We start from the raw sequence: 57,005 nt of genomic DNA on the forward strand, positions 1-57,005 counted from the left end.
TGGCGAATAATGCATCGGAGATTGCGGAGAAGGGCGGCGAGGTAGTGAGCCGTGTGGTGTCGACGATGAACGAGATCAACGAGAGCGCGAAGAGCATTGGCGACATCATTGGGGTGATTGAGGGCATCGCATTCCAGACGAACATTCTCGCTTTGAACGCGGCTGTCGAGGCCGCGCGCGCGGGGGAAGAGGGGCGCGGATTTTCGGTAGTGGCGGCTGAGGTGCGGAATCTGGCGCAGCGCAGTGCTGGCGCGGCCAAAGAGATCAAGGGGCTGATCAGCACGTCGGTGGAGCGGGTGGGGAATGGGTCGGCGCTCGCGCAGGATGCTGGGAATACGATGGATGAGGTGGTGAAGGCGGTCAAGCGGGTGACCGATATCATGGGGGAGATCTCGGCTGCTTCTGCCGAGCAGAGTTCTGGTATCGAGGAGATTAACCTCGCGGTTACGCAGATGGATGCCGGGACCCAGCAGAATGCGGCTCTGGTTGAGCAGGCTACTGCTGCTGCGCGGGCTCTGGATGATCAGGCTAAGGCTTTGAAGGGGATGGTGGGGAGGTTTAGGTTGAATGGGTGAGATTGGGGTGCCTGGGGCGCGTTGGGTTGGGTGTTTTTTTTGGTTGCGTTTGCCTTTCCTTGCCACCGCCGTAAAGGCAAACGTCGGCCTGAAAGACGGGGCAGGATAGACGAACGCCGACGTTATACACGAACGTTTACCAGGTTCGCTTTTTCAGCGTATAGCCATACAGGCCGTACTGTGTATTGGTGGCGGGGTCGAAATAAACACCCTGCGTGATACCGTCATCGGTCTCGGTCCAGGATTTGCCGTAGTCCTTGCTGGCAAACGTCATGTCGCGTGGCGCACCTTCTCCGGAGGCGTCCGTTGCATACACAAGCAGTACGCCACGCTTGCCCACGCTGAGTCCGTCCAGCATCAGACGTGCATCGAAGGTATGGGGTTGCTTGACCGTCTGATTGCCACGGTTTCCCCATGTCGATAGCGCACCGGTCCGGTGCCCGTTGTCACTCAAGTCCTTCCAGTCGCGCGGCGGGCCGAGCCGGGATAGCGCATAAACCGAATAGGCGTAATCGGGCGGTACCTGCTCGGACTGGAGCGAAACGACTACCTGATCAGGAAGCTTCACGTCAGGCTCGAACGCGTCGCTATCCCATTTCAGCCGCTCCACGATGCTTTCAGGTTGCATGTCCGCTATTTCCTCCGGCACGTAGTAGGCCACACGCAGCGTGCCGTCCGGACCAAGGTCTACGCCGTCGAAGGTCTTTCGCGGTTCGTCGTCCTCAGTTGCGTGGAGCGGAACCGTGATCTCTTTCCACGTGCGGCCGCCATCCGCTGTGCGCCAGACGTGCGGTCCCCAGCCAACCGCGTATCCCCGGTCAGGATCAAGGAAAAGCAGCTGGCCGATATTCCGGCTTTCCGGCCAGTCGAGTTGCGTCCAGTTCTTGCCGCCATCGCGCGAGCGCCAGAGCTTCGTGATATGCGGTGTCAAGCCATTCTTTGGCTCAGGAATCTTGTAGTCCATCCAGTCCGTGCTGACATACTGCGTGGTCCAGTCCTTCGAATACCACCAGGCCGCATCCTGTCCCGGCTGCTGGAAGTGGCGTGTCAACCCTCCGTCGATGGTGCCGCGAAAAAAGCTAACGGTGCGCCGATTCAGCCGCTCGCTGGAATTATTCATCCATGCTTCGCTAGGCTCCGCGTAGTCCGGGTCGTTCCGCTGACTAACGGGCTTGAACGTGATTACCGGGTCAGCAATCTTGAGACTGATAACCTCGTTCCCATTGATCCGGGAGTCGCCGCCCCCATACGGTTTGTCATTTTTCATGAATGTTGCTGAAATGGTCTGCCAGCCTGGGGTCGTCATGCTGTGATATCCGTAAATTGCGATGGCGGCCAGAAGGCTGCCTAAAATGAGTGTCCTGCGCCTAGGCATCCGCATGTCACTTCGCATCCATTAGCCGCCCGAGCACTTTGCTCACCGGGTCATCGATATCGGCTTTCGCTATGTTCCGTGCGTCCCCGATGGTGTCGCCTGCAACCACCTTGCCGCTGTCCCATACCTGCTCGCAGGTTCGCCAGTCGCCCCATTCTTCGAGCGCGGGGCCACCCATGATTTTCATCATGTCCGGAAGCTGCAAACGGGCCAGTCCGTCATCAAGATAGGCGAGCGGGGGTGTCTTGAATGCAAAGCTCTTGAAAGTATCGCTTTCTAGTTCCAGCTTGTATTGAGAAACCGTCATTTTGAAGCGGCCGTTTCCCGGCGTGGCGTTGCTCATCTGGATTATGTTTCCTTGCATATTTTGGTTGAGCCCATCTTTCATATCCAACTGAAGATATCGCCTCGCAAGAACAGGCTGAAAGCGGTATCTGGACCATTTCCGGTGAACGGATGAAAGCGAAGGAGCCGCACCGCGTGCCGCTATCGGCTCCGCGCTCGCACTCGTCAAGACGCTGAAAGAGTAGAAGCAGCATGAGACATTGGTATCACCGAATCGATCTGATGGAACAGCGCGATCCGACGATGGAGGTATGGACCGCGCATGTAAGGTCGCAATCGTCGCTCCTTCTGGGGGACTAGCGAGAGCCCCGTCGGCGCGGGGCAGCAATCACCAGCACGGGAGCCAGGCGAACGCCTACCAGAGTCGCTTTTTCAGCGTATAGCCGTACAGGCCGTACTGTGTATTGGTGGCGGGGTCGAAATAAACACCTTGCGTGATACCGTCATCGGTCTCGGTCCACGATTTGCCATAGTCCTTGCTGGCAAACGTCATGTCGCGTGGCGCACCTTCCCCGGAGGCATCCGTTGCATACACGAGTAGTACGCCACGCTTGCCCACGCTGAGTCCGTCCAGCATCAGACGTGCATCGAAGGTATGGGGTTGCTCGACCGTCTGATTGCCACGGTTTCCCCATGTCGATAGCGCACCGGTCCGGTGCCCGTTGTCACTCAAGTCCTTCCAGTTGCGCGGCGGGCCGAGCCGGGATAGCGCATAAACCGAATAGGCGTAATCGGGCGGTACCTGCTCGGACTGGAGCGAAACGACTACCTGATCAGGAAGCTTCACGTCAGGCTCGAACGCGTCGCTATCCCATTTCAGCCGCTCCACGATGCTTTCAGGTTGCATGTCCGCTATTTCTTCCGGCACGTAGTAGGCCACACGCAGCGTGCCGTCCGGACCAAGGTCTACGCCGTCGAAGGTCTTTCGCGGTTCGTCGTCCTCAGTTGCTTGGAGCGGAACCGTGATCTCTTTCCACGTGCGGCCGCCATCCGCCGTGCGCCAGACGCACGGTCCCCAGCCAACCGCGTATCCCCGGTCAGGATCAAGGAAAAGTAGCTGGCTGATATTCCGGTTTTCCAGCCAGTCGAGTTGCGTCCAGTTCTTGCCGCCATCGCGCGAGCGCCAGAGCTTCGTGATATGCGGTGTCAAGCCATTCTTTGGCTCAGGAATCTTGTAGTCCATCCAGTCCGTGCTGACATACTGCGTGGTCCAGTCCTTCGAATACCACCAGGCCGCATCCTGTCCCGGCTGCTGGAAGTAGCGTGTCAAGCCTCCGTCAATCGTTCCGCGTAGAAAGCTAACTGTTGAGCGATTGAGCCGTTCGTTGGAATTGTCCATCCATGACTCTTCGGGAACGGCTTGCGCCGCGTTGTATCCTTTGTCCAAATCTACAACGCGATATCGTAGTTCGGGGCTAGCGACCTTTAGTGATATGACGTCCTTGCCACTAAAATGGCTATTTCCGCCGCCATACGGCTTGTCGTTCTTCATGAACGCTCTTGAAATGGTCTGCCAGCTTGGAGTCGTCATGCTGTGATGTCCGTAAGTTGCGATAGCGGCGAGGAGGAGGCCGCCGAAAATGAATGTCCTGCGCTTGAGCGTCCGCATGTCACTTCGCGCCCATCAGCCGCCCTAGCGCCTTGCTTACCGGGTCGTCAATATCGGCCTTCGTGGCATCCCACGCATCGCCGACGGTGTCGCCTGCAACCACCTTGCCGCTGTCCCATACCTGCTGGTAGGTTCGCCAGTCGCCCCATTCCTCCATCGCCGGACCACCCATGATCTTCATCATGTCCGGAAGCTGCAAACCGGCCAGCCCGCCATCGAGGTAGGCGAGTGGGTGTGTCTTGAACGCAAAGCTCTTGAACGTGTCGCTGTCCAGTTCAAGCTTGTATTGAGGAACCACCATTTTGAAGCTGCCGTTTCCTGGCTTGGCGCTGCTCATCTGGATTCTGTTTCCCTGCATATTTTGGTTGAGCCCATCTTCCATATCCAACTGAAGATATCGCCTCGCAAGAACAAGCCATGCTTGCCCAGCAGGGCTAAGCGTCGGAAACAATTTCGCACCATAGTTCGAACAGTAGAAGTAACCGTAGCTGACGTAATAGCTGGGCGGCTTATGCCCGCAGCCGATGTGCCGCATCATGAAGTTGCTATGCCGGGACCAGTCGGAAGAGGTACATTCGGGCTGGATTAGCGTCTGCCGCTGGTGCAGCAGACGGGCAGAGACTTCCTTGTCGGTCCACGGGTCCCAGGACGTGGCGAAGGCTTTTACGCTGGCCCATGCGCTGCCCGCCGTGACCTTCTCGACTGTTTCCGTGTATTCGCACTGCAACGGCCTGTAGTAGTACTCGCAATGTCCGATTATCGAATCCGCAGCAGGTGGGACATGATCGTCACAGGCGGTACGCTCCACGCGGGCACGCTTCGTGTATGACTTCAGCGTCATGTACGATTCCGCGTAACCCACATCCTTGTCTTCATCTGCCATTTTTAATTGCCCTTCAAGCGAATCGAAACGCCTTGGGGGACATGGCTCTGCGCCAGCGACGTTTCGCCATGTTCATTGGTTGTACCTTCGGCAATCAGCTTGCCCTCAGAGAACATCTGATAACGCGTATTGGCGACAGGAACTTCGGACCCGGCCCAATGCGCGACGAAAGCCTCATCAAACGCCCCCGTCGATTCCGGCAATGGCGGAACCGCGGTTGACAGTCTCTGCGCGCCTTTCTTCTGAATCGTAATGACCTTCAGAAAGAGGTCGAACGGGCCGCCTAACGTAATGCTGCCGTCCTTCATGTGGATAAAGGCACCGCCTGATTCGAGGGTGAGTTCCTTCTTCGCGCTGATGCGTACCGTGCCGTTGACGCTCTCCATCGTCAGATCCTGGGAGGCCAGCAGCGACATGGCATCATTCTGTGCCTGCACTTCGACCGGACCCTTTGCCGCAAAAATCCTGGCACCGAACTTCTGCGCGAACAGCGAAATCTTTTCACCCGCTGCGACCGTGAAGCGTTTCAGCACGCTCCAGTCGGCGTTCTTCCCGGCTACAGCGTTGATGCTGTCCTGCGCCGCGAACTGCACGCCGCCGGCCGCGACAACAGCCGCCGATGCCGGGGTGCTCATCAGCAGACCCGGCTTCTTCAGCCCGTCGAGATATTCCTTCGTCTGCTGCTGCGCATCAGTGTCGGCAGGCTCTGCCTTGGCGCTTTGTGCCGATGCTGCCAGCGCCTTCGCAGTCGCCAGCGCGCTTTCCAGTTGTGCGATGGTTTCCTGCATGTCGAGCTGCTTCCCGCTCGCGCCTGGACGGTCATATGCCGTGACCATCATTCCCTTACCTGCACGGCTCACTCCGTAGCCGGATGTGCGAAGCTCATAGCCTTCGCCGCGCTTTTCCAGTTTGTTGTCAACCAGGTAGCCGAGATTCAGTTGCGATTTGCCCGAGTGCTCCGTGCTGAGCTTGACGCCTTCCTGGCCCGCCCAGTCCTCAAAGCGGATCTTGTTGTTCGCCTGGGTGCGGATCACATTCCGTGAGAGCCAGCGCCGGTCATTCGTCACCAGGTCGCGCGCCTGGCTGTGATGGTGGAACGCAACGATTTCGGGCTTGTCCGGGTCGCCGTCGCGGCAGGTAATCACGGCTTCGGCATCGTCCAGCGCCGGGAAGTGCATGCCGGTTTGCAGCTTGCCCGCGAACGGCTTCGCGAGGCGCAGCGGAACACTTTCTCCGCCGTTGGGCCACGTTTCGAAGTCCGCATCAAAACGCACCGTATAGTGGCCGTTTGCGGTTATGTATGCGTATTTGTAGGAGTCCGGGCTGGTGACGCGTGCGCTGAGCGTGCCGGTCACTCTGGCCCAGGTTTGCGTCTCGAGCCTGAGACGGAAGCGCCGGTCAGCGGGGATTGCCTTGTAGCTGTTCGAGTAGGGCGTATCGCGCGCGCCGCTGTGCGTGACCTCGACAATCAACTGGCCTTTGGGCGCATCGGGTAAAACAAGATCTGTTTCCAGTACGCGCCCCGGCTGCAGGTTCAGCACGTTGCTGTCGCCTTCAAAGACTACCTGCCAGGCGATGGCCGCTTCGTGGCGAAGCTGCGCTTCCCACTTCGCTCCCGCCTGGTCCAGGTGGTGAGTGCCATAAATATAGGACTGGCCGTAAGTGGTGGGATCGCTGGGCGCAACGTTGGACGTATCGCGCAAACGCTCCCAGGCTTGCTCCGGGTTGTAATCCGCGACCATGAACGACTGCGGCACCGTCACGGTGTGGGTCTTTATCGCCGTCACCGCCTCGACGCCACCCGCCTCAAGTCCCGCTGCTTCGCGGTACGGCACGACGCGTTGCGGTTCGTCGTAAATGTAATGATCTACGTCGTCCCCGAACACCACCTGGTCGCCGTATTCTGTCTCCTGGATATAGCTGTAGATGCCCGATTTCTCCTGCAGCATATGCGCATAATTCTGGTCGCTCATGCCGTGCTGCATGCGAAAAGCATGCTTCGGATACTGGCGGCGTAGCCGGAAACTGAACTGGTGCTCAAGCATTCCGTGACCGCGCAACATCTCCGCCAGAATGTCGGGCGTTGAACCATGCTGGAAGATCCTGTTTCGGGTCACTGCTGCCAGCCGCCCGAAATGCGACTTCAACACGACTTCGTACTTGACGTAATCATTCGTGTTCTGGATCGTTGAGAAGCGCGCGATAAAGCCGGAGAATTTCCGGGGTGGTCCATCGTCCGGCACGATGACAAACGACGCGTCACGGCTCAGGTATTCGGAGCGCGCAAGCGGTTGCGGATGGGTCAATACGATACGCACCTCAGTCGGTGCACCCATCTTCTCGGTGGCCTCGAACGACACCACAGAGAGCGCCGCCGCGCTGTCCGTGCCGGGTACGTCGAGGTGGTACGCCTGTCGCCCCGGTAGGACCTGAAGTGCGCCCAGCAGGTCTGTCATTGGCCTGGCCTCCTTGCGATTGTTTGAGAGGAGCGGCCTGATTCAGCAGGACTACAAAGATTGGGAGGCCGCGATGCGGAGCTTATTTGGCTCCTAAGGGTTTTTACCCTGCGTGCCATCCCAATTCGTGCGGAAAATTCTGCAAATTGATCGTTGAAAGTCGAGGCGCAATCCGGCGGGCGAGCAATCCTGGCCGCCCGTGCAGACGGTATCCGCAAAAATATCCGTAATGTCCGTATTTCTGTTCGGATGCCGCGACCCTGGAACCCATCTGACGGACTTCGCCGGTCCGAGGTGCGAATTGCGGACAACGTTGCGGCCCTGGCTACGGCCACTTCGCGCTTGTTCGCGTCCGCATGGGAAACGGTCACGGGAAGAGGCCCCGGACCACTTGCAAAGGAGGTAACCGGTTGATTGCAGCGCCCCGGGCAGCAGGACGGATAAAACGCCTCATCCTGATGAACGAAGACTCATCAATATCGCTAGCATACCTAAATAACCAGCAGGATGGGTTATGCCCGACGGCGGGGCGCGTAGCGCGACGCTGGAGCTGATGATTACCTTGTCACTAACGGGTGTGGTGCGAAGGCAGTTCTCGTGTGCGGACCACTCCGACTTCATGTCAGTGGTGGACATCTACAGGCTAGCGGTTGCAAGCCCGCTTTCTTTGCTTACTTTCTTTGCGGCGGCAAAGAAAGTAAGTGCCGCCCCGCACAGGGGCATCGCTAATAGACCACTAAGAATGCAAGGAAAGGCCAACACCGCAAGAACAACCACCAAACCAAGGCGCCGCAGGCAAAAACCTCACCCAGCCTTAACAACAACAGTACAAGTAGTCCCAGCCGACAAAACGACCCCATCGGGGACATGATCAATCTGAATCCGGACGGGCACCCGCTGCGCCAACCTCACCCAGTTAAAAGTCGGATTCACATCAGCCAGCAGCTCGCGGCTCTGCGGATTATCGCGGTCGTAAATCCCCCGCGAAATGCTCTCCACGTGCCCCTGCAACACACCACCACTCATCAACCGCATCTCAGCCTTATCGCCGACATTCACGTGCGGCAGTTTCGTTTCTTCAAAGTAGCCATACACCCAGAATGAATGACTATCCACAATAGCGAGCTTCGCCGCGCCCGCGATGGCATAGTCCCCCTGGAACACGCTCAGATTCGTCACATATCCATCCACCGGTGACACCACGCGCGTGCGCTCCAGATTCAACTTCGCGGCATCCAGCGCGGCCAGCGCCTGCTCATATGCCGCTTCCGCAGCAGACGCCGTATGCGTCGCGTTTTCCTGACTTTCCTTCGACACCACCTGGCTGTCCATGTCCGCGCGGCGTTGCGCGTCGTCGCGGCGCATCTGCAACTCGGCCTTGCGTGCCGCGACGGCAGCCTGTGCCTGCTCGACCGCGATCTGGTAATGCGAGGGGTCGATCTGCATCAGCAAATCGCCTTTCTTTACCAGCTCGTTGTCGTGTACCGGCAGCGCCACCACCGCGCCCGAGACGTCCGGCGCAATGTTCACGACGTCCGCGCGCACCCGTCCGTCGCGTGTCCACGGCTCGTCCATGTAGTGGACCCATAAGGCGCGGCCTATCAGCAGCGCAACAATGAATACGACGGCTGTTGCCACAAAACCCAGAATATTTCGGATGGTCATGATTCGACTCTGATCAACGATAAACGGCGAGACCCAGCACGCCGCACACACATACGAGCAAGCTGGCCCGGAACAGGTTCGGATGCCACACCACGCGATACAGTCCCGTATAGGCAATCGCGCGATCCAACACCCAGGTAAGCACAGCGCCGGCAATGAACATCAACACAATGGCCGGCACGTAAGCGTCAAGCACAGCAACTTCACGTGGCATGGCGAACTCCTTCTTGTTTCCCGGTCCGCGAGCCCACCAGCGTCTCTAGTGGCGATTGCGGATCGAGCAGCGCGGTACGAATGAAATGCAGATGACTCAGGATGCGTTGCAGTCGATGATGCTCCTCACGCGGTGGTGTGAACGTCGACAGCACTTGCTGGACGGCCGCAGTAGCGTCGATCGTCGCTGCGAGCGCGGTGTCCATCCGTTGTGCGCTTGGCCGGTCGAAGAGCGCTGCGATTGCGTCGCGCATCTTGCGTTCAGCAACGCGCCACGGCATCGTTTTCGCGTAGCGGGCGTCCGGCGGCAGCGCGCCGATCTCGCGCCGCATATCGATGATCGCGTTGCCCACTTCGAGCACGGCGAACAGCCAGCGCAGGCTGTCGCGCTTGACCTCGGGTTCTGTCTCGGCGAGCGCGTTGATCTGGAACATCAGGTCGCGTGCGCCGCTTTCGAAGCGGGAGCGCAGGCGTGTCAGACGTGAGTTGCAGGCCGTCACGACATGGCGGCGCAGGTCGATCAACAGACGGTTGCGCATCCACGGCAGCGACGGCGGCAGGAGCAGCGCGAATGCGATCGAACACACGAGCATCGACAGGAACAGCGCCAGCCCATCGTTGATCACGCCGGTCGGATCGTAGTGGATCACGTTGTCCGGACCCGCGAGGAAGCAAAAGAAAATGCAGTAACCCACGCCGTAGCCGGCCAGCTTTGGGCGCGTCGTCATGAATACGCCGAGCAGCAGGAACGGCGCGAGCGCAACGCAAAGCAGCGGAAAACCGTCGACGCGCGGATACAGCCCGAATACGACAATCATCCCCATCAGCGACGACAGGAGCGTGCCGCCCGCCATCTGAAATGCCATGCGGGTAGGGTTCGGCGATGTGGACGCCAGAGCACAGGTCGCCGCGCCGACCGGCAGCAGCGTGACGCCGCTCGGCCACGCGCTCGCGATCCAGAACACGCCCAGCAGCGCGATCACGATCGTCGCGCGCATGCCGGCGACCCCTGCAAACAATGCGTTGGTCCGCGGCTCATAGCGGTCGATCCAGCGCTCGCGCTCGTGCGTATCGCTCGCCAGCGAGGCATACGTGGCCGCATACGCGTGCAGATCGTCGATGAAGCGGTAGAGCAGTTCGGCGGCGGTGTCGAAATCGAGCAGCGGCACGTCGGGGCGGGCTTCCAGCGCTTCGCGCGTTGCCCGCAGCCGGTTGGGCAACTCGGTCTTGTAGGTTTCCAGTTGTTCGGTCACGCGCACGGCATCGGCGGCGGTCAGAACCGGTTCGCCGGATTTGTCGAGGAGTGGCGCGATCTCCTTGAAGTACGGTTCGATGGCTTCGATAGCGGCAGACGCGCCGGCCTCATGCAGCCGGTTCATCAACTGATGCAAGGCGTGAAAGCGCGTCGATGCAGTCATGAACTCGCTGTTCAGGCGCGACAGGCGGCCGCCTCTCATCCGCGAGGCCGGGGTTTCGAACACGGCGACGCTGCGGATCGCTTCGAAGCCCACGATGTCTGCGACAAAGCGTGCGTTGGTGGCCTCGATCTGCGCGCGATCGACCTGGCCCGACAGCGACGCCGAAACGTATTCGACGAACGCACTAAAACGGCCGCGTATGGTGGTGCGCATCTGTTCGCCGGTGAATTGCGGGAACACCAGACCGCTGACTGCGCCGGAACAGACAATGCCGACCACGATTTCCGCGACGCGCGTCGTTGCGGAAATGAACGCGCCGTCTGGATGTTGTGCCGCCGGAAAGCCGATCAACGCGGCGGTGTAGCCGGCCAGCACGAAGCCATACGTGCGGAAATTTCGGTTGCGCGCGGCACCCGCGGTACAGATGCCGACCCAGATCGCCGTCGACGCGATGAAGAGTTCCGGCTGCTGCGCAAACCGGCCGATCAGCGCCAGCATGACGACGAGCCCGACCACCGTGCCGCAGATCCGGTAGAAGCTCTTCGCGAACACCATGCCGCTTTGCGGTTGCATCACGATGAAGACGGTCGTCATCGCGGTACGCGGTTGCGGCAGGTCGAGTTTCATCGCTACGTATAGCGAAAGAAACGCGGCAGCCAGCGCCTTGAAGATATAGATCCAGGTCAGGCCGTCGGTGCGGGCCCAATCGGCGGCGGCCGCGTAGAAGGCCGTCAAAGTGAGTGGCTGGCGCGGGGCTGAGGAGGGGGAGGTGGACATGATTCGCGGCCCTTACTGCACAGTGGGCGCGTAGGCCGAGGCTTGACCGCCAGTCATTGCGTTGGCGGTCGGCGGCGCCGCCGTCGCCGTTTTGCCCTTCCCATGCGCCGGCAGCGTTTCATCCGTCTTCGGGCCGTCAGCCGGATCGGCGAGGCCGCCACCGAGCGCCGTCATCAGAGAAGCATGCGCACCCAGCCGCTCGGCCTGCACACGTGCGACGCCTTCCTGCGCACGCAGCAACTGGTTCTGCGCCACCAGCACATTCAGATAGTCCGTCAGACCACGCCGGTAGCCTTCCTTCGCGAGGTCATAGTTCTTGTGTGCGGCAGCGACCGAGCGATCGGCATCGTTGGCCTGCGTCTCGAGAGAACGGATCCGCACCACCTGGTCCGCCACGTCCTTCAGCGCGCTGACGATGGTCTGGTTGTACTGCTCGACTGCCGTGTCATAACCGGCATCCGCGGCGCCCAGTTGCGAGCGCAGCCGGCCGCCGTCGAAGATCGGCAGCGACATCGCCGGTCCCGCGGTCCAGCCGCCGTTGGTCGCCTTCAGGAACTGGAACAGCGGACCGGCCGCAGCATAGCCGCCCATCGATGCCAGCAGATTGATGTCCGGATAGAAGTTGGCCTTGGCGACGTCGATACCGCGCGCCTGTGCCGCCACCGTCCAACGCGCCGCGACGATATCGGGACGATGGCCGAGCAGCTCGGCAGGCAGCGTCGAAGGCAAGCCTGCGGGCGCGTCGAGAGAAAGCGTTGGACGGGTGATCGAATCGCCCGCGCCGGGACCTTTGCCTGCCAGCGCCGCAAGCTGATTGCGGCCCAGCGCGATCTGCTCTTCGAGTGCGTCGATCTGGCGTTCGTATTCGGGCACAGGCGTTTCGGCCTGGCTCACTTCGAGCTGCGTGCCGAGACCACCTTTGAGACGGCGCGTGGCGAGATCGACGATCTGCTGTTGCTGTTGCAGCGTCGCCTGGGCGATGTCGAGCAGCGCGTAATTCATCGACATACCGATATACGCACGCACCACGTTCGCTTCGAGTTCGAGTTGCGCGGCGCGTTCGTCGGCTGCGCTGGCGTGAGCGGCGTCGAGCGCCTGCTCGGCGGCGTTCTTGTCCTTGCCCCACAGGTCAAGGTGATAGGACAGGCCGAGCGTGCCGGTGTTGTCGTAGGAGTTGGTGTTCGAGAGCGAACCCGGACCGTAATAGATATTGTCTGGCCAGTGCTGACGCTCGAGCGACAGATTGCCGTTGACCTGCGGCGAGAGCGCCGCGTGCGCCACGCCAGCCAGCGATTGCGCTTCGCGCACCCGTGCCTGCGCAACGGCGAGCATCGGATTGCCGGCCTGAGCCGCGTCGATCCACGCATTGAGCTGCGGATCGTTATAGACGCGCCACCAGTCCGCAGCGGGCCACTGCGCCTCGGCATCGGCGGCACGAATCGCCGCGCCGGCATCGAGCGAGGACGGATTCATTCCGCGTGCCTGAGGCGCGATGCCTCCGGTACTGGCGCAGCCGGCGATTATCATGGAGATCGTAAGAACCGCGATCGCGGTGATCCCTTTTTGTACCGGAGGCTGCACGATTTACTCCTTTATTGACTAAAGTACCTTGTGCGCCATTATATTTTTCGCTGTATTTACGAATAACCCGCAAAGATGTAAGGCATTTTTACGGAAATTGAGATAATCGCTCTTGCGAAGCGTGTAACAATCGCTTCGTCTCAGTGAGGATAGGTATGGATACGCTTCAAAACATGCGTGTTTTCACCCGCGTCGTCGAGGCGGGCAGCTTCACCGGTGCCGCGCAGCACCTCAATACGACCACGGCGTATGCGTCGCGCGCGGTCTCCGATCTCGAGGCGCATCTGCGCACCCGGTTGCTCAATCGCACCACGCGCCGCATTGCGCTGACCGAAGCCGGCGAGCGTTATCTGCAGCGCTGCGAACAGATTCTGGCCTACGTCGATCAGGCCGAAGCCGAAGCGGGCGATGCTCACGCAAAGCCGTCCGGCAAGCTGAAAGTCCACGCCATGACGAGTTTCGGCCAGCACTATGTGGTGCCGGCCGTCGGGCGTTATCAGCAGCGCTATCCGGAAGTACAGGTTGAATTGACGCTGGCGCAACGCATGCCCGACCTGCTCGACGAGGGCTATGACGTTGCGCTCGTGCTGGCGCACGATCTGCCGGACTCGGGGCTCGTTTCGCAGCGCCTGGGCAGCGCATTTAGCGTTGCCTGTGCGTCGCCTGCTTACCTTGAACGTAATGGCGTACCGCAGACGCCTTCGGATCTCAGCCGCCACACCTGTCTGCAGATGGTCACGCCGGTATTTCCGACAAACGAATGGACCTTCGACGGCCCGAATGGTCAGGAGACCCTGGCGCTGGGCGCGGCGACGTTTCAGGTGAATGTCGCCGAGGCGCTGGCGGTGGCGGTGCGCGAGGGCATGGGCATTGGCCTCATCCCGATCTATTCGGCGATCAGTGGCCTGCGTAGCGGCCAGTTGATGTGGGTGTTGCCGGAGTACACGTCCCAGGAGATGAACGTGTATGCGCTGTACCCGTCGCGCCAGTATCTCGACGCGAAGATCCGCACCTGGGTCGAATTTCTGCGTGACGAACTACCCTCGACGCTCGCCACCGATCAGGCCGAACTGCGTAAATTCATCCGCACGTGACGGCGGGTCCTGGCGCACGCCGTCCGCCGGTTCGCGTTGACTGACCGTTCTCGCCGTGCATCACAGGCTGTTACAGATCTTCGGCATCGCAACATTTCCTTACTTCTCCCGCCGATTTGATTTGATAACGTTGGGTCAACGCGCTGGCCGGACCGAGTGGGTTGCAGTCAGGAATCTGAATTTACTGGAACGAAGAGGGACTCATGGATACGCATCTGCTGATCGGCGTGGCCGTCATGCTGGGACTGATTGGAATTGCCGCCTCGCGCGATCTGTTGCGCAACCTGCGTGCGCAGCCGCAACTGGTGCCGATCCGCGCCGAACGTCGCGACGCAGCGGGATATCAGCGCCGCCGCTGAGCGTGTGCGGGTAGCGTCGATGACGCTGCCCGTGTCGGCTCAAGCATCTTATATTTCGACCACCCTGTCCCACGCAAACTGCGGATTTTCCGGCTGTCCAGTGCGGCGGTCGAGGTAGCCACGCGGATTGCACATGACCCGCGTGCCCTCAACGGTGTAGTCGAACGCCGTGTGAGTGTGACCGTGAATCCACAGCACAACCGGTGAGCGCACCAGCGTCGGCAGATGGCTGACGAAGCCGGCCGACACGCGGTCATCCGCGTAACGCTCGGCGAGACTCAACCGGTGCGGCGCGTGATGCGTGACCACGATGGTTTTCCCCGCGAATGGCTTGCTCAATTCCCGCTCTAGCCACGCGCGCGCCTGTGCATGTAGCGCGAGGGAGTCGGCAGGGGTGAAATCGCGTGTGGCAGTGGTGTTCGCCGCGGCCGAGACGTCGTGCGGCCACGTGAGCTGGATCAAACCTTTGAAGTCGAGCATGACGCGCTGGGCTGCTGCCGTCGAAATCGCCAGCGCCTCCTCGTCAGCGCCATAGAGCGTGAAGTCGGTCCACAAGGTGGTCCCAAGCACGCGCCATTCGCCAGCGGGATCCACCAGCGCAGCGTTATTCAGAAAGTGCACGTTCTCGACCGATGCTGCCGCATCGCGCATGGCCGCTTCCAGCGCGCCGAATTCTCCGTCGTAGTACTCGTGATTGCCTGGCACATAGACGACGGGCGCAGCCCCGTCGAACGTCTCGGCGGCCCAGCGCGCACCCGCTGCGTGATTGTGAATATCGCCGGCAAGCACAATCAGATCCGCCTGCGCATGCGGGATCACTTCCGGCTCGTCGCACTCCAGATGCAGGTCGGACAGCACACGGATCTTCACGAACGGCACTCCTTTGTGGATGGAAAGCCTGTACTCCTAGCGTAGCACCTTGCCGGGATTCATCAGGTTGAGTGGATCGAGCGCGCGTTTGACGGCTCGCATCAACTGCACTTCCACGTCCTGCTTGTAGTGCATCGCCTCGTCGATCTTCAACTGGCCGAGCCCGTGTTCCGCGCTGATGCTGCCGCGATGGCGATGCACGCTGTCGTAGACGATCTGGTTGATCGGGCTCTGGTACTCCGCGAGAAACGCTTTCGCATCGACGCCTTCGGGGGCTTGCACGTTGTAGTGCAGATTGCCGTCGCCAAGGTGACCGAACGTGACCATGCGTACGCCCGGCACGGCTTGCGCAATCGCGGCGTCCGTTTCTGTGATGAAGTGCCCGATGCGTGAGATTGGCACGGCGATATCGTGCTTGATGTTGAGACCTTCTTCGGCCTGCGCGAGCGGAATGTGTTCGCGCAGATTCCAGAAAGCCCGCGATTGCGCGAGGTTTTCCGCTACCACTGCGTCCTGCACCAGTCCTTCCTCGAGCGCCGTTTCCATCAGCCGTTCGAAGAGGGCGCGTGCGTGTTCTTCGCTTTCGCTGTCCGATAGTTCGAGCAGCACGACTTGCGCGTGCGGCTCGGCGAACGGATAGCGCATCTGAGCGAAATGCCGGTTAACGAGTCGCAGGCAGAAATCGGACATCAACTCGAAGCCGGTCAGAAGCGGACCGGCAAAGCGCTGCGTGAGTGCGAGAAAATCGAGCGCAGCGTGCGGCGAGGCGAGCGCGGCAAGCGCCGTGACGCGCGCCGCCGGCTGCGGATGCAGCTTCAGCACGGCCGCGGTGATGATGCCGAGCGTGCCTTCCGCGCCGATGAACAGGTCGCGCAGATCGTAGCCGGTGTTGTCCTTGCGCAGGCCACGCAGGCCGTCCCACAACTCGCCTTGCGGGGTCACCACTTCGAGACCGAGACAGAGTTCGCGCGTGTTGCCATAGCGCAGCACGCCGGTGCCGCCCGCGTTGGTGGCGAGATTGCCGCCGATCGTGCAACTGCCTTCGGCCGCCAGACTCAGCGGGAACAGACGGCCGGCTTCTTCCGCGCGGGCCTGCACGTCGGCGAGGATCACGCCCGCTTCGACGGTGATCGTGTTGTTGTGCGGGTCGATATCGCGGACGCGGTTTAGACGGCGCAGACTGAGCACCGCTTGTGCGCCGCCGGCATCCGGCGTGGCTCCGCCGACCAGGCCCGTGTTGCCGCCTTGCGGCACCAGTGCGACGCCATATTCCACTGCCAGCTTCACCAGAGCGGCAACCTCGGCGGGTGTCGCCGGACACAGTACCGCGCAGGCCGCGCCGGTGTAGCGGCGACGCCAGTCGGTGAGGTAGGAGGCGGTGTCGTGGGATTCGGTCAGAACGTGTGCTACACCGATAGCGTCGCGGCAGGCCGCGATGAAGGCATCGCCTGAGGCCAGGTTAGGTGCCGTTTGAGAAGCGGAATGGGTCATGATGGTCGGTCAGAAGAGAGAGGCGAACACGCGACGTCGCCTCGTCTACGGTTGATCTTTGGGAGCTGCGCGTTGCGGGCCGCAATCGGACAGGCGGCATAGGTGCATGGCTTTATGCGGCCCGTTTCGCACGCTTTGCCGCCCGTTTGAACGGGCCGACATACGCCAGCGCGCAAACGAAGAAAACGACAGCAAGCAACGTTTCGAGCCAGCCGAGCTGAGCGGAGAGGCCGCGCTCGCTCCAGCCGCGCACAATCCCTTCGGCGAAATACAGCAGGATCAGCATCGACGCCCATTGCAGCGTGTAAAGCCGTTGGCGCAGCACGCCGGGCAGGGCGAGCAGCAGCGGTATGGCTTTGAGAACGAGCGCGGTGCCGCCCGGACGCAGCGGCGCAAGCCACCATTCCCATGCGACCGAAAGCACGATCAGCGCGATCAGGGCCGCTGCTGAGCCGAGCGCCGCACCGCGCCGCCGCGCGGGCGTCGAAACTGAATCGGGCGTGCTCACGGACGTTCGCTCATGGCGGCGGCCGTGCGTGCGACGCGTGCCCCGAGCGCGACGGCAAGCGTTTTCTCATCTGCGGAAATACCGTGTTCCGCAGAATCGGCCCGCGCGAAATGCGATGCGCCGTAGGGCGTGCCGCCCGTCAGCGTGGTGGTCAGCGTGGTCTCGGTATACGGGATGCCGACGATCAGCATGCCGTGATGCAGAAGCGGCAACATCATCGATAACAGCGTGGATTCCTGGCCGCCGTGCAAACTGCCCGTGGACGTGAACACGCAGGCCGGCTTGCCGGCCAAGGCGCCGGATAGCCACTGCGGTGTGGTGCCGTCGAGAAAGTATTTGAGTGCAGCGGCCATATTGCCGAAGCGGGTCGGCGATCCGAGCGCGAGGCCCGCGCATTCTTCCAGATCGCGCAGCTCGACGTAGGGCGGGCCTTCCGCCGGAATATCGGGCTGGGTCGCCTCGCAGACGGTCGAGACGGGCGGCACGGTGCGCACGCGCGCCTGCATGCCGGGGACGCTGTCGACGCCGTGCGCGATCGCCAGCGCGAGCTCGCGCGTGGCGCCGTAACGGCTGTAATAGAGCACGAGAATGTCTTTCATAGGCCTGATCGAGTGAGCAGGTATTATAGGGGTTGGGTCCGCAGCACAGGCGGCTCGCGGGCAACCGGCGCGAGCCCTACACGGTTCATGAAGCAAGGAGGCAGGGTTTGTTGTCCAGGGTGCGTTTCGACCTCGATACGCTTAAACGTCTCGCGCAATTCGCCGCGAAGCGCAGCAGCGAAGATCGCATTCCCCAGGTGGCCGGCAGTCTGACGTTCACCACCATGCTCTCGCTCGTGCCGCTTGCGACGGTGGCGTTCGCCTTGTTCACCGCGTTCCCGATCTTCGGTTCGTTCCAGATGTCGCTGCAGGGTTTTCTGGCCGACCATCTGATGCCGTCGCAGATCAACGACCAGATTTTCAGGTACCTCAACGAATTCGCGGCCAAGGCCAAGGGCCTGACGACGATGGGCATGATCGTCCTGTTCGTCACTTCGGTGATGACGATGATGACCGTCGAATCCGCGTTCAATGTGATCTGGCGGGTGCGCAAGCCGCGGCCCTTTGCGCAGCGGGTACTGGTCTACTGGGCCGTCATCACGCTGGGGCCGATCCTGATTGGCGTGAGCCTGTCGATTTCTTCGTATCTGTTCACACGCTCGATGGCGTTCAGCGCCGCGCAGCACATCACGCCGCTGATCGATTGGGCGCTGACCGGAGCAGCGCTGCCGCTTACGGTGCTCGCTTTCACCATGCTCTACGTGTATCTGCCGAATTGCCGGGTGGAGTGGCGCGATGCAGTGGTTGGCGGCCTGGGCGCGGCCATCGCATTCGAACTGGCGAAACGTGGCTTCGGCTATTACATCCGGCGCATTCCGACCTATACGGCGGTGTATGGCGCGTTTGCGGCGGTGCCGATGTTCCTGCTGTGGATGTACCTGAGCTGGTTCATCACGCTGGCGGGGGCGATGGTGGCGTCGGCGCTACCGGCGATCCGCATAGGGCAGTTTCACCGGCCGCGCTTTGCGGGCAGCAATCTGTTCGATGCGCTCGAAATGCTCGCGCGGCTTTCCGAGGCGCGCGAAGCGGGCAAGCCTGGGTACACGTTGCAGGATCTCGCGCGCATGCTGCGCCGGGATATGGATACGACCACCCATTTGATTGATACGCTCGAGGAGATCGAGTGGATCGCGCGTCTGCAGGAAGACGGCTCGCGCCCGCGTTTCCTGCTGCTGGCCAATCCCGCCCAGGTGACAGTGGAACGGCTTTTCGACCTGTTCGTGATCGATCGCGCGGAGCTCGAATATCAGCTCAATCTGGAGTCCACGCGGGTGGACGGCGCGACGTTGCTCGCGGCGCTGGAGAACGACAAGCTGAGTGTGTCGCTCGCGTCACTGCTCGCCCTGCGGGCCTCAGCGCGTGCCGTGCGGGCAGCGGCCGAAGCCGAGGGACGGAATTCGTCAATGCCGCATCAGACGGCGTGAACGGCATGCCTTTGCGCTAAAGGGAAATCTTCCCGACGCAGATATCCTTGAACATCACCCAGTCGCCCATCAGGCTGTAGACGGGGTGCCGGAATGTGGCCGGGCGGTTCTTCTCGAAGAAGAAATGCCCGATCCATGCACACCCATAGCCACTGACGAGCGCAGCCGGCAACCACAGCCAATCGCCGGTGGCTAATGCCATGGCCAGACAGCCGATCACGCCCAGCGAGCCGACAAAGTGCAGGCGCCGCGAAACAACGTTGCGATGCTCCTCGAGGTAAAACGGATAAAACTCCGCGAAATTCGCGAAGCGTTCGGTATGAGCGGTTTGAGACATCTTGGCCTCCGTTTCGCTGCTCTCTTGTGGTCCATCCCCCGCCATGCCCGTTTATGCGGCATGGCGAACCCGGCCAGCGACAAGTGCATCGTTTGTGCGCCTGAAACCGGATGGGCCTGAATCATTGTGCGGCTATCGGCGGATGCGCGCAACCTGGCCATTCGGCCGATGGTGCGCGCCGCCGGGCGGCGCTATTGTCGAGCTTACAGAAGCGATTGAGCGGAACTGCATAGCTTTATGCGGATTGGCTGTCGAGGCCCGACGCAAAACTGAACAGCGCGTCCAGCGTTGCGTCCGGTTGCTCGGTCATCAGCGCGTGGCCGGCATCGAGCATTACCGTGGCGACCGTTGCACCGGCTTCTGCAAAAGCCTGAGCGAGCGCTTTCGTGGCGCGCGGCGGCGTCATGGCGTCGCGCCGTCCCACGATCAGCTGTACCGGGCAGCGCACCTGGGCTGCGCGTGCAAGGCCATCGGCGTAGGCATTGCAGGCCGTGAAGTCGGTGTGGAACAAACCGGGTTCGCCTTTGGCCGATAGCCGCTCCATCAGCCGCTGGTTCATGCCGTGCAGCCAGAAGCCCGGGCCGGGGCAGGATGGTTTCGCGGCCAGCGTCGAATGCGACCATTGATTGACCATGCCGATCGCCTCCGGCTCGCGGTTGAGCGCGGCGTCGAGCAGGGCGTCGGAGACGGCCATCGGCACGGCAGTGGCGACCAGCGCGAGACCGCTCGCACGTTCCGGATAGCGCGCGGCAAATTCGAGCGCGACGAGCGAGCCCATGCTGTGGCCAATCACGCAGGCGCGTGCCACGCCGGCTGCGTCCAGCAGCGCGGCGAGCCAGTCGGCCATGGAGGCGATATCGGTGAGCGCGGGGCCAGCGCTGCGATGATGGCCCGGCAGGTCGACGGCCAGCACACTGAAGCCGTGATGCGCGAAGTAACGGGTTTGCAGCGCCCACACGCTGTGGTCGTGCTCGGCGCCATGGATGAACACCGCGCAAGGCAGGCTGCAGTCGAACGGTTTGCCGCCGGTGTACGCGTAGGCCGCCTTGTTCTGGACCTCGAGGATCATGCGGACTCCCTGGGTGCGCCGCCGCTGGGGTTGCCGGAGCCTTGGGGACTGTTCTTTGGTTTGGCGGCGCTGCCGCTGGTGGGCTTCTGCGCGGCCTTGAGTGCGCGCTTGAGGTCGTCGATCAGATCGTCCGGATCCTCGAGGCCAATCGACAGGCGGATGGTGCCCTCGGCGATGCCCGCCGCGGCGAGTGCGGCGGCGTCCATGCGGAAATGGGTGGTAGAGGCGGGATGGATCACCAGCGAACGGGCGTCGCCGACGTTCGCCAGATGCGAGAACAGCGAGAGCGCTTCGATGAAGCGCCGTCCGGCGGCACGGTCGCCACGCAGGTTGAAGCTGAACACGGCGCCAGCGCCGCGTGGCAGCAGGCGCATGGCGAGCGCGTGATCCGGGTGCGAGTCCAGTTCGGGATACGCGACGGATTCGACCGCGGCGTGGGCAGCGAGAAATTCGACCACTTTGCGGGTGTTCGAAACGTGCCGGTCCATACGCAGCGGCAGCGTTTCGATCCCCTGCAGCAGTTGCCAGGCGGCTTGCGGATGCAGACACGCGCCGAAGTCACGTAGCCCTTCGCGGCGGGCGCGCAGCAGGAAGGGGGCAACGGTGCTTTCCTCGGCGAACACCATGCCGTGGAAACCCTCATACGGTTCGGTGAACTCGGGAAAGCGTCCGGACGCGTCGAAGTCGAAGGTCCCGCCGTCAACCAGCACACCGCCGATGGTAGTGCCGTGACCGCCGAGGAACTTGGTCGCCGAGTGGTAGACGAAATCCGCGCCATGCTCGAAGGGCTTGAGCAGGTACGGCGTCGTAAAGGTCGAATCGACCAGCAGCGGTACGCGGTGCTCATGCGCGATCCCGGCGACCGCGGCAATATCCAGCACGTCGAGCCCGGGATTGCCTAGGGTTTCGCCGAACAGCAGGCGGGTGTTCGGGCGCAGCGCGGCGCGCCAGCCGTCCAGATCGCCGGGTTTGACGAAAGTCGTTTCGATGCCGAAGCGGCGCAGCGTGTAGTTCAGCAGATTGTGCGAGCCGCCATACAGGGCGCCAGACGCGACGATGTGTGCGCCGGCGCCCATTAGCGTGGCGATCGCCAGATGCAGCGCGGCCTGGCCGCTGGCCGTGCCGATCGCGCCGGCGCCGTTTTCCAGCGCGGCGACGCGCTCTTCGAAGACGGCCACGGTCGGGTTCGAAATCCGCGAATACACGTGGCCGGCGCGTTCCATGTTGAACAGCGCGGCGGCGTGGTCGGTGTCGCGGAACGAGAACGAGGTGGTCTGGTAGATCGGCGTGGCGCGCGCACCGGTCGTGGGATCGGGGGCTGCGCCGGCATGCAGCGCAAGCGTATCGAAACGGTTGGCGGACATCCTGGGCGGCGGAGCCACGGGCAGCTCCGCGAAGGGTCAAAGTGGAGGCATCGTATCATCGGGGTTGACGGCTTCAAGTCCGATTTTCCCTGTATGGGGCGCTGCCACGCCCGTCCCGCCTTGGTGGGCGGCCCGCTTTCCTTTTACAGGCCTTTCCGCTAGGATCGAAATCAGTCATGTATTAACGGCTTCACCAGATTCCGCAATCACCCGTGCATGGGACCGCGAGTAGGCGCCAAAGCGCTAACCCCGGTCGACAAAGGAGACAATCATGCGAGTCAGCGACATTCTCAAGGTCAAGGGCAATACCCTGTTTACCGTCACGCCGGATACGCCGCTGCTCGACGCAGTCAATGCGATGGCCGAGCACGACATCGGCTCGCTGGTAGTCATGGAATATGGCGATCTGGTCGGCATGCTGACGTTCCGGGAAATCATCCTGACACTCAGCAAACATCACGGCAGCGTCGGCACCGCGACTATCCGTAAGGTCATGGACGACCATCCGCTCACGTGCACGCCGGAAACGGATGTGAACGAAGTGCGCCGCATGATGCTCGAGCACCACGTGCGCTATCTGCCGGTCATGGAGAGCCGCACGCTGATGGGCGTGATCTCGTTCTACGACGTGGCAAAGGCCGTGGTCGAGGAGCAGGGCTTCGAAAACCGCATGCTCAAGGCCTATATCCGCGACTGGCCGGAAGAGCGGGAGCAACAGACGGGCTAAATGCCCGGCGATGACCGTGTTGGCCGGGTCCGGTCGCAGCGGCCATCAAGTTGCCACAAGCCTGAGGTATAGGTCCAGGGGCGTGCGCGAAAGCGCGCGCCTTTTTTGCATCCGCGCGGTCCTTTCTCCTATTTCCCAACTACATGAGCGATCGTCCGATACCCGCCGCCCGCCGCGCAACCCGCACTAGCGACGCACACGAATCCCAGTTCCGCCTGCTCAGCGAGCGACGCTTTGCGCCGTTTTTCTGGACCCAGTTCCTGGGCGCCATGAACGACAACGTGTTCAAGATCGGCTTTACGTCGCTCGTAACGTATCAGACGGCGCGCTTTTCCGGGGTCGATGCGAAGACCGCGGCGTTCCTGATCTCGGCGATCTTCATCCTTCCGTTCGTGCTGTTGTCGGCCACCTCCGGCCAGATCGCGGACAAGTACGACAAGGCGATGCTGACGCGCTTTGTGAAGACGTTCGAGATCGCTGTGATGCTGATCGGCGGCACGGGTTTCTGGCTGCATAGCGCGCCGCTGCTGTATCTGTGCACGTTTCTGATGGGTGTCCATTCCACCGTGTTCGGCCCGGTCAAGTATTCGTACCTGCCCCAGCATCTGGCGAAAACGGAACTGGTCGGCGGCAACGGCATGGTCGAAATGGGCACCTTCGTCGCGATCCTGATCGGCACGATTATCGGCGGAGAAGCGGCGGGCTTCGTCGAACATGGCGCCGTGGTGCTGGCCTGCGCCTGCGTCGGGATTGCGCTGGTGGGGCGCGTCGTGTCCATGTTTGTGCCCGCTACGCCGGCGCCGCAGCCCGATCTGCAGATCAACTGGAATCCGGTCAGCGAAACGTGGCGCAATCTGAAAATCGCCCACGAAAACCGCACGGTGTTTCTGAGCCTGCTGGGTATTTCGTGGCTGTGGTTTGTCGGCGCGACGTTTCTGTCGTCGTTTTTCAATTTTGCCAAGGACGTGCTGTCGGCCAATCCCGATGTCGTCACCGTGCTGCTCGGCACGTTTTCCATCGGCATCGGGCTCGGTTCGCTAATGTGCGAACGGCTCTCGAAGCGACGCATCGAAATCGGCCTCGTGCCGCTCGGCTCGATCGGTATGAGCGTGTTCGCCATTGATCTGTTCTTTGCAAGCCACGCGTTACCGCCGGCAGCGCATTTGCTGAGCGTCGGCGAATTCCTCACGATGCCCGCCAACTGGCGCGTGCTTGCCGATCTGTTCCTGCTCGCCGTGTTCGGCGGCCTTTATAGCGTGCCGCTGTATGCGCTGATCCAGAGCCGCAGCCAGCCGAGCCATCGTGCACGCATCATCGCAGCCAACAATATTCTCAACTCGCTGTTCATGATCGTCTCGGCGCTGATGGCGATGGCCTTGACCACCGCGGGCGTCAGCATTCCGGGTCTTTTCCTGGTGACTGCCCTGCTCAACATCGTGGTGGCCACCTACATCTACTCGCTGGTGCCGGAATTCCTGCTGCGCTTTATCGCATGGGTGCTGGTGCATACGTTCTACCGGATCCGGCTCGTGCATGCCGAGCGCATTCCGGAGGAGGGCGCGGCGGTGCTGGTGTGCAATCACGTGAGCTATGTGGACGCGATCGTCATCATGGCCGAAAGCCCGCGTCCGATCCGCTTCGTGATGGATCACCACATCTTCAGGTCGCCGTTTGCCGGCTGGGTGTTTCGTCACGCGAAGGCTATTCCGATCGCGCCGTCGCACGAGGACCCGGAAATGCTAACGCGGGCCTATGAAGCCTGCGCGCGGGCGCTCGCTGAGGGTGACCTGGTGTGCATTTTCCCGGAAGGCAAGCTGACCAGGACCGGTGATCTGAACCCGTTCCGTCATGGCGTGACCGAGATCATCCGTCGCACGCCGGCGCCGGTGGTGCCGATGGCCCTGCGCGGGCTGTGGGGCAGCGTGTTTTCACGTGGCGCCGAGACGCGCTGGCCGCGACCGGTGCAAAAAGGTGTGATGAGCCGGCTGACGCTGGCGGTCGGCGAGCCGCTCGATCCGGCGCAGGTGACGCCGGAGGGGCTGCAGCAGATCGTGACGGAGTTGCGCGGGGCGCGGAAGTAGGGACTGCTGCTCTGCTACCCTGAGTTGCTGTGCTGTGCTGTGCTGTGCCTCGCTAGCGCGCGCCGACCCGCGTGGCGGGCGGCGACTTGCGTGGGCCGCCGTCACTTGTCCGTTCGGCCAACGCCCGTCTGGTGCGGCCCTCGCCTTAGACGAGGCTGGCATAATAGCGGTTTCCCCGCATCTCTTTGGACGACGCTCATGTCCGGCAATACGCTTGGTACGCTTTTCACTGTCACGACCTTTGGCGAATCGCATGGTCCCGCTATCGGCTGTGTGATCGACGGTTGCCCGCCGGGAATGACGCTGGTCGAAGAAGATATCCAGGTCGAACTGGACCGCCGCAAGCCGGGCACCTCGCGTCACGTCACGCAGCGCAAGGAAGAGGACAAGGTCGAGATCCTGTCGGGCGTGTTCGAAGGCGTCACCACCGGTGCGCCGATTGCGCTCCTGATTCGCAACACGGACCAGCGCAGCAAGGACTACGGCAACATCGCGGATACGTTCCGTCCGGGCCATGCTGATTACACCTACTGGCAGAAATTCGGTATCCGCGACTATCGTGGCGGCGGCCGTTCGTCGGCGCGTCTGACGGCGCCTACTGTTGCGGCTGGCGCCGTGGCCAAGAAGTGGCTGCGCGAGCACTTCGGCACCGAGATTCGCGGCTACATGGCGACGCTTGGTGAGATCGAAGTGCCGTTTGTCGACTGGTCGCACGTGCGCGAAAACCCGTTCTTCGCGGCGAACGCCGAGGTGGTGCCGCAGCTCGAAGAGTACATGGACGCGCTGCGCAAGGATGGCGATTCGATCGGCGCGCGCATCAACGTGGTTGCCTCGGGCGTGCCGGTCGGGCTCGGCGAGCCGCTGTTCGACCGCCTCGACGCCGATATCGCGCATGCCATGATGGGCATCAATGCGGTGAAGGGCGTCGAGATCGGTGCGGGCTTTGCCAGCGTCGCCCAGCGCGGCTCGGTGCATGGCGACGAACTGACTCCGGAAGGCTTTGTCGGCAATCACGCGGGCGGCGTGCTCGGCGGGATTTCGACGGGGCAGGACATCACGGTATCGATCGCCATCAAGCCGACCTCGAGTATCCGTACGCCGCGGCGCTCCATCGACAAGGCTGGGCAACCGGCCATCGTCGAGACCTTTGGGCGTCATGATCCTTGCGTCGGTATTCGTGCGACGCCTATCGCCGAGTCGATGCTGGCGCTGGTGCTGATCGACCATGCGCTGCGCCATCGCGCGCAGTGCGGTGATGTGGTCGTTACTACGCCGAAGATCGCGGCGAGCGCGCCGTAAGTCGCGTTCCGCGCGACTTATCGTCTGTGTCGGAATTCCGCAATGATCGACCCGAATCCCCGTGCAGCCGACGGCGCGGACGCGCTGTCGCAGTTGCGTGCGCGAGTCACCACGCCGCAAGCGAGCGCCACGGACTGGCTGGCGTTCGGCCAAGCCTTGCTGCAGGCGGCAGGGCGTAACCGGGACCAGCAGCGCGAAGCGCTTGTCGCACTGGTGCAGGCCTATCAGCTCGATCCCGCTTGCGATCCGACGCTGCTTCACATCATTGCTCAAACCGGATTTATGCTGCGCGACTGGCCTTTGGTCGACTCGGCGACGTCGTTGCTGCTTGCGCGCAACGCGGAAGATGCTAACGCGCTCGTCTGGCGCGCCGCCGCCATCCAGCAACGCGACGATTTCGACGAAGCTGAGCGTCTGTTGCGCGAGGCCGTGCGGGTGGTGCCGGGTAATCCGGTCGCGCTGCACAAGCTCGCGTTGTGCATCAAGGAACAGGCTCGCTTTGCCGAAGCCGAGACACTGTTGCGGCGTGTGCTCGAACTGTCGCCGAACAACGCGCACGCGACGTTCGATCTGTCGGAGCTGGAAATACGCTCCGGCCGCTATGACGACGGCTGGGCAAACTACGAATCACGCATCGCATTTGGCGACGACCTGAACGACGCACATCGTGCGCTCGCCGAGATCAGCAGCTACTGGCAGGGTGAGTCGTTGGCCGGCAAGACGCTGATCGTGTACGGCGAGCAAGGCAACGGCGATTGCCTGTGGGCCGTGCGCTTTTTGCCGCTGCTCGCTGAGCGGGCACGGCGCGAGGGCGGCCGGGTGATCTTTGGCCACGACGGGCCGCTGCGGCACCTGTTCGAGCGCATGTTGCCCTCCGATGTGGCGCTCGAAACCAGCCTCATCACCCAGCCGGATTTCCACTGTGGGCTGATGAGCTTGCCGTTACGGCTCGGCATCTTCGATTCGGCAGGCTGGGGACGCCCCTATCTGAGTGCCGACTCGGCTCGCGCCGGGCTGTGGCGCGAGCGTGTCGGGCAGACGGCAGTGAGTGGTGGGCCTAAAGTCGGGCTGGTGTGGAACGGCAATCCGCAGCACATTCGTGATGCGCGCCGCTCGGTGCCAGTCGACCAGCTGGAGCCGCTCCTGATGGTGCCAGGCATCACCTGGTTCGCGCTGTCGCCAGGGCGTTCTGCGACGATCGAGCAATGGCGCGAGCACGGCATTCAGATTGTCGATCCCACGCCGCATTTCGAGGCTGGTTTCGATGACGTCGCGGCGCTACTCGCCAATCTAGACCTTGTCGTGACCATCGACAGCGGTCCTGCTCATCTGGCCGGCGCGCTTGGTGTGCCGACGTGTCTGATGATCGATCATGTGTCGGCGTGGTTTTGGGGCGACCAAACGACGCAACGCACGCCATGGTATGACTCGGTCGAGCTGTTTCGTCAGCCGGCGATCGGTGCGTGGGCGCCTGTGCTGGCGAGCGTACGCGAGAGACTGGAAGCGCTGGTACGGTTGCCAAGGCATTGAACCGGGGCGGTATCGTTACAGCGTTTCAGCAAGCCCCAACCCCGCAGACGAAAAAAAACGCCGCTCATCCATCATGGCGAGCGGCGCTTTTGCGTCCTGTGACTCCGCGCTAATGTGCTAACACCCCAGCGCCACCAGTCGCATCACATATTCGGATAGTTCGGCCCACCGCCGCCTTCTGGCGTGACCCACACGATATTCTGCGTCGGGTCCTTGATATCACAGGTCTTGCAGTGCACGCAGTTCTGCGCATTGATCACCAGACGCTCGCTGCCATCGTCGTTCTTCACGAACTCATACACCGCTGCCGGGCAATACCGCGATTCCGGCCCCGCATACGTGCTCAGGTTCACGTTCACCGGCACGCTTGGATCTTTCAGCGTCAGGTGGGCCGGCTGGTTCTCCTCGTGATTGGTGTTCGAGATGAACACCGAGGACAGCCGGTCGAACGTCAGCTTGCCATCCGGCTTCGGATACACGATCGGCTTGCACTGCGACGCCGGTTTTAGCATCTCGTGGTCCCAATGCTGGTGGTGCAGAGTCCACGGCACATTGCCGCTCAGTAGCTTCTGCTCGATGCCCACCATCAGCGTGCCCAGGTACAGGCCCTTGCTCATCCACTGCTTGAAGTTGCGTGCGCGGTACAACTCCGTGTGCAGCCAGGAGGTTTTGAACGCCTCCGGATACGCCGTGAGTTCATCGCTCGTGCGGCCGGCCTGCACGGCATCGAACGCGGCGTCGGCGGCCAGCATGCCGGTCTTGATCGCGGCGTGCGAACCCTTGATGCGCGAGGCGTTCAGGAAGCCCGCGTCGTCGCCCACCAGGGCCCCACCCGGGAACACCAGCTTCGGCAGCGACAGCAGGCCGCCGGCGGTGATCGCGCGTGCACCGTAGGAGACGCGCTTGCCGCCATCGAGGAACGCGCGGATCGACGGATGCGTCTTGTAGCGCTGGAATTCCTCGAACGGCGACAGGTACGGATTGGTATAGCCGAGGCCCACCACGAAGCCGACCATCACCTGGTTGTTGTCCAGGTGATAGAGGAACGAGCCACCGTAGGTGTCGGATTCGAGAGGCCAGCCTGCCGTATGGATCACCAGACCCGGCTTGTGCTTGGCCGGATCGATTTCCCACAGTTCCTTGATGCCGATACCGTAGACCTGCGGATCGGCGCCGTCGCGCAGTTTGAATTTATCCTGCAACTGCCGCCCCAGATGGCCGCGCGCGCCTTCGCAGAACAGCGTGTACTTCGCGTGCAGTTCCATGCCGAGCTGGAAATTCTCGGTCGGCTGGCCGTCCTTGCCGATACCCAGGTTGCCGGTGGCGACACCTTTGACCGAGCCGTCGTCGTTGTACAGAACCTCGGCCGCCGGAAAGCCCGGGAAAATCTCCACACCCAGCGCCTCGGCCTGCTGGCCGAGCCACCGCGTGACGTTCGCGAGGCTGATAACGTAGTTGCCGTGATTCTTGAAGTTGTCAGGCAGCGCCCAGTTGGGCACGCTCTTCGAACCGCTTTCGGAGAGAAACAGGAAGCGGTCTTCGGTCACTTCAACGTCCAAAGGCGCGCCTTTTTCCTTCCAGTCGGGGATCAGTTCGTTCAGCGCGCGAGGGTCCATGACCGCGCCGGAGAGGATGTGCGCCCCGATCTCCGAGCCCTTTTCCAGTACGCAGACGCCGATTTCGACGCCTTTTTCCGCTGCCAGCTGCTTCAGACGGATCGCCGCGGACAGGCCAGCGGGGCCGCCGCCGACGATCACCACGTCGTATTCCATCGACTCGCGCGGGCCGTACTGCTCAATGAGACTTGCGGGGGTCATTGATGCTCCTCTTACCGTTAGAATGCTTTTTTCGGGATCGTATTGTGGGCGAACGGTTCCGGCGCCGCAACCCAATGAATAAAGATTAGCACGATCGTTCTATTTATGTGATACGGTAGCGGCCCGGCGTTTCACCGGGTATGCCCCAGGTATTCACGAAGTTCCGCGGCCTCGCCGCGCGTGTAACCCCAACCGAACAAGGTAAACACAATGGGCCGTTCGATCAATCTGGAAGGCAAGGTTGCGCTGATTACGGGCGCCTCGAGCGGGCTGGGCAAACGCTTCGCTCAGGTGCTGTCGCAGGCTGGCGCGAAGGTCGTGCTGGCCAGCCGCCGCACCGAACGCCTGAAAGAATTGCGCGCCGAAATCGAAGCCTCCGGCGGCGCTGCGCACGTGGTGTCGCTCGACGTCACCGATTACCAGAGCATCAAGTCGGCCGTGGCGCATGCCGAGACGGAGGCGGGCACCATCGATATTCTGGTGAATAACTCGGGCGTCTCGACCACGCAGAAGCTAGCGGAAGTCACGCCCGCCGATTTCGAATACGTGTTCGACACGAACACGCGCGGCGCGTTCTTCGTGGCCCAGGAAGTCGCCAAGCGCATGATCATGCGTGGCAACGGCGGTCAGAAGCCGTCGTACCGGATCATCAATATCGCTTCGGTGGCGGGTCTGCGTGTGTTGCCGCAGATTGGCCTCTACTCGATGAGCAAGGCCGCGGTCGTTCATATGACGAAGGCGATGGCGCAGGAATGGGGACGCCACGGCATCAACGTGAACGCGATCTGCCCGGGCTATATCGACACCGAAATCAATCATCACCACTGGTCCACCGACCAGGGGCAGAAGCTGGTTTCGATGCTGCCGCGTCACCGTGTCGGTCAGCCTGAAGATCTCGACGGCTTGCTGCTTTTGCTGGCCGCTGATGAATCACAATTCATCAACGGCTCGATCATTTCCGCCGACGATGGCTTTGGGCTTTCCTGATTGGGCGTGGGTTTGAGCCTCAGTTGTGTCTAAGAACCGCGCCCCGTTTCAACCTGTAGAAAAAGTACGATGAGCGAACACCACCCCGTTTTTGAAATGTCCATGCCGATCCGCTGGGGCGACATGGACGCATTCGGCCATGTGAACAACACGGTCTATTTCCGCTACATGGAGCAGGTGCGGATTTCCTGGTTCGAGCAACTGGGTATTCTCGGCGGCAATGAGGAAGGGCAGGGGCCAGTGATCGTCAACGCATCGATGGAGTTCCTCAAGCAGCTCCATTATCCTGGCGACGTGATTGGCCGGATGTCGGTCGGCACACCAGGCCGCAGCAGTTTCGACACCGGTTTCGAACTGAGGCGCGCCGATGACCCGTCGACCGTCTATGCACGGGGCGCCGCGCGTTGCGTGTGGATCGACTACGCGGCGGGCAAGTCGGCGCCGATTCCCGATCTGCTGCGCTCGACTATCGAAAACGCGGTGCTCGTCAAGCCGGTTTGAGGCGGCTCCGCTGTCGGCCAGAGTTCGCGTTTTAGCGCATTCGTCCGGTTTCGTGCAGAGCGGCTCCATGTAGCGAACCTGCTGCAAGCTCTTGCGCAACCGTCAATGCCCGAGCAGCCTCTGCAGCAGTTCCGTCGCATTGCCCGTATCGTATTTACGCATCAGCCGCGCCCGGTAGACGTCCACCGTGCGTGAGCTGATGTCCAGCACGCGCCCAATCTGCTTGCTGGTCTTGCCCGTCACCAGTTGCGCGGCGATTTCCCGCTCGCGCGGAGTCAGCTCGATAGCGACGCGCCGTGTCGCGCTCAGATCCTCGAAAGTCCACACGCCCGCGGCATGCGGGTTAGCGCGCTCGAGCGAGCGGCCCGTCACGTGACACCAGAACAATTCCCCATTGGCGCGCCTCATGATCCGGTCGTCGGCGTAGCTGCCGTGCGCGGTCATGATGGGCGGAATGCGTTCGCCAATCCGCTCGAACTCGTCCGCCGACGGGTACAGCACCTGAAACGACTGCCCCAGCAGCGACTCGCGCGGACAGCCGAAGATCGACGCCAACTGGTCGTTGCAGTCTTCAATGAAGCGCTCGCGCGACAGCACGAGGCCGATCGGCGCGAGGTGGAAGGCGGTTTGGTAATCCAGTGCGGGCATGAAAGGTGCGCAAGCAGGTGCGGAAGCGGAAAATCACTTATGTATTTTTGCGTATTGTGCCGTATGGCCCGCGCATCGTACCCTTTCGGGCAAATCATACGGCTGCAGCGAGGCCGCGGGTGAAGGGTCTGCCGGGCCGGCTGTGCGATGTCGACGCAAGGCTGGCTGCGGATGACTAGAATGACGTTCTGGGCTCAACCCGCATCACCACGCATCACCACGCATCGCACCAATCCGGCGGCCGGCGTACCGGATTTTCGGGTTTCCATAAAGGAAGGGACACACTGATGAACAAGGTCTATCCAGACGCGGCTACCGCGCTCAAGGACATCGTCAAGGACGGCCAGACATTCGCCGTCGGCGGCTTTGGCCTGTGCGGCATCCCTGAGGCGCTTATCTCGGCGCTGCGCGATTCGGGCGTCAAAGGCATCACCTGCATCAGCAATAACGCGGGTGTGGACGGTTTCGGCCTTGGCCTGCTGCTCGAAACACGCCAGGTCAAGAAGATGATCTCGTCGTATGTGGGCGAAAACAAGGAGTTCGAGCGCCAATACCTGGCCGGCGAACTCGAGCTCGAATTCACGCCGCAAGGCACGCTTGCCGAGAAGCTGCGCGCGGGCGGCTCGGGCATTCCAGCGTTCTTCACCAACACCGGCTACGGCACGTTGATTGCCGAGGGCAAGGAAACCCGCCAGTTCGGCGAAAACCATTACGTGCTGGAGCATTCGCTGACGGCCGACGTCGCGCTCGTCAAGGCGTGGAAGGCCGACAAATCGGGCAACCTGATCTATCGCCGCACGGCGCGCAACTTCAACCCGATGTGCGCGATGGCGGGCAAGATCACCGTGGCGGAAGTCGAGGAAATCGTGGAAGTGGGCGAGCTCGATCCGGACGCCATCCATACGCCGGGCATCTTCGTGCAGCGCATTGTGCTCAATGCGCATCCGGAGAAACGCATCGAACAACGCATCGTCCGCGCGAAAGGAGCGTAATCATGGCATGGACTCGTGACGAAATGGCCGCGCGCGCGGCGAAGGAATTGCAGGACGGCTTCTACGTGAACCTCGGCATCGGCTTGCCGACGCTGGTGGCGAACCACGTGCCGGCGGGTGTCGAAGTGTGGCTGCAGTCGGAAAACGGCCTGCTTGGCATCGGCCCGTCGCCGACTGAAGAGGAAGTGGATGCTGACCTCATCAACGCCGGCAAGCAGACAGTGACGACGCTGCCGGGTTCGTCGATCTTCTCGTCGGCGGACTCGTTCGCGATGATTCGCGGCGGCCACATCAACCTCGCCATTCTGGGCGCCATGCAGATCAGCAAGAAGGGCGATCTGGCGAACTGGATGATTCCGGGCAAGATGATCAAGGGCATGGGCGGTGCGATGGATCTGGTGGCGGGCGTCAAGCGCGTCGTCGTGCTGATGGAGCACGTCGCGAAGGGCGACCAGCACAAGATCCTCGAGGAATGCACGCTGCCGCTGACGGGTGTGGGCGTGGTCGATCAGATCATTACTGACCTCGGCGTGATCGAAGTGACCGCGGACGGTCTGAAGCTGACGGAGCTGGCGCCGGGCGTGACGGTGGATGAGATCAAGGCCAAGACCGGTGCGCCGCTCGATGTGAGCGCTGTGGGCTGATTGGGCGGGTGTGCGGCACGGTTGAGTGGATGCAGGGTTGCAGTTGAGTCCTGCTGAAGCACGGCCGATGTGAAGAATGCTGCGAAGGATGCAGTAAAGCGGGCGAGACGGGTTGGGTCTTCGCCCGCTTTGTTTTGGGCGTTGGCTTGGCGCATTTGCTTATGTCTTCAGGACGATCCTTGGCACGCGGCAAAGCGGTTTACAATCGTCTTCACTAGTTAGTGCTCGCCAAGGAAATCTGATGACCGTCACGTCCCCAGCTCTGCATACTGCCGCCGGCACGGCTACGCCCCGTCAACGTTTCGTGCAGTGTGCGAGCCCCGGTGGCTTGCATCGTGTTGCCTACACGGAATGGGGCGACCCGGCGAATCCGCGGGTGCTGGTGTGCGTGCATGGCCTCACGCGCTCAGGGCGTGATTTCGACCGGTTGGCAGCGTCGTTTTCGGACAGATATCGCGTGATTTGTCCGGATGTGGTCGGCCGCGGTCTTTCATCGTGGCTGAACGTCCCCAACTACTATGCCGTGCCGCACTACGTCGCGGACATGGTCACGCTGATCGCGCGGCTCGACGTGGAAAAGGTGGACTGGTTCGGCACCTCGATGGGCGGCCTGATCGGGCTGGGTCTCGCGGGCCTGCCGGGCTCTCCGATCGAGAAGCTGCTGCTGAACGACGTCGGTCCACATCTCGAACCGGCCGCGGTGAAGCGAATCGGCGATTATCTCGGCAAGCCCATGCAGTTCGAAACGCTGCAGCAGGGCATCGATTACGCCGCCTTGCTGGCGCAATCCTTCGGCCCGTTGACCCCGGAAGAATGGCGCGAAATCAACACGCCGCTGCTGCAGGAGCGCGACGGTGCCTGGTATTTCCGCTACGACCCCCGCATCGGCCAACCGTTCGCTGCTATTACCGACGAAGTGGCGGCGGGTGGAGAGGCTGCATTGTGGGGCGCGCTAAAGGCGATTCAGGGACCGGTGCTGGTAGTGCGCGGAGAAAAGTCCGACCTGCTGTCGCGTGAAACGGTCGAGAAGATGATTGCCGAGGGCAACAAGGTGTCGAGCGTGGAAATCCCCGGTGTGGGTCATGCGCCCGCGTTTCTCAGCGCCGAGCAGATCGGGATTGCGCGCCGCTTCTTCATCGGACCTGGCGCTGACGCGTCATAATATGGGGTTGTGCGGCGCGCCTCTTTCGAGCGACCCGCCGCGGAACGCAGGATCGTTCAACCGCATTGTTCAATCTTAACCATCATCAGGAATTGCCATGGCAGTCATTCGTCATCACGTCGGCAAGCGACTCTCCGAAATCGCTGTGCATAACGGCACCGTGTACCTCGCCGGCCAGATTGCCGAGGACGCGGATCAGGACATCACCGGTCAGACCCGTGAAGTACTTGGCCATATCGACCGTCTGCTCGCTGAAGTGAACAGCGACAAGTCGCATCTGTTGTCGGTGCAGATTTACATCGCCGACATGGTTCACTTCGCTGGCATGAACGCTGTGTGGGACGAGTGGGTCGCGCAAGGCGAAACCCCGCCGCGAGCGACGGTCGAAGCGAAACTTGCGAACCCGAAGTGCCTGGTTGAAGTGGTCGTCGTGGCCGCACAGCGCAGCTAGGTCCGCATCTGAAACTGTTGTTGAATCCCTGTTGATCCGTCTGGCCCGTTGGGCCGTCGCACCATGAATACCGATACCGTTACGACCGTCCCGATTCCGCTGCCTTCCTTCGAAGAAGCGATGGCATTCGTGCGGGAGCATGCGGGTGAGGTGCGGCTGTCATCGGGCGAATTGTTGGCCGATCATGCGGCGGGCACTGCAGCGATCATGCGCACGCTCAATGTCGACCCGCCGGCGGTGCTGGCGGCGGCCTTGTTCGCGCTGACGCCGCATCTGCAAGACCCGGAGCGCGTGATCGCCGATAACTTTGGCGAAGAGGTCGCGCAACTCGTGGGCGATGTGCGCAAGTTGCTGCGTTTGGGTACCGTCAGTTTGCGCGCGGCGCAGAACGCCATTCCCGAAGCGGGACGCGACGCCCAGGCGGCGCGGCGTGCGCAGGTCGAGGCGTTGCGCAAGATGCTGCTTGCCTTTGCGCAGGACATTCGCGTTGTGCTGATCCGGCTCGCATCGCGGCTGCAATCGATGCGTTACTACGCGGCGGCCAAGATGACGCCGTCTCCCGACGTAGCGCGCGAGACGCTCGATATTTACGCGCCGCTCGCAAACCGTCTCGGCATCTGGCAGGTGAAGTGGGAACTCGAAGACCTCGCGTTGCGCTTCGAAGAGCCTGCCACGTATAAGCGCATCGCGAAGCTGCTCGACGAGAAGCGCGTGGAGCGTGAGAGTTATGTGGCCGCGGCTATCGCGCGTCTGCAGCATGAGCTGGCTGCCGCGCATATTCGCGCCGAAGTGAGCGGGCGGCCAAAGCACATCTATAGCATCTGGCGCAAGATGCGCGGCAAGGACCTCGATTTCTCCGAGCTGTACGACGTGCGCGCGTTTCGCGTGATCGTGCCGGACATCAAGGACTGCTATACCGTGCTCGGTATCGTGCACAACCTGTGGCAACCGGTGCCCAAGGAATTCGACGACTACATTTCGCGGCCGAAGCCGAACGGCTACAAGTCGCTGCATACGGTGGTGATCGGCGATGACGGGCGCGCGTTCGAAGTGCAGATCCGTACCCAGGAGATGCATCAGTTTGCCGAGTACGGCGTAGCGGCGCACTGGCGCTACAAGGAGGCCGGCACGCGCGGCTACGGCGGCCAGGTCACGGCGAGCGAGAAGTACGACGAGAAGATTGCGTGGCTGCGCCAGTTGCTGGCGTGGAAGGATGAAGTGTCCGAGGGTGAGCATGGCGAGAAGCGCGCGGCGCAGCCGTGGGAGCAACTACGTCAGGCCACGTTCGACGACGACCACATCTATGTTTTGACACCGCAGGCGCGCGTGATTCCGTTGCCGCAAGGCGCGACGCCGCTCGACTTTGCCTATCACCTGCATAGCGAGTTAGGACACCGTTGCCGCGGTGCGCGTGTCGATGGTGCGATGGTGCCGCTCAACACGCCGTTGCAGAACGGTCAGACGGTCGAGGTCGTCGCGGTGAAAGAGGGTGGTCCGTCGCGCGACTGGCTCAACCCGCAGCTTGGCTATCTGCATAGTCCACGTGCACGGCAGAAAGTGCGCGCGTGGTTCAACGCAGTCGAGTATCAGGAGACCATCGCGACGGGCCGGGCGATGGTCGAAAAGACTTTGCAGCGCGAAGGCAAGACCTCGGTCAATCTCGACCAGCTTGCGACGAAGCTCGGCTTCAAGTCCACGGAAGACCTGTTCTCGGTGGTCGGCAAGGAAGAGTTCAGCTTGCGTCAGGTCGAGCAGGCACTGCAGGATGCGCCGCCACCCGAACCGGAGGTCGAAGTACCCGAGCAGTTCGAAAAGCGCAGCAGCGGCTCGAGTGTCGCGCATGGCGCATCGACCGGTGTGCTGGTGGTGGGGGTCGACGCGTTGCTCACGCAGCTCGCGCGTTGCTGCCGTCCGGCACCGCCTGATGGTATCAGTGGTTTTGTTACGCGGGGCAAGGGCATGTCGATTCACCGCAGCGATTGCCCGACGTTCATGCGAATGGCCGAGCGTGCGCCCGAGCGCGTATTGGAAACCGCATGGTCCGCAGACGTGATGAATGGTCGCGGGCAGTCGGTGTACCCAGTGGACCTGACAATTGATGCAACGGATCGTCAAGGCTTGCTGCGCGATATCTCCGAAGTGTTTGCGCGCGAGAAGATGAACGTGATCGGTGTGAAGACACAAACGCGTCGTAATGCAGCCTTCATGCAGTTCACGGTCGAGGTGTCGAGCGCGGCGCAGATTCAGCGCGCCTGTTCGCTGCTTGGAGAAGTCACGGGCGTGTTGCGGGCGGGGCGTAAAAGTTAACGCAAGGTGTGATGCACGCGGGGCCGCGTGCCGTCTTTCACATGCGCGGAAACGGCAGCGCGGATTTTTCAGTGCCGGTGTACAAAAGTACTTGCCAAGCGATGTGGCGCTCCATATAATCTCGTTTCTTCAGGCTCGTAGCTCAGCTGGTTAGAGCACCACCTTGACATGGTGGGGGTCGTTGGTTCGAGTCCAATCGAGCCTACCAACGAAAGAGAAATTCCGGTTTGCCGGGGTTTCGCAAGCTGCAGTAAGCGCCTTGGCGCAAAAGGCGAATACGGTTATGACACCGCGAACGTTGACCGAAACCACTTCGGAGCGACGCTAGTCGAGGACCACTTTCGCCAATGTAGTTTGCAGGAAATGTGAATGCGGCCCCTCGAAAGCGGGGCCGCATTTTTTTTGTCTTATTTGATGGTTGTATATGCCGCCGCCGGTCGGCATTTCGGAGAACGCAATGGTTTCGATACGTCTGCCTGACGGTTCTGTTCGTCAATACGAGCACCCGGTGACGGTCGCGGAAGTGGCCGCGTCGATCGGCCCTGGCCTCGCGAAAGCCGCGCTCGGCGGCAAGATCGACGGTGAGCTGGTCGATACGTCCGCGTTGATCGATCACGATGTGTCGCTCGCAATCGTCACGGAAAAAGACGCCGACGGCCTCGACATCATTCGCCACTCCACGGCGCACTTGCTCGCGTACGCGGTGAAAGACCTGTACCCCGAAGCGCAGGTGACGATCGGCCCTGTGATCGACAACGGTTTCTACTACGATTTCGCGTACAACCGTCCCTTCACGCCGGAAGATCTCGAGAAGATTGAAAAGCGCATGCAGGATCTCGCGAAGAAGGACGAGCCGGTGTCGCGCCGCGTGGTGTCGCGCGACGAAGCGGTGGACTACTTCAAGAGCATCGGTGAAAAGTACAAGGCCGAGATTATCGAGTCGATTCCGTCAACCGACGAGATCAAGCTGTACTCGCACGGCGGCTTCACGGATCTGTGCCGCGGCCCGCACGTGCCGTCCACCGGCAAGCTGAAGGTTTTCAAACTGATGAAGGTCGCGGGCGCGTATTGGCGCGGCGATTCGAAGAACGAGCAGTTGCAGCGTATCTACGGCACGGCCTGGACGAAGAAGGAAGACCAGGAAGCGTATCTGCACATGCTCGAAGAGGCGGAGAAGCGCGATCACCGCAAGCTCGGCAAGCAGCTCGACCTGTTCCACATGCAGGACGAGTCGCCGGGCATGGTGTTCTGGCATCCGCGTGGCTGGACGTTGTGGCAGCAGGTCGAGCAATACATGCGCCGCCGCGTGAACGATGCGGGCTACCTCGAAATCAAGACGCCGATGATCATGGACCGTTCGCTCTGGGAAGCGTCGGGCCATTGGCAGAACTATCGTGAAAACATGTTCACGACCGAATCGGAAAAGCGCGACTACGCGATCAAGCCGATGAATTGCCCCGGTCACGTGCAGGTGTTCAACCATGGTCTGCGCTCGTACCGCGATCTGCCGCTGCGCTATGCGGAGTTCGGCTCGTGCCACCGCAATGAATCGTCGGGCTCGCTGCACGGTCTGATGCGCGTGCGAGGCTTCGTGCAGGACGACGCGCACATTTTCTGTACCGAAGACCAGTTCATCAGCGAATCGATCGCGTTCAACACGCTGGCGATGAGCGTGTACAAGGATTTTGGCTTCGACAACGTCGACATCAAACTGTCCTTGCGTCCGGACGCCCGTGCCGGCACTGACGAAACGTGGGATCGCGCCGAGCAGGGTCTGCGCGACGCGCTGACGGCCTGCGGTGTGACGTGGGAAGAGTTGCCGGGCGAGGGCGCTTTCTACGGTCCGAAGGTCGAATATCACATCAAGGACGCGCTGGGCCGCTCGTGGCAATGCGGTACGCTGCAGCTCGACATGGTGCTGCCGGAGCGTCTGGGCGCCGAATACGTCGCCGAGGACAATAGCCGTCGCCGCCCGATCATGTTGCACCGGGCAATCGTCGGATCAATGGAGCGCTTCATCGGTATTCTGATTGAGCACCATGCTGGTGCAATGCCGTCCTGGCTGGCGCCGATGCAGGTGGTTGTAATGAATATCGCGGAAAGTCAGACCGAATATGCGCAGTCTTTGACTCAATCGTTGCAAAAACAAGGGGTTAGAGTACAGGCCGATTTGCGCAACGAGAAGATTAGCTATAAAATACGGGAGCACACGCTAGAAAAGGTGCCGTACCTCCTTGTGGTCGGCGACAAAGAGCGTGATGCTCAAACGGTAGCCGTGCGTGCCCGTGGCGGTGTTGATCTGGGTGTCATGCCCGTCAGCGCCTTCATTGAGCGTCTGCGTCAGGACGTGCAGTCGTTCAGGTAAACCACTTGGCAGCCCGGCTCGTTTTTTTAATTTTTAGAGGAAACGTAACATCGCTACTGATAAGTCTGCGCACCGCATCAACGGTGAAATCACTGCACCCGAGGTGCGTCTGGTCGGAGTCGAGAACGAACCCCTCGGCATTGTGAAACTTGCCGATGCTTTCCGCATGTCGGAACAGCAAGATGTAGATCTGGTTGAAATCGCCCCTCAGGCGGTGCCGCCGGTTTGCCGCTTGATGGACTACGGCAAGTTCAAGTACTCGGAAGCGAAGAAGCAGCACGAGGCCAAGCTCAAGCAGAAGATTGTCCAGGTGAAGGAAGTCAAATTCCGCCCGGGCACCGATGACGGCGATTACAACGTCAAACTGCGCAACCTCATTCGCTTCCTCGACGACGGTGACAAGACGAAAATCACGTTGCGTTTCCGCGGCCGCGAAATGGCCCACCAGGAAATCGGTATGCGCATGCTGGAACGCCTGCGCACTGACCTTGACGAAGTCGGTCAAGTCGAGCAAATGCCGAAAATGGAAGGGCGCCAGATGATCATGGTGCTCGCTCCGAAGAAAAAGAAGTAAGCAACGCGCGTGGTTGCAAGTGCGTTGCCGGGTTGTGCACCGTGAGGCGCGCAACTGTTACTGTGAAAAGATTGAGTTGTACTTCGCTGCATGTGTGGCGAAGACCAGCAGGTTTCGGAGCAGCGCCCAGATAAATGGGCGCAGTTCCTGAAAAGCAGCGGCCAGCAGTATCGGCCGGCTGCATACCAAGTGGACTGGGTTTCGAAGGGCGGGTAATGGCCATCAGGCCGACCGCACACCCATATCCATCTAATAATGGAGTTGTCATGCCGAAGATGAAGACCAAGAAGAGTGCTGCAAAGCGCTTCGTGGTGCGTCCGGGCGGTACCGTCAAGCGCGGTCAAGCCTTCAAGCGCCACATTCTTACCAAGAAGACCACCAAGAACAAACGCCATCTGCGCGGTTCCACAGCAGTTCATGAGTCAGATATGAACTCCGTGCGCGCAATGATGCCGTTCGCTTAACCCTTAACTAAAACTCACAGGAGCTAACTATGCCTAGAGTCAAACGTGGGGTTACCGCACGGGCCCGTCACAAGAAGATCATCAAGCTGGCCAAGGGTTACCGCGGCCGTCGCAATAACGTCTATCGCATCGCCAAGCAGGCGGTCATGCGCGCAGGCCAATACGCCTACCGCGATCGCCGCAACAAGAAGCGTGTGTTCCGTGCATTGTGGATCACGCGTATCAACGCGGCGGTGCGTCAGCACGACATGACGTACAGCGTGTTCATCAACGGCCTGAAGAAGGCTTCGATCGAACTCGACCGCAAGGTGCTGGCCGACATGGCTGTGTTCGACAAGGCTGCTTTTGCTGCGATCGTTCAGCAGGTGAAAGCCGCCGTTGCAGCCTGATTGCGCTTTGGGCAATTAAACTGCGTGGTTCGTTGTAGCGAACATCCGGTAGTCTCGGTGACGCTGCAACAAAAACGGGGCTCCTCACCGAGCCCCTTTTTTGTTGGTCGAACCAGTTTTGCATCGATTGAACACTGACGTTGAAATGATGGGATCAATGGATCTGGACCAGATTGTCGCTGACGCGCAAAAAGCCTTCGGGGAAGCCAACGACGTCACCACCCTCGAGAACGAGAAAGCCCGCTTTCTCGGCAAGTCGGGTGCGCTGACCGAACTGTTGAAGGGCCTTGGCAAACTCGATCCCGAGACGCGCAAGACCGAAGGCGCGCGGATCAACGTCGTCAAGCAGCAGGTGGAAGCCGCACTGACGGGCCGCCGTCAGGCACTTGCCGACGCGCTCTTGAACCAGCGCCTCGCCGCTGAAGCCATTGACGTCACGTTGCCCGGCCGCGGCCTTGGTGCAGGTAGCCTGCATCCGGTCATGCGCACGTGGGAACGCGTCGAACAGATTTTCCGTTCCATCGGATTCGATGTGGCCGACGGCCCCGAAATCGAAACCGACTGGTACAACTTCACCGCGTTGAACAGCCCGGAAAACCATCCGGCGCGTTCGATGCAAGACACCTTCTACGTAGACGACAAGGATGCCGACGGCCGCCAGTTGCTGTTGCGCACGCACACGAGCCCGATGCAGGTGCGCTACGCGCGCACCAACACGCCGCCGATCAAGGTGATCGTGCCCGGCCGCACGTACCGTGTGGACAGTGACGCGACGCACTCGCCGATGTTCAATCAGGTCGAAGGCCTGTGGATCGACGAGAACATCAGCTTCGCCGACCTGAAGGGCGTCTACACCGACTTCCTCAAGAAATTCTTTGAGCGTGACGACATCCTCGTACGCTTCCGTCCGTCGTACTTTCCGTTCACCGAACCGTCGGCTGAGATCGACATGTTGTTCGAAACGGGCAAGAACGCCGGCAAGTGGCTCGAGATCTCGGGTTCCGGCCAGGTTCACCCCACGGTGATCCGCAACATGGGCCTCGATCCGGAGCGTTACATCGGCTTTGCCTTCGGCAGTGGCCTCGAACGGCTGACGATGTTGCGCTACGGCGTGCAGGACTTGCGCCTGTTCTTCGAGAACGACCTGCGTTTCCTGCGGCAATTCGCTTAACGCTTCGAGCCGCGCACGTCGCCAGATGCATAGACGAAGGCAAGTGCGCGCCGCGAGCAGTGCCATCGGCAAGGGCGCCTGGTTACCGGAACACGGCAACCAACGAAGGCCCCGGCCGGATGTGGACTAACCTGATCAGAACGTACACAGAACCATGCAATTCCCGGAATCCTGGTTAAGAAGCTTTGTCGACCCGCAGATGACGACGGACGAGCTGTCGCACGCCCTGACGATGGCCGGCCTCGAAGTCGAAGGCCTGTCGCCCGCTGCGCCGGCGACCAAGAAGATCGTGGTTGGCCGGGTTCTCGAGGTGGTCAAGCACCCGGACGCGGACAAGCTCAACGTGTGTCAGGTCGACGCCGGCACAGGCGTGACGCTGAACATCGTCTGCGGCGCACCGAATGTGAAGCCGGGCATCAAGGTGCCGGTTGCGCTGGTGGGCGCAGAGCTGCCGCCGGCCGAAGAGGGCGGCGCGCCATTTGCGATCAAGCTCTCGAAGCTGCGTGGCGTGGAAAGCCAGGGCATGCTGTGCTCGGCACGCGAACTGAAGCTTTCGGAAGATCATAGCGGCCTCCTGATCCTGCCGGAAGATACGCCGATTGGCCAGGACATCCGCGAGACGCTGAACCTCGACGATACGATCTTCGAGATCAAGCTGACGCCGAACAAGGCAGACTGCCTGTCGGTGTTCGGCGTGGCGCGCGAAACGTCGGCCATCACCGGCGCGCCACTGCATGCGCTCGACATCAAGCCGGCCATCGTCAAGTTGAACGAAACATTGCCGGTGAAGATTTCGGCGCCGGACCTGTGCGGCCGTTTTTCGGGCCGCGTGATTCGCGGCGTGAATGCGCGCGCGAAGTCGCCGCAGTGGATGGTCGAGCGTCTGGAGCGCTCGGGCCAGCGCAGTATTTCTGCGCTGGTCGACATCTCGAACTACGTGATGCTCGAGCTGGGCCGTCCGTCGCACGTGTTCGATCTGGACAAGATCCACGGCAGCATGGATGTACGCTGGGGCCGAAAGGGCGAGACGCTCAAGCTGTTGAACGGCAACACCGTCGAGCTCGATGAGACGGTCGGCGTGATTGCAGACGATCAGCACATCGAAAGTCTCGCGGGCATCATGGGCGGCGACAGCACGGCCGTGACGCTCGACACCACCAACATCTATCTCGAAGCCGCGTTCTGGTGGCCCGATAGCATTCGCGGCCGCTCGCGCAAGTACAACTTCTCGACTGACGCAGGCCATCGCTTCGAGCGCGGCGTCGACTACGCGACAACCGTCGAGCATATCGAGCGCATCACGCAGCTGATCCTCGATATCTGCGGTGGCGAGGCCGGTCCCGTCGACGATCAGATCGTCAACGTGCCGCAGCGCGCGCCGGTGAAGATGCGCGTCGCGCGTGCGAACCGCATCATCGGCGTTGCGATCAGTGCAGATGAGATCGCGCAGATCTTCACGCGTCTTGGCCTCGCGTTCGAGCGCGAAGGCGACGTGTTCTCCGTGACGCCGCCGTCGTACCGCTTCGACATCGAGATCGAAGAAGACCTGATCGAAGAAGTCGCGCGCATCTACGGCTTCGAAAAGATTCCGGCGCGTCCGCCTGTGGCCACTAGCGAGATGCGCGCGACCAACGAAACGCAGCGCTCGCTCCACGATATCCGGCATGCGCTCGCCGCGCGCGACTACGCTGAAACTGTGAACTTCAGCTTCGTCGACGCGCAATGGGAGCTGGATTTCGCCGGTAACGACAAGCCCGTACGCCTGCTGAATCCGATCGCAATCCAGCTTTCGGTGATGCGCACGACGCTGATCGGCAGCCTGATCGACGTGCTGCGTACGAATCTGAGCCGCCGTGCCGCGGACCGCGTGCGCGTGTTCGAGGTGGGCCGCGTGTTCTTGCACGATCCCGCCATCAAGGCGGGTGAGTTGCAGGTCGAAGGCTTCTCGCAGCCGAAGATGTTCGGCGCGCTCGCCTATGGTCCGGTGCAGGACGAACAATGGGGCGCGGCGACGCGCACCGTCGACTACTTCGACGTCAAGGGCGATCTGGAAGCCTTGCTGTCGCCAGCTGTGGCACGCTTTGTGAAAGCGGAGCATCCGGCGCTGCATCCGGGACGCAGCGCGCGCGTTGAATTGAATGGCCGCGCAGTGGGCTGGATTGGCGAATTGCATCCGCGTTGGATGCAGCAATATGATTTGCCGCATGCGCCGATTCTGTTTGAAATCGAAGCAGATGCATTAATTCAGCGTGCATTGCCGGTACCGTCGGAAGTGTCGAAGTTTCCGCCGGTGCGTCGCGATATCGCCGTGGTCGTCGATCAAAAAATCGAAGTCCAGGCACTGCTTGACGAGATGCAAAAGGCGCTTTCGGAAGACGCCTGCAAGACTGTCAGAAGGGTTGCGCTTTTCGACGAATTCCGTCCAAAATCAACTACTTCCGGCGGGTTAGCAGCCCATGAGAAAAGCCTTGCGTTCCGTGTGACCTTGCAAGATACTGGCGGGACCCTTCAGGACGAGACGGTCGATCTGGCCATTCAAACCCTGGTGGATCGTCTGGCTCGAGTATATGGCGCACGGTTGCGCGGATAACCCGCGGAGACTCTCAAAGCGGCGATTTCCGCAATTCTTCGTTTCTGGTTGGCGCGCCATTTGATAGATATGAATGAAATGAACTCGAGTGATTTCGAAGCCCTTCTTACGGCGCAGCGTAGCGCCATGATTCGCGATATTCCGACATCACCCGCTAACACTTCGGCGGAAACGCCCACGCTCACCAAGGCCGAGCTTGCCGAGTTGCTGTTCGACAATGTCGGACTCAACAAGCGGGAAGCGAAGGACATGGTGGAGGCGTTCTTCGAGGTGATTCGCGATGCGCTGGAGAGCGGAGATAGCGTGAAGCTGTCGGGCTTCGGTAACTTTCAGTTACGCGACAAGCCCCAGCGTCCTGGCCGCAATCCGAAGACCGGCGAGGCGATTCCGATTGCTGCTCGCCGCGTTGTGACGTTCCATGCAAGTCAAAAGCTGAAGGCGCTGGTCGAGACCGGCGCCGAGGCGAGCTTCGCGCGCTGATCGACTGGCGCGTTCCTGCGCAACCCACCACGACGGCTAACTGACGATGACAGCGACGATCGAAAAAGTCGTCTTGCCTCCGATTCCGGCGAAGCGCTACTTCACCATTGGTGAAGTGAGCGAGCTGTGCGGTGTGAAGCCGCATGTGCTGCGGTATTGGGAGCAGGAGTTCACGCAGTTGAGGCCGGTGAAGCGGCGCGGTAACCGCCGTTATTACCAGCATCATGAGGTGCTGTTGATCAGGCGGATTCGCGAGCTGTTGTACGAGCAGGGCTTCACGATCAACGGTGCGCGAAACCGGCTCGATTCGCATGGTGCAGTGCATGGTGGGCCGGCGGATGATGTGGTGGAAGAGGGCGAGGTGGTCGAGGCGCCGCCCGCGAAAACAGCCACGGTGGATGTTGATCAGTTGCGCAAGGAATTGCTGCATGTGATCGATCTGCTGGGCCGGTAATCTTTTGAAGTACGAATAGCGACCGCGCTTCGCAGTTTTGTTGGTGGCTGCAGGTTCTAATCGATTGAAGTGTCTGTTATAATTTTTAGCTGTTCGGGGCGTAGCGCAGCCTGGTAGCGTACCTGCATGGGGTGCAGGTGGTCGGAGGTTCAAATCCTCTCGCCCCGACCAAAGATCAAAACCCGCACAGTCGCAAGGCTGTGCGGGTTTTTCTTTGGCGCCGACGTTTTACGCGCCGTTGGCCGGATATCAGATGTCGATTCGTGTCCCAATCGCAACGTAGTCAATGTTCAAAAAAATACTTGGCTATACTAAGCATCTGACATTCGATCCCCAGAGCCTCGAAACAGATCCAGAACAAGAGAATCGCGCATGCATCGTTTGCACGATGCCACGGGTCCACCAGCCTAATCCCCGTAGCAAGTTATATAACCGAAGCGCACATTGGCCTGCAGTTTCTTCAGTTCCTCACGTCACCGTCTTTCCGGGAAATCGACTTTACTATCCGCTTACCGTCAGCGTGGTCAATAACCAAAAAAGGCGCGAAGCGACTCGACTACAAGTTTTTTTGGACTAGTCTTAAGTCGCTAAGCCGTGCCGCGCACGGGCTATTTTCATTCCGCCGCGTCCGCACCAGATTGATGTGAACAGCATCCGGAGGCACTCCATGCATGAAGAGAAAATACGTGAAGCCCTGACTGCCCACTGGCAGGCGTCGGCGAGCGGCAATCTCGACGCAGAGCACGATATTTACGATGACGACGCCATCTGTGACTATCCTCAATCCGGCGAACGAATCGTCGGCCGGAAAAATCTGCAAGCACTGCGGGGTCATCATCCAGGAAAGCCAGCAGGTTTTAACGTGAGGCGTATTCAGGGAGAAGGCAATCTCTGGGTCACGGAATACACCATCATGTATGAAGGGCGAGCGGCCTACACAGTCAGCATCATGGAGTTCCGCGACGGCAAGGTCGTCCACGAGACCCAGTATTTTTCGGATCCGTTTGACGCGCCGGACTGGCGCAGCCAATGGGTTCAGCAGATGGCGTGAGAGCACATCGGAGCGAGAAATAACGCGACGAGCCTGCGCATTACCAACCCAGATTTCAACGAGGATGTGAGATGACTAATCAGACGGACAAGCAATCGTTGCTGCGCCTGCTGGGCATCGAAAAGCCCATCATTCAGGCGCCGATGGCCGGTGTGAGCACACCGGCGCTGGCAGCTGCCGTTTCGAATGCTGGCGGCCTTGGCTCGCTCGGCGTTGGCGCAATGAACGCAGCGGGTGCGCGCAAGGTGATCGCGGAAACCCGCGCACTGACCGCGAAACCGTTCAATATCAACGTGTTCTGCCACAGCCCTGCGACGTCAAACGCAGCGGTGGAGCAACAATGGTTGAGCTGGCTCGCGCCGCAGTTCGAGCAATACGGAGCGAAGCCGCCTGCGTCGCTGTCGGAGATCTACACGAGCTTTGTCGCAGACGAGGCCATGTTGGACGTGTTCCTCGAGGACAAACCGGCGGTCGTCAGTTTTCACTTTGGCCTGCCGTCCGCGGAAGTGATCGGCGCACTTAAAAACGCGGGGATCAGGCTGCTCGCTGCGGTGACGAATCTGCAGGAAGCTGCGCAGGTCGCAGCGGCGGGCGTGGACGCAATCGTCGCGCAAGGCATCGAAGCCGGCGGCCACCGCGGCGTCTTCGATCCGGATGCGCGCGACGACCGCTTGGGCACGTTTGCATTGACGCGTCTGTTGGTCAAGGAATTCCCTCTGCCGGTGATCGCCGCAGGCGGCATCATGGACGGTGCGGGTATTGCCGCTGCGCTTGCATTGGGCGCTCAGGCGGCTCAACTCGGAACGGCTTTTGTGGCCTGCCCGGAAACATCGATCGACGATGGTTACCGGCGTGCGATGCTTGGCGAGTCGGCGCGCCATACGACGTTCACGAAAGCCATCTCCGGACGTGTGGCGCGAAGCATGGTGAACCGCTTCACGGAACTGGAAGACCACGTAGGCGCCCCGCAGCCGCCGGCGTATCCGATTGCCTACGATGCAGGAAAAGCACTTCACGCGGCAGCCAAAGCGAAGGGAGAATTCGGCTATGGTGCGCAGTGGGCGGGGCAGGCGGCGGCGCTCGCCAGATCGTTACCCGCGGCAGAGTTGTTCGCCCAGTTGGAGAGCGAACTGCGAGAAAGCATCAGGCAATTGCAACAGGTTGGCGGATAAGGATTCGCCTCCGGCATCACGCGTGAAGCACGAAGGTGTTTTCTGACACCGCGTGCTTAAACGCCGCCCACGTCGAACCTTATGCCAAGGCGTCGCTCGCGGACAGCAGTTCGAGATCGACGCCGTGAGTCAGGTCGAGCGGCAGCAGACGCGGCGCCGCACTTCCCGCACCGTGCAGCACAATCCCGAACACGCCTTCGCCACGCAATGCCAGACGGTTCTCGACCTGAGCCGCCAGAGCCGCTCCGTTTGCGCCACCCGAGGGCGTCAGTAGCGTAAGCGTTGTCGCGCCGATCGAAAAGCTTGCGAACGAAACGCCGTGATCGGGAAATGCCGACCGCTGTATCTGAAGCGGTTCGCCCAGCAGTGCGCGGTACCGGCCGATGCTGGTGTCGAGATCGCGAACGGCGATCTTGAGCGCCGATATGCCGCGCGCGCCATTGGGATGGTTGCGCACTTCGCCTTCGGCTACGCGCAAATGGCGAGGCGTGATGTCTCCGCAAAGAAACGGCAGATCGGGCGTCGCCGGTTTTCCCAGTTGCCACACGAGGCGTTCGCCGTCTGGCCGCACCCGCCCACCGTCGATGGGTCCTTCATAGCTAAGCCCGCGCTGCCGCGCACCATCGACGACGGCCTGCACCGATTCTGGCAGCAGCGCAAAATCGACGAGTCCGTCGCCGGCCCGATTGCCCTCATCCCACCAGCGATGCTCGGGCGCGTTGCGCAGAAACGCAATCAACTCGAAGTAGCTGCCGTCCTCGAAACCGATCAGCGCGTTGTGCGTTTCTCCGTCGGCGTGTGTGCCGCCGCGCTGAACGGTAAAACCCAGTTCGCTGTAGTCGGCGATGGTCTGCTCGAGATCGCGCACACGAATTACAACGTGGTCAAGGGAAAGAGTCATCGCGTGAGGAGAGTGATGTGGGCCAACGTGGCGAAAAGTCTCGGCGAAAAGAGGCCGCCAGTCAATTCGTGTTAAGCGAAAAGTGCAATGCGGCCGAGGTGGTGCGAGAGGGCGTGATCGAGCGCTGTCGCGGATTCCCCCCTCGCGGCAATGCTACGAGCCTGCCGGATAATCGGTCGAAAACGCGAGGTCTTTCTGTGCTTCCAGCGCAGCGAGACGGTCGCTCAGTTGCTTGTGCATGACGTTATACGCATCACTCCCCAGCGCCAGACGTTTGGGAGCAGGGTTCTGATCGACGCTGGCAATCATGATTTCGACCATCTTCACCGGATCGCCGATCGGCTGGCTGGTTCCTTCCTCGATGGTCCGATGCGCCATGCGTGCCGGTGACACATCGTAGGCCTCGAGCTTTGGCGAGAGCCTGGCGCTGTGATAGCGAAAGTTCGTGCGCGCGCCGCCCGGTTCGACCAGCGTGCAACCAATGTTGAACACGGCCACCTCCAGCCCGACTGCGTCAATGAATCCCTCGATCCCCCATTTGCCCGCATGGTAGAGCGATCCACCGGGAAACACCGCCTGCCCGCCTATCGTGGACAGCTGGATAATCCGTCCACCGCCCTGGTGTCGCAGATGAGGAAGCGCGGCGCGAACGGTTTGAATCGAGCCAAGCAGGTTCGTGTCGATCTGGTGGGCGATCTGTTCGTCGGTCATTTCTTCGGCCGCGCCGAATAGCCCATATCCCGCGTTGCTCACCACGACATCGATGCGTCCAAGGTCGCGGAACGCAAGGTCGACGACCTCACGAATCGCGGGGGTGTCTGTCAAATCGAGCCTGGCAAGCCAGAGCGCATCGCCATGGCGTGCCTTGAGATCGGCCATCGAATCCAGGTTACGTACCGTACCGGCGACGCGGTCCCCTCGAGCAAGCAGTTGCTCTGTCATAAGACGGCCGAAACCGCTGTTCACTCCAGTGATAAACCAGCTGCGCTTCATGATGTTGAGATCCTCTCCGATCTGATCGGGTTACGGTTCCGTCTGACAATGGGCCAGGCAGTCAACGAAGCTTAAGACTCGCATCTCAGATTTTGAATACTTGAAAGTCGACATTTCTTGCGCCAAAATCTGACGATCATGATCGATCCCTTCTCCGATTTTCTGAGCCTCATGGGCGCGCGGTCCGTCATTTCGGGTGGACTGGTTGCCGGCGGCGCCTGGGCAATCAATTTCCCGCGAGCGAATACGGTCAAGTTCTGGGGCGTGGCACGGGGCAGTTGCTGGATGCTGTTTGAAGGCGACACGGCTCCCATTCGTATCGAAAGCGGCGACGTGTTTCTGCTCTGCGAGCCGCGCTCACATGTCCTCGGCAGCGACCTGGAAGCGGAGCGCGTCGATCTCGACGAAGTCCTCGAAGGCCGTGTCGGCAACATGGTTCATCACGGAGACGGCGACGAGTTTTTCATGATCGGCGGCAAGGTCGAACTGAACATCGCGTCCAGCCAGCTTCTGCTAGACGCGTTGCCGCCGCTGATTCACGTGCGCGGGACATCGAGCCAGGCGCAGGCTCTTCGCTGGCTGCTCGATCAACTCGTGCGGGAGCGGCAAGACGCGCTTCCCGGAGCGCACGTTGCGTCGAATGAACTTGCGCATCTGATGTTCATCCAGATACTGCGGGCGCACTTCGAGGCAGGCGGATTCCAGCCTGCCGGCTGGCTGCGCGTCCTGAGCGACAAGCGTCTCGTGCCGGTGCTCCAGCTGATGCATGGGGACCCTGGCCGCGTGTGGCAACTCCAGGAGCTGGCACAAGCCGCGTCGATGTCTCGCGCGACGTTTGCCGCTTACTTCAAGACGGTCGCGGGAATGTCACCGCTTTCGTATCTGACGAAATGGCGGATGCACCTTGCACAGCGCGCTCTTCTCGAGAGCCGCACGCACATCAATGTGCTGGCACGCTCGCTCGGCTATGGCTCCGAGAGCGCGTTCAGCAATGCCTTCAGGCGTGTCGTCGGACGCTCGCCGACGGACTTTCGGGTACAGGCGGTGAAGGAAGTTGCGACTGGGCATGGGGCTTAGCTGCACGGTGTGACCGACGACGTCCGCTACCAGGCCGTTCCCGTCAGCTAGCAACCTACCCGGCGCGACTCATTTGAGGCTGCCCGCAAACCTCTCGGCTAACCGCTCCCGCTCGAACGCCTCGACGATGAAGTCGACAAAAACCCGTGTCTTCGCCGGCAGCAGCGCTCGCGTCGCGTAGTAGATCGAGATTGCCCCGGCGTCCGCGTACCAGCGCGGTAGCAAGCGCACGAGTTCTCCCCGCTCAATCGAGGCCAGCACGTCTGACACGGCCAGCAGCGTTACACCCAGTCCGAGAATCGCCGCTTCGCGCATCGCCGCCGGGTCGTTGACCATAATGTTCTCGCCAAGCCGCGCGGGCATCTCATTGCCCGCCGCGTCACGCATGTTGCGATGGCGCACGCGGCCCGTGCGGCCCGAGCGCATCACGATGCCATCGAGGCCCTCGAGATCGCGGGGATCGCCCGGCTTTTTGCGGCCAGCCATGTAAGCCGGAGACGCAACCGCCACGAGATGCGCAGGCGCCAACGGGCGCGACACGACGCCCGGTGCGAGGTCGAAGCCGCCACCCAACGCTGCGTCATATCCCTCTTCAATCAGGTCAACCGGCCGGTTCTCGAACTGCCAATCCGGCCGAATCATTGGATAGCGTACGAGGAATGCCGGCAGCAGCGGCATGACGTACGTGATACCGAACGTTGGCGCCATGCTGACCCTCAGCACGCCGGCGGGCTCGCTGCGATCGTTCGAGACGGACGCGATGGCCGCCTGCAGCGCCTCCAGGTTGCCGCCGATTTCCATGAGAAAGCGCTCGCCCGCCTCGCTCAACGTGAGCTTGCGTGTCGAGCGCTGGAACAGGCGCACGCCCAGATTGCGTTCGAGCAATGCGACGTTCCGGCTGACCGCCGCGGGCGTCAGCGAAAGACGCCGGGCAGCCGCGGAGAAGCTTCCCGCTTCGGCGCTGCGGACAAACGACTCGAGGTTGGCGAGGGTTTCCATACGGGAATCTTAAAGCATTGATTGAAAATAATTCAAGCGATTCCCAGCTAATCATCAGGCAATAAAGGCGGCAAGATTCGTTCACATAGCGCTGGGAACGAGCCTCGCATCTCTTTCCCCTTGCCGGCACCGGCGGCGGCTTTACCACCTGATTCATCACTCTTCACCAGGAGCATCGTTATGAGCACCATCGGTATCATCGGAGCAGGCGCCATTGGGTCCGCGTTCGCGAAAGCGCTGGCGGGCAAAGGTCTGGAAGCCATCATCGCGAACAGCCGGGGCCCGGCTTCGCTCGCAGACCTCGCGCGCGAGCTCGGTCCCACGATCACGCCGGGAACGCGCGAACAGGCGGCCGCGCAGGACGTCGTCCTTGTCGCAGTCAACTGGTCGAAGCTGCCGGCCGCGCTGGCTGGCCTGCCGGATTTCGGCGGACGCATCGTGATCGACGCGAACAACCCGATCGAGGCGCCGTTGTTCAAGCCGGCCGAACTGAATGGCCGGACGTCGAGCGAAATCTTTTCGGAACACGTGCCGGGCGCGCGCGTCGTGAAGGCGTTCAGTCATCTGCCGGCGCACCTCATCTCCGACGATCCACAGGCCGAAGGCGGACGCCGGGTACTGTTCGTCGCGGGAGACGACGCACAGGCGAAAGCGGCGGTGAGCCGGCTGATCGAGCGGCTGGGTTTCTTCGGTATCGATCTGGGCTCGCTCGTGGCGGGAGGCCAGTTGGTTCAAATCCCGGGCGGCCCGTTGCCGGTGCACAATCTCGTCAAACTGGAGTAGTCGGTGCGGGGCGCGGCGTGCTGTCGCCGGATGGAATGACACGGTGCGACTGTATCGGCCGCGCGCGGAAATCCCCAGCGGAACGCGGACTTTCCCATGTTGCGATATTCTCCAAGCTCATTCTCCGCTGGCCGATGCGCGCCCCGAATCGCGGTGTGGCCCGTCGCGCCAGCCCTCACCGAGGACTACCATGGCGATCGACTCTTCCACTTCTCCCGTCTGGTTCATCACTGGCTGTTCGACCGGTTTCGGTCGGGAAATTGCACAGGCTGTACTCGCGCGTGGCTGGCGTGCTGTCGTCACTGCGCGCGCTCCTGATACGGTCGCCGATCTGGCGAGCGCACATCCCGAACACGCTCTGTCACTCAAACTTGATGTGACCTCGCCCGAGGGCGTGACCGCAGCCGTTGCGCAGGCGAAGGCTGCATTTGGCCGCATCGATGTGCTCGTGAACAATGCAGGCTATGGTTATCTGTCAGCGGTTGAAGAAGGTGAAGATGACGAAGTACGCGCCATGTTCGAGGTGAATTTTTTTGGCGCAGTCAGTACGATCAAAGCCGTATTGCCTTTGATGCGGGAGCAGCGAGCGGGACACATCGTCAATATCACCTCGGTTGGAGGACTGGTCGGTAATCCGGGCAGCGGTTATTACGCCGCTACCAAGTTCGCGCTGGAGGGGCTTGGAGAAGCCCTCGCGCGTGAGACTGCCGAGCTAGGCATCAAAGTGACAACGGTCGAGCCGGGGCCGTTCCGGACCGACTGGGCGGGGCGGTCGCTCAAGCAGACGCGCCGGTCGATCGACGCGTACGCATCCATCGCGGGGAAGCGCCGCGCGCAAGTGGCGGCGGATAGCGGGCGGCAACCGGGAGATCCCGCACGTGCCGCACAGGCGATCATCGCCGCCGTCGAAGCAAAGGTGCCGCCATCGAATCTTGTTTTGGGCAAACCCGGGTTGGAAGCAGTCCGAACGAAACTGGGCAGGCTGCAGAACGATTTGAATAACTGGGAAGCCACGACTATCGGCGCGGATTTTCCTGACTGATGTCGCGCACGGTATCGCGATGTGCTTTTCTCACGCCCGTGTCCTGCAGAGTGCGTAGTAGAAGTTTTACATCGTCCCTGGTATCTAGCGGTCATGTCGCCTTGGCCGCCAGTTATCACGGTCTCCTGACATTCAATTGCGCATGCTGGCCGCGTGAGCGCCTTCGCGTGGATTCCGGTCGCGCGGCACGGTGCTTGCTGCATTCATAGTCAAGCAGGCGGCGACCGTCTGCGTCTATATTCCAGCCCAATCAAGGAGGGACGGATCATGAATAAGGCAACCAGCACATTAATCGCGGCCGTGGCCGCACTCACGCTGTCGGGCGGCGCTTATGCACAGGCGGCCGGAGGCTCGAGCGGTGGCGGTACGTCGGGCAGCACCGCTAGCCCTGCGAATCAGGTGAACCAGATGAATAATTCAACCAGCGGCTACGGCACGCCGGGCGTCAACAATTCGGACAGCGGCATGGCCGCCGGTGCGCCGAACTCGGGCCTGCCGAATGGTACAAATGGCAACTCGACGTCTGGCATCAGCGCTCCCAAGACCAATAACACGCTGGCGACCCCGAGCGTAGTGTCGCCGGCTGCAGGGCAACAGTAAAAACTAAGGATGGCAAACTAACTGCACGAGATCTGTAGATCTGAAGTGCGGGTTCTTAATTTTCCACAGTAGTAAGAAAGGCCGCTGCCCTCAAGGACAGCGGCTTTTTGTTTTTCCATTGGCACTTCGTGGCGGCTTGCGGCGCGCCAATCGTACAGATACCCCTACCCCCTATGCTACACTTGCGGCTATTACATACCCCACTGGGGTATTCGGAGGGCGCACGGTGAGTCACACAATCCAGGAAAAACAGAAGCTTCTTAATAGGGTCCGCCGCATCAAGGGACAGGTTGAAGCCATCGAGCGGGCGCTCGAGGGAGAGCACGGTTGCTCCGACGTGCTGCAACGGATCACGAGTTGTCGAGGAGCGATGAACGGTCTGCTGGCGGTTGTACTGGAAGACCACATCAGGAACCACCTTGTCGACGCCGAAAACGGCGAGGAGGGTGGCGCCAGCGCAACGGAACAACTCATCGAAGTTGTTCATAGCTATTTCAAGTAGAGTTAAAGATGAGCGATTTCAAAGACGCTGCATTCGGCGCAGGACATGACCACATCTTTCTGGGCGCCGGTCACGAAAAGAACGAGCGCAAGACGTGGGCCGTGATTGCACTATGCAGCGCGATGATGCTGATTGAAATTGTCGGCGGCAGTATGTTTGGGTCGTTGGCGCTCGTCGCCGACGGTCTGCATATGTCGACGCATGCCGGCGCGATGTTGATTGCAGCGCTTGCGTACACCTACGCGCGTAAGCATGCCAGCGACACCCGCTTCGTGTTCGGCACCGGCAAACTTGGTGACCTCGCAGGGTTCACGAGTGCCATCGTGCTCGCGATGATCGCGGTGCTGATTGGCTACGAGGCGGTCTCGCGCTTTCTGTCACCGGTATCCATTCATTTCGGTGAAGCCATTCCCATCGCGGTGGTCGGCCTGCTTGTCAATCTGGCGAGCGTGTGGCTGCTGAGCGGCGGCGATCACGGACATAGCCACGGTCATAGCCATGGACACGGCCATGGGCATGGTCATGGTCATGATGACCACGCCCACGAAACGGAAGTGAAGACGATTTTCGCCTCATCCGGCGTGTTTGCCGTTTCCATCTTTGAGGACGGCGTGCCACCCGTTTTCCGCATTGCGCCAGCGACGGACGGTTCGCGGCTGCATGCCTCTGCCGTTTCAGTTACGACGGTGCGGCCCGATGGGACAGAGCAGGTATTCGCGATGGCGGACCGTGGCGGGTATCTGGAATCGATGGAAGATATTCCTGAGCCGCACGCCTTCAGGGTCATCGTGAGAATGCCGGACAGCGAGCACGAAGTCGAATTCGAAGAACATGAATCCCACGACGACGAGCATGAAGCAGCGACGCGCGACCATAACATCAGGTCCGCCTATATCCATGTGATGGCGGATGCGGCGGTCTCAGTGCTAGCTATCATCGGTCTCGTACTGGCACGCGCATTTGGCTGGCTCTGGATGGACCCACTCGCCGGTGTCATCGGCGCGCTGGTGATTGCAAACTGGTCGTACGGCCTGATGCGCGACACGGGTGCGATCCTGCTCGACATGAACCCCGACCGGCGCATGGCGGAGAACGTGCGTCACGCGATCGAGGACCGCGGCGACAAGGTGGTCGACCTGCATATATGGCGGGTCGGCCCCGGTCACATGAGCGCCGTGGTGTCAGTGGCAACGGATGAAACCCAGCGAGACTCGCGCTTCTATCATGCGGTGCTCAGACGCTTCAAGGGGCTGTCTCACGTCACTGTTGAGGTTCAACCGTTACAGGCGGCGGCCTGACAGCGGGCAGTCAAGTCACCAGCGCCGACTGAGGGTGACATCGAAGAATCGAAGAGCCTTTGACGGCGCTCGCGGAGCTTCAGGCGAAACGCTTGATTCGTAACATTGGGCTGAGCAATGTGACCGCACAGCAACCGTCCTCCGCCGACCGCCAGCTCGACAGCAAAGAAGGAAACTCACCAATGCCAAATGACGACCGCGCCAAACTGATTCCCAGAAGAACTCCAGAATCAGCGGCCATGTCAGCAAACGTCAAACGAGCGATGGCGATCACCGCGACGCTCAACCGTTTGACGTTCAACGATGCCGACGAAGTCCGGGCCTTGTTCAGCGATCTCATCGGCAAGAAGGTGGACGAAAGTTTCATATTGATCCCTCCGTTCTACACAACCGGCGGGGTCGATATCAATGTCGGGCGCAATGTCTTCATCAATCAGAATTGCACTTTCTATGACCTTGGCGGACTCGACATCGCCGACGATGTGATGATTGGGCCGAATGTGAGCATCATCACGTCTGGCCATCCCATTGAACCTTCCCGGCGGCGCGCCGGCGTAATCGCAAAGCCCATCGTGATTGAGAAAAACGTCTGGATCGCCGCCGGCGCGACCATCATCGGTGGCGTAACGGTAGGCGAGAACTCGGTGGTTGCTGCAGGGTCAGTCGTTACGAGGGACGTCCCCCCGAATACGCTCGTAGGTGGAAATCCGGCGAGGGTCATTCGTTCGATTGCTGACTGAGGAGCGTCTGCAAAAGGTCGATTCGGGTGTCAGGAAATCCTTCAGGGATCGGCGAGAAAACCTGGCAGTGCGCGATAGTGCAGACTGGCCGAACGAATCGACGTTCGCGCGACTGCTGCGTCTATTACATATTGCTTGCGTCATGTAATCAGCGCAAAGCGCCAATCGGCGCTGCCCAACCTGTTTCCAAACTATGTCGCAG

Annotated in this window: 53 protein-coding genes and 2 tRNA genes (1 of these 55 only partly in view); 34 read left to right on the plus strand and 21 right to left on the minus strand. The window is 61.2% G+C overall.

Annotated features, from left to right (window positions below; all coding sequences use genetic code 11):
* Positions 1-575 carry the 3' end of a methyl-accepting chemotaxis protein gene (locus P3T20_RS25670; protein WP_429288235.1) on the plus strand. 1,096 nt of this gene lie to the left of the window's left edge, so only the last 575 of its 1,671 coding nucleotides appear in the window; the start codon falls outside the window, past its left edge; its stop codon occupies positions 573-575.
* A gap of 136 nt (positions 576-711) precedes the next feature.
* On the opposite strand, the gene P3T20_RS25675 is transcribed toward P3T20_RS25670, so the two are convergent.
* The 9 genes from P3T20_RS25675 to P3T20_RS25715 all read right to left on the minus strand — a co-directional run bounded on the left by P3T20_RS25675 (position 712) and on the right by P3T20_RS25715 (position 12,897).
* Positions 712-1,842 (minus strand): WD40/YVTN/BNR-like repeat-containing protein, encoded by a 1,131-nt coding sequence (locus P3T20_RS25675; RefSeq protein WP_429288236.1) that lies wholly within the window; start codon positions 1,840-1,842, stop codon positions 712-714.
* 115 nt (positions 1,843-1,957) lie between these two features.
* Positions 1,958-2,293, minus strand: a complete 336-nt coding sequence (locus P3T20_RS25680) for a hypothetical protein (protein WP_429288237.1) — start codon at positions 2,291-2,293, stop codon at positions 1,958-1,960.
* Between the two features lie 357 nt (positions 2,294-2,650).
* Positions 2,651-3,787 (minus strand): WD40/YVTN/BNR-like repeat-containing protein, encoded by a 1,137-nt coding sequence (locus tag P3T20_RS25685; RefSeq protein ID WP_254368798.1) that lies wholly within the window; start codon positions 3,785-3,787, stop codon positions 2,651-2,653.
* A 118-nt stretch (positions 3,788-3,905) separates the two neighbouring features.
* Positions 3,906-4,787 carry a hypothetical protein gene (locus P3T20_RS25690; protein ID WP_074263940.1) on the minus strand — a complete coding sequence of 294 codons (882 nt, stop codon included), beginning with the start codon at positions 4,785-4,787 and terminating at the stop codon, positions 3,906-3,908.
* A 2-nt stretch (positions 4,788-4,789) separates the two neighbouring features.
* Positions 4,790-7,243, minus strand: coding sequence for a type VI secretion system Vgr family protein (locus tag P3T20_RS25695; RefSeq protein WP_074263941.1), 2,454 nt, complete (start codon positions 7,241-7,243; stop codon positions 4,790-4,792).
* Between the two features lie 804 nt (positions 7,244-8,047).
* Positions 8,048-8,908, minus strand: coding sequence for an efflux RND transporter periplasmic adaptor subunit (locus tag P3T20_RS25700; protein ID WP_074263942.1), 861 nt, complete (start codon positions 8,906-8,908; stop codon positions 8,048-8,050).
* Positions 8,909-8,921: 13 nt separating this feature from the next.
* A complete protein-coding gene (locus tag P3T20_RS25705; protein WP_074263943.1) occupies positions 8,922-9,122 on the minus strand; it encodes a DUF1656 domain-containing protein in 201 nt (66 codons plus the stop codon).
* Complete coding sequence (locus P3T20_RS25710) at positions 9,112-11,316, minus strand: FUSC family protein (protein ID WP_074263944.1); 2,205 nt, start codon at positions 11,314-11,316, stop codon at positions 9,112-9,114. The genes P3T20_RS25705 and P3T20_RS25710 overlap by 11 nt, the downstream gene beginning before the upstream one ends.
* 12 nt (positions 11,317-11,328) lie before the next feature.
* Complete coding sequence (locus P3T20_RS25715; RefSeq protein WP_074263945.1) at positions 11,329-12,897, minus strand: efflux transporter outer membrane subunit; 1,569 nt, start codon at positions 12,895-12,897, stop codon at positions 11,329-11,331.
* A gap of 155 nt (positions 12,898-13,052) precedes the next feature.
* Between P3T20_RS25715 and P3T20_RS25720 the strand changes: the two genes are divergently transcribed.
* Together P3T20_RS25720 and P3T20_RS25725 are read left to right on the plus strand one after the other, a co-directional pair.
* Positions 13,053-13,991 (plus strand): LysR family transcriptional regulator, encoded by a 939-nt coding sequence (locus P3T20_RS25720; protein ID WP_074263946.1) that lies wholly within the window; start codon positions 13,053-13,055, stop codon positions 13,989-13,991.
* 203 nt (positions 13,992-14,194) lie between these two features.
* A complete protein-coding gene (locus P3T20_RS25725) occupies positions 14,195-14,350 on the plus strand; it encodes a hypothetical protein (protein ID WP_167379378.1) in 156 nt (51 codons plus the stop codon).
* Positions 14,351-14,398: 48 nt separating this feature from the next.
* On the opposite strand, the gene P3T20_RS25730 is transcribed toward P3T20_RS25725, so the two are convergent.
* From P3T20_RS25730 to wrbA, 4 genes are all read right to left on the minus strand, one after another.
* Positions 14,399-15,220, minus strand: coding sequence for a metallophosphoesterase (locus P3T20_RS25730; RefSeq protein WP_074263947.1), 822 nt, complete (start codon positions 15,218-15,220; stop codon positions 14,399-14,401).
* 36 nt (positions 15,221-15,256) lie between these two features.
* Positions 15,257-16,711 carry an FAD-binding oxidoreductase gene (locus P3T20_RS25735; protein WP_083611371.1) on the minus strand — a complete coding sequence of 485 codons (1,455 nt, stop codon included), beginning with the start codon at positions 16,709-16,711 and terminating at the stop codon, positions 15,257-15,259.
* A gap of 112 nt (positions 16,712-16,823) precedes the next feature.
* Entirely contained in the window at positions 16,824-17,219 is a 396-nt protein-coding gene (locus tag P3T20_RS25740; RefSeq protein ID WP_074263948.1) for a DUF2069 domain-containing protein, read from the minus strand.
* On the minus strand, positions 17,216-17,818 hold the full coding sequence (gene wrbA, locus P3T20_RS25745) for an NAD(P)H:quinone oxidoreductase (protein WP_074263949.1): 603 nt from the start codon (positions 17,816-17,818) through the stop codon (positions 17,216-17,218). Before wrbA ends, P3T20_RS25740 begins: the two co-directional genes overlap by 4 nt.
* 107 nt (positions 17,819-17,925) lie before the next feature.
* Here wrbA and P3T20_RS25750 point away from each other — a divergent pair, with 107 nt between their 5' ends.
* Positions 17,926-19,242, plus strand: a complete 1,317-nt coding sequence (locus tag P3T20_RS25750) for a YihY family inner membrane protein (protein WP_074263950.1) — start codon at positions 17,926-17,928, stop codon at positions 19,240-19,242.
* A gap of 16 nt (positions 19,243-19,258) precedes the next feature.
* Here P3T20_RS25750 and P3T20_RS25755 read toward each other — a convergent pair whose 3' ends face one another.
* The 3 genes from P3T20_RS25755 to P3T20_RS25765 form a co-directional block, all read right to left on the minus strand.
* Positions 19,259-19,579, minus strand: coding sequence for an Mpo1-like protein (locus P3T20_RS25755; RefSeq protein WP_074263951.1), 321 nt, complete (start codon positions 19,577-19,579; stop codon positions 19,259-19,261).
* Between the two features lie 235 nt (positions 19,580-19,814).
* Positions 19,815-20,648 carry an alpha/beta fold hydrolase gene (locus tag P3T20_RS25760; RefSeq protein ID WP_074263952.1) on the minus strand — a complete coding sequence of 278 codons (834 nt, stop codon included), beginning with the start codon at positions 20,646-20,648 and terminating at the stop codon, positions 19,815-19,817.
* On the minus strand, positions 20,645-22,012 hold the full coding sequence (locus tag P3T20_RS25765; RefSeq protein ID WP_074263953.1) for an O-acetylhomoserine aminocarboxypropyltransferase: 1,368 nt from the start codon (positions 22,010-22,012) through the stop codon (positions 20,645-20,647). The genes P3T20_RS25760 and P3T20_RS25765 overlap by 4 nt, the downstream gene beginning before the upstream one ends.
* 271 nt (positions 22,013-22,283) lie before the next feature.
* Between P3T20_RS25765 and P3T20_RS25770 the strand changes: the two genes are divergently transcribed.
* The 4 genes from P3T20_RS25770 (at position 22,284) to P3T20_RS25785 (ending at position 27,649) form a co-directional block, all read left to right on the plus strand.
* On the plus strand, positions 22,284-22,739 hold the full coding sequence (locus tag P3T20_RS25770) for a CBS domain-containing protein (protein WP_074263954.1): 456 nt from the start codon (positions 22,284-22,286) through the stop codon (positions 22,737-22,739).
* Between the two features lie 143 nt (positions 22,740-22,882).
* Entirely contained in the window at positions 22,883-24,820 is a 1,938-nt protein-coding gene (locus P3T20_RS25775; RefSeq protein ID WP_074263955.1) for an MFS transporter, read from the plus strand.
* Between the two features lie 198 nt (positions 24,821-25,018).
* Positions 25,019-26,119 (plus strand): chorismate synthase, encoded by a 1,101-nt coding sequence (gene aroC / locus P3T20_RS25780; protein WP_074263956.1) that lies wholly within the window; start codon positions 25,019-25,021, stop codon positions 26,117-26,119.
* Positions 26,120-26,161: 42 nt separating this feature from the next.
* A complete protein-coding gene (locus P3T20_RS25785) occupies positions 26,162-27,649 on the plus strand; it encodes a tetratricopeptide repeat protein (protein WP_074263957.1) in 1,488 nt (495 codons plus the stop codon).
* A gap of 143 nt (positions 27,650-27,792) precedes the next feature.
* Here the strand turns inward: P3T20_RS25785 and P3T20_RS25790 are convergent, their stop codons facing one another.
* Positions 27,793-29,466, minus strand: a complete 1,674-nt coding sequence (locus P3T20_RS25790) for an electron transfer flavoprotein-ubiquinone oxidoreductase (RefSeq protein ID WP_074263958.1) — start codon at positions 29,464-29,466, stop codon at positions 27,793-27,795.
* A gap of 210 nt (positions 29,467-29,676) precedes the next feature.
* Between P3T20_RS25790 and P3T20_RS25795 the strand changes: the two genes are divergently transcribed.
* Together P3T20_RS25795 and P3T20_RS25800 are read left to right on the plus strand one after the other, a co-directional pair.
* Positions 29,677-30,453, plus strand: a complete 777-nt coding sequence (locus P3T20_RS25795; protein WP_074263959.1) for an SDR family oxidoreductase — start codon at positions 29,677-29,679, stop codon at positions 30,451-30,453.
* Positions 30,454-30,522: 69 nt separating this feature from the next.
* Positions 30,523-30,954 (plus strand): acyl-CoA thioesterase, encoded by a 432-nt coding sequence (locus P3T20_RS25800; RefSeq protein WP_074263960.1) that lies wholly within the window; start codon positions 30,523-30,525, stop codon positions 30,952-30,954.
* 102 nt (positions 30,955-31,056) lie between these two features.
* On the opposite strand, the gene P3T20_RS25805 is transcribed toward P3T20_RS25800, so the two are convergent.
* Positions 31,057-31,602, minus strand: coding sequence for a LuxR C-terminal-related transcriptional regulator (locus P3T20_RS25805; protein WP_074263961.1), 546 nt, complete (start codon positions 31,600-31,602; stop codon positions 31,057-31,059).
* 287 nt (positions 31,603-31,889) lie between these two features.
* Between P3T20_RS25805 and P3T20_RS25810 the strand changes: the two genes are divergently transcribed.
* The 17 genes from P3T20_RS25810 (at position 31,890) to P3T20_RS25890 (ending at position 47,868) form a co-directional block, all read left to right on the plus strand.
* Positions 31,890-32,594, plus strand: coding sequence for a CoA transferase subunit A (locus P3T20_RS25810; RefSeq protein ID WP_074263962.1), 705 nt, complete (start codon positions 31,890-31,892; stop codon positions 32,592-32,594).
* Positions 32,595-32,596: 2 nt separating this feature from the next.
* Positions 32,597-33,238, plus strand: coding sequence for a CoA transferase subunit B (locus tag P3T20_RS25815; protein WP_074263963.1), 642 nt, complete (start codon positions 32,597-32,599; stop codon positions 33,236-33,238).
* Between the two features lie 241 nt (positions 33,239-33,479).
* Positions 33,480-34,400 carry an alpha/beta fold hydrolase gene (locus P3T20_RS25820; RefSeq protein WP_074263964.1) on the plus strand — a complete coding sequence of 307 codons (921 nt, stop codon included), beginning with the start codon at positions 33,480-33,482 and terminating at the stop codon, positions 34,398-34,400.
* A gap of 97 nt (positions 34,401-34,497) precedes the next feature.
* The gene (locus tag P3T20_RS25825; RefSeq protein ID WP_074263965.1) at positions 34,498-34,851 is read left to right on the plus strand and encodes a RidA family protein; all 354 of its coding nucleotides are present in this window, start codon (positions 34,498-34,500) and stop codon (positions 34,849-34,851) included.
* A 63-nt stretch (positions 34,852-34,914) separates the two neighbouring features.
* Positions 34,915-37,158, plus strand: a complete 2,244-nt coding sequence (locus tag P3T20_RS25830) for a RelA/SpoT family protein (RefSeq protein WP_074263966.1) — start codon at positions 34,915-34,917, stop codon at positions 37,156-37,158.
* A 131-nt stretch (positions 37,159-37,289) separates the two neighbouring features.
* Positions 37,290-37,366, plus strand: a tRNA-Val gene (locus P3T20_RS25835).
* A 249-nt stretch (positions 37,367-37,615) separates the two neighbouring features.
* Positions 37,616-39,523 (plus strand): threonine--tRNA ligase, encoded by a 1,908-nt coding sequence (gene thrS, locus P3T20_RS25840; RefSeq protein ID WP_074265986.1) that lies wholly within the window; start codon positions 37,616-37,618, stop codon positions 39,521-39,523.
* A 49-nt stretch (positions 39,524-39,572) separates the two neighbouring features.
* Positions 39,573-40,097 carry a translation initiation factor IF-3 gene (gene infC, locus P3T20_RS25845; RefSeq protein WP_074263967.1) on the plus strand — a complete coding sequence of 175 codons (525 nt, stop codon included), beginning with the start codon at positions 39,573-39,575 and terminating at the stop codon, positions 40,095-40,097.
* Between the two features lie 266 nt (positions 40,098-40,363).
* On the plus strand, positions 40,364-40,561 hold the full coding sequence (rpmI, locus tag P3T20_RS25850; protein ID WP_074263968.1) for a 50S ribosomal protein L35: 198 nt from the start codon (positions 40,364-40,366) through the stop codon (positions 40,559-40,561).
* A gap of 29 nt (positions 40,562-40,590) precedes the next feature.
* Positions 40,591-40,950: a 50S ribosomal protein L20 gene (rplT, locus tag P3T20_RS25855; protein WP_006052502.1), complete on the plus strand. Its 360-nt coding sequence runs from the start codon at positions 40,591-40,593 to the stop codon at positions 40,948-40,950.
* A 157-nt stretch (positions 40,951-41,107) separates the two neighbouring features.
* Positions 41,108-42,121: a phenylalanine--tRNA ligase subunit alpha gene (gene pheS / locus P3T20_RS25860; protein ID WP_074263969.1), complete on the plus strand. Its 1,014-nt coding sequence runs from the start codon at positions 41,108-41,110 to the stop codon at positions 42,119-42,121.
* Between the two features lie 154 nt (positions 42,122-42,275).
* Positions 42,276-44,711, plus strand: coding sequence for a phenylalanine--tRNA ligase subunit beta (pheT, locus tag P3T20_RS25865; RefSeq protein ID WP_074263970.1), 2,436 nt, complete (start codon positions 42,276-42,278; stop codon positions 44,709-44,711).
* Positions 44,712-44,780: 69 nt separating this feature from the next.
* Entirely contained in the window at positions 44,781-45,191 is a 411-nt protein-coding gene (locus tag P3T20_RS25870; RefSeq protein WP_074263971.1) for an integration host factor subunit alpha, read from the plus strand.
* 46 nt (positions 45,192-45,237) lie between these two features.
* Positions 45,238-45,645 carry a MerR family transcriptional regulator gene (locus P3T20_RS25875; protein ID WP_074263972.1) on the plus strand — a complete coding sequence of 136 codons (408 nt, stop codon included), beginning with the start codon at positions 45,238-45,240 and terminating at the stop codon, positions 45,643-45,645.
* A 94-nt stretch (positions 45,646-45,739) separates the two neighbouring features.
* A tRNA-Pro gene (locus P3T20_RS25880) sits at positions 45,740-45,816 on the plus strand.
* Between the two features lie 496 nt (positions 45,817-46,312).
* Entirely contained in the window at positions 46,313-46,696 is a 384-nt protein-coding gene (locus tag P3T20_RS25885; RefSeq protein WP_074263973.1) for a nuclear transport factor 2 family protein, read from the plus strand.
* A gap of 71 nt (positions 46,697-46,767) precedes the next feature.
* Positions 46,768-47,868, plus strand: coding sequence for an NAD(P)H-dependent flavin oxidoreductase (locus tag P3T20_RS25890; protein ID WP_074263974.1), 1,101 nt, complete (start codon positions 46,768-46,770; stop codon positions 47,866-47,868).
* A 79-nt stretch (positions 47,869-47,947) separates the two neighbouring features.
* Here P3T20_RS25890 and P3T20_RS25895 read toward each other — a convergent pair whose 3' ends face one another.
* A complete protein-coding gene (locus P3T20_RS25895) occupies positions 47,948-48,769 on the minus strand; it encodes a VOC family protein (RefSeq protein ID WP_074263975.1) in 822 nt (273 codons plus the stop codon).
* Positions 48,770-48,922: 153 nt separating this feature from the next.
* Entirely contained in the window at positions 48,923-49,762 is an 840-nt protein-coding gene (locus P3T20_RS25900) for an SDR family oxidoreductase (RefSeq protein ID WP_074263976.1), read from the minus strand.
* 138 nt (positions 49,763-49,900) lie between these two features.
* On the opposite strand from P3T20_RS25900, the gene P3T20_RS25905 reads away from it, so the two are divergent.
* A complete protein-coding gene (locus tag P3T20_RS25905) occupies positions 49,901-50,839 on the plus strand; it encodes an AraC family transcriptional regulator (RefSeq protein WP_074265987.1) in 939 nt (312 codons plus the stop codon).
* A 69-nt stretch (positions 50,840-50,908) separates the two neighbouring features.
* On the opposite strand, the gene P3T20_RS25910 is transcribed toward P3T20_RS25905, so the two are convergent.
* On the minus strand, positions 50,909-51,838 hold the full coding sequence (locus tag P3T20_RS25910) for a LysR family transcriptional regulator (protein WP_074263977.1): 930 nt from the start codon (positions 51,836-51,838) through the stop codon (positions 50,909-50,911).
* 180 nt (positions 51,839-52,018) lie between these two features.
* On the opposite strand from P3T20_RS25910, the gene P3T20_RS25915 reads away from it, so the two are divergent.
* The 6 genes from P3T20_RS25915 to P3T20_RS25940 all read left to right on the plus strand — a co-directional run bounded on the left by P3T20_RS25915 (position 52,019) and on the right by P3T20_RS25940 (position 56,803).
* Positions 52,019-52,621, plus strand: coding sequence for an NADPH-dependent F420 reductase (locus P3T20_RS25915; RefSeq protein ID WP_074263978.1), 603 nt, complete (start codon positions 52,019-52,021; stop codon positions 52,619-52,621).
* Positions 52,622-52,817: 196 nt separating this feature from the next.
* On the plus strand, positions 52,818-53,663 hold the full coding sequence (locus tag P3T20_RS25920) for an oxidoreductase (protein ID WP_074265988.1): 846 nt from the start codon (positions 52,818-52,820) through the stop codon (positions 53,661-53,663).
* A 267-nt stretch (positions 53,664-53,930) separates the two neighbouring features.
* Positions 53,931-54,263, plus strand: a complete 333-nt coding sequence (locus tag P3T20_RS25925) for a hypothetical protein (protein WP_074263979.1) — start codon at positions 53,931-53,933, stop codon at positions 54,261-54,263.
* A gap of 226 nt (positions 54,264-54,489) precedes the next feature.
* Positions 54,490-54,765, plus strand: a complete 276-nt coding sequence (locus P3T20_RS25930; protein ID WP_074263980.1) for a metal/formaldehyde-sensitive transcriptional repressor — start codon at positions 54,490-54,492, stop codon at positions 54,763-54,765.
* Between the two features lie 8 nt (positions 54,766-54,773).
* On the plus strand, positions 54,774-56,063 hold the full coding sequence (gene dmeF / locus P3T20_RS25935; protein ID WP_074263981.1) for a CDF family Co(II)/Ni(II) efflux transporter DmeF: 1,290 nt from the start codon (positions 54,774-54,776) through the stop codon (positions 56,061-56,063).
* 182 nt (positions 56,064-56,245) lie between these two features.
* Positions 56,246-56,803, plus strand: a complete 558-nt coding sequence (locus P3T20_RS25940; protein ID WP_074265989.1) for a sugar O-acetyltransferase — start codon at positions 56,246-56,248, stop codon at positions 56,801-56,803.
* Positions 56,804-57,005 lie beyond the last annotated feature (202 nt).

This window comes from Paraburkholderia sp. GAS206C (assembly GCF_050435645.1).
In the GTDB taxonomy this organism is placed as follows: domain Bacteria; phylum Pseudomonadota; class Gammaproteobacteria; order Burkholderiales; family Burkholderiaceae; genus Paraburkholderia; species Paraburkholderia phenazinium_B.

Excerpts from the sequence above, each read along its gene's own strand:
- P3T20_RS25870 (WP_074263971.1), top strand. The coding sequence starts at position 44,781 with ATGAATGAAATGAACTCGAGTGATTTCGAAGCCCTTCTTACGGCGCAG.
- P3T20_RS25890 (WP_074263974.1), top strand. The coding sequence starts at position 46,768 with ATGACTAATCAGACGGACAAGCAATCGTTGCTGCGCCTGCTGGGCATC.
- P3T20_RS25770 (WP_074263954.1), top strand. The coding sequence starts at position 22,284 with ATGCGAGTCAGCGACATTCTCAAGGTCAAGGGCAATACCCTGTTTACC.
- P3T20_RS25875 (WP_074263972.1), top strand. The coding sequence starts at position 45,238 with ATGACAGCGACGATCGAAAAAGTCGTCTTGCCTCCGATTCCGGCGAAG.
- P3T20_RS25825 (WP_074263965.1), top strand. The coding sequence starts at position 34,498 with ATGGCAGTCATTCGTCATCACGTCGGCAAGCGACTCTCCGAAATCGCT.
- P3T20_RS25685 (WP_254368798.1), bottom strand. The coding sequence starts at position 3,787 with ATGAAGAACGACAAGCCGTATGGCGGCGGAAATAGCCATTTTAGTGGC.
- P3T20_RS25790 (WP_074263958.1), bottom strand. The coding sequence starts at position 29,466 with ATGACCCCCGCAAGTCTCATTGAGCAGTACGGCCCGCGCGAGTCGATG.
- P3T20_RS25915 (WP_074263978.1), top strand. The coding sequence starts at position 52,019 with ATGAGCACCATCGGTATCATCGGAGCAGGCGCCATTGGGTCCGCGTTC.
- P3T20_RS25800 (WP_074263960.1), top strand. The coding sequence starts at position 30,523 with ATGAGCGAACACCACCCCGTTTTTGAAATGTCCATGCCGATCCGCTGG.
- P3T20_RS25820 (WP_074263964.1), top strand. The coding sequence starts at position 33,480 with ATGACCGTCACGTCCCCAGCTCTGCATACTGCCGCCGGCACGGCTACG.
- rpmI (WP_074263968.1), top strand. The coding sequence starts at position 40,364 with ATGCCGAAGATGAAGACCAAGAAGAGTGCTGCAAAGCGCTTCGTGGTG.
- P3T20_RS25910 (WP_074263977.1), bottom strand. The coding sequence starts at position 51,838 with ATGGAAACCCTCGCCAACCTCGAGTCGTTTGTCCGCAGCGCCGAAGCG.
- aroC (WP_074263956.1), top strand. The coding sequence starts at position 25,019 with ATGTCCGGCAATACGCTTGGTACGCTTTTCACTGTCACGACCTTTGGC.
- P3T20_RS25725 (WP_167379378.1), top strand. The coding sequence starts at position 14,195 with ATGGATACGCATCTGCTGATCGGCGTGGCCGTCATGCTGGGACTGATT.
- P3T20_RS25700 (WP_074263942.1), bottom strand. The coding sequence starts at position 8,908 with ATGACCATCCGAAATATTCTGGGTTTTGTGGCAACAGCCGTCGTATTC.
- P3T20_RS25885 (WP_074263973.1), top strand. The coding sequence starts at position 46,313 with ATGCATGAAGAGAAAATACGTGAAGCCCTGACTGCCCACTGGCAGGCG.
- P3T20_RS25765 (WP_074263953.1), bottom strand. The coding sequence starts at position 22,012 with ATGTCCGCCAACCGTTTCGATACGCTTGCGCTGCATGCCGGCGCAGCC.
- P3T20_RS25720 (WP_074263946.1), top strand. The coding sequence starts at position 13,053 with ATGGATACGCTTCAAAACATGCGTGTTTTCACCCGCGTCGTCGAGGCG.
- P3T20_RS25815 (WP_074263963.1), top strand. The coding sequence starts at position 32,597 with ATGGCATGGACTCGTGACGAAATGGCCGCGCGCGCGGCGAAGGAATTG.
- P3T20_RS25900 (WP_074263976.1), bottom strand. The coding sequence starts at position 49,762 with ATGAAGCGCAGCTGGTTTATCACTGGAGTGAACAGCGGTTTCGGCCGT.
- dmeF (WP_074263981.1), top strand. The coding sequence starts at position 54,774 with ATGAGCGATTTCAAAGACGCTGCATTCGGCGCAGGACATGACCACATC.
- P3T20_RS25680 (WP_429288237.1), bottom strand. The coding sequence starts at position 2,293 with ATGAGCAACGCCACGCCGGGAAACGGCCGCTTCAAAATGACGGTTTCT.
- P3T20_RS25895 (WP_074263975.1), bottom strand. The coding sequence starts at position 48,769 with ATGACTCTTTCCCTTGACCACGTTGTAATTCGTGTGCGCGATCTCGAG.
- P3T20_RS25755 (WP_074263951.1), bottom strand. The coding sequence starts at position 19,579 with ATGTCTCAAACCGCTCATACCGAACGCTTCGCGAATTTCGCGGAGTTT.
- P3T20_RS25705 (WP_074263943.1), bottom strand. The coding sequence starts at position 9,122 with ATGCCACGTGAAGTTGCTGTGCTTGACGCTTACGTGCCGGCCATTGTG.
- P3T20_RS25775 (WP_074263955.1), top strand. The coding sequence starts at position 22,883 with ATGAGCGATCGTCCGATACCCGCCGCCCGCCGCGCAACCCGCACTAGC.
- pheS (WP_074263969.1), top strand. The coding sequence starts at position 41,108 with ATGGATCTGGACCAGATTGTCGCTGACGCGCAAAAAGCCTTCGGGGAA.
- P3T20_RS25735 (WP_083611371.1), bottom strand. The coding sequence starts at position 16,711 with ATGACCCATTCCGCTTCTCAAACGGCACCTAACCTGGCCTCAGGCGAT.
- P3T20_RS25710 (WP_074263944.1), bottom strand. The coding sequence starts at position 11,316 with ATGTCCACCTCCCCCTCCTCAGCCCCGCGCCAGCCACTCACTTTGACG.
- pheT (WP_074263970.1), top strand. The coding sequence starts at position 42,276 with ATGCAATTCCCGGAATCCTGGTTAAGAAGCTTTGTCGACCCGCAGATG.
- wrbA (WP_074263949.1), bottom strand. The coding sequence starts at position 17,818 with ATGAAAGACATTCTCGTGCTCTATTACAGCCGTTACGGCGCCACGCGC.
- P3T20_RS25830 (WP_074263966.1), top strand. The coding sequence starts at position 34,915 with ATGAATACCGATACCGTTACGACCGTCCCGATTCCGCTGCCTTCCTTC.
- P3T20_RS25760 (WP_074263952.1), bottom strand. The coding sequence starts at position 20,648 with ATGATCCTCGAGGTCCAGAACAAGGCGGCCTACGCGTACACCGGCGGC.
- P3T20_RS25925 (WP_074263979.1), top strand. The coding sequence starts at position 53,931 with ATGAATAAGGCAACCAGCACATTAATCGCGGCCGTGGCCGCACTCACG.
- P3T20_RS25690 (WP_074263940.1), bottom strand. The coding sequence starts at position 4,787 with ATGGCAGATGAAGACAAGGATGTGGGTTACGCGGAATCGTACATGACG.
- P3T20_RS25675 (WP_429288236.1), bottom strand. The coding sequence starts at position 1,842 with ATGAAAAATGACAAACCGTATGGGGGCGGCGACTCCCGGATCAATGGG.
- P3T20_RS25695 (WP_074263941.1), bottom strand. The coding sequence starts at position 7,243 with ATGACAGACCTGCTGGGCGCACTTCAGGTCCTACCGGGGCGACAGGCG.
- P3T20_RS25905 (WP_074265987.1), top strand. The coding sequence starts at position 49,901 with ATGATCGATCCCTTCTCCGATTTTCTGAGCCTCATGGGCGCGCGGTCC.
- P3T20_RS25805 (WP_074263961.1), bottom strand. The coding sequence starts at position 31,602 with ATGCCCGCACTGGATTACCAAACCGCCTTCCACCTCGCGCCGATCGGC.
- P3T20_RS25810 (WP_074263962.1), top strand. The coding sequence starts at position 31,890 with ATGAACAAGGTCTATCCAGACGCGGCTACCGCGCTCAAGGACATCGTC.
- thrS (WP_074265986.1), top strand. The coding sequence starts at position 37,616 with ATGGTTTCGATACGTCTGCCTGACGGTTCTGTTCGTCAATACGAGCAC.
- rplT (WP_006052502.1), top strand. The coding sequence starts at position 40,591 with ATGCCTAGAGTCAAACGTGGGGTTACCGCACGGGCCCGTCACAAGAAG.
- P3T20_RS25785 (WP_074263957.1), top strand. The coding sequence starts at position 26,162 with ATGATCGACCCGAATCCCCGTGCAGCCGACGGCGCGGACGCGCTGTCG.
- P3T20_RS25940 (WP_074265989.1), top strand. The coding sequence starts at position 56,246 with ATGCCAAATGACGACCGCGCCAAACTGATTCCCAGAAGAACTCCAGAA.
- P3T20_RS25795 (WP_074263959.1), top strand. The coding sequence starts at position 29,677 with ATGGGCCGTTCGATCAATCTGGAAGGCAAGGTTGCGCTGATTACGGGC.